Annotated in this window: 49 protein-coding genes and 6 pseudogenes (2 of these 55 cut by a window edge); 50 read left to right on the top strand and 5 right to left on the bottom strand. The window is 47.4% G+C overall.

What is annotated here, in order from left to right; all coding sequences use genetic code 11:
• From O9H85_RS27685 to O9H85_RS27645, 9 genes are all read left to right on the top strand, one after another.
• On the top strand, window positions 1-138 hold the final stretch of the coding sequence (locus tag O9H85_RS27685) for an extracellular solute-binding protein (protein ID WP_269884688.1). 1,230 nt of this gene lie to the left of the window's left edge; 138 of the gene's 1,368 nt are visible here — the last part of the coding sequence; its start codon lies beyond the left edge, outside the window; the stop codon is at window positions 136-138.
• A gap of 27 nt (window positions 139-165) precedes the next feature.
• On the top strand, window positions 166-1,062 hold the full coding sequence (locus tag O9H85_RS27680) for an aldo/keto reductase (RefSeq protein ID WP_269884645.1): 897 nt from the start codon (window positions 166-168) through the stop codon (window positions 1,060-1,062).
• Between the two features lie 21 nt (window positions 1,063-1,083).
• Entirely contained in the window at window positions 1,084-2,421 is a 1,338-nt protein-coding gene (locus O9H85_RS27675) for an ABC transporter substrate-binding protein (protein ID WP_269884644.1), read from the top strand.
• 86 nt (window positions 2,422-2,507) lie between these two features.
• Window positions 2,508-3,377 (top strand): carbohydrate ABC transporter permease, encoded by an 870-nt coding sequence (locus O9H85_RS27670; protein WP_269884643.1) that lies wholly within the window; start codon window positions 2,508-2,510, stop codon window positions 3,375-3,377.
• A 22-nt stretch (window positions 3,378-3,399) separates the two neighbouring features.
• Window positions 3,400-4,248 (top strand): carbohydrate ABC transporter permease, encoded by an 849-nt coding sequence (locus O9H85_RS27665; RefSeq protein ID WP_269884642.1) that lies wholly within the window; start codon window positions 3,400-3,402, stop codon window positions 4,246-4,248.
• A 7-nt stretch (window positions 4,249-4,255) separates the two neighbouring features.
• Window positions 4,256-5,269 carry a Gfo/Idh/MocA family protein gene (locus O9H85_RS27660; RefSeq protein ID WP_333474275.1) on the top strand — a complete coding sequence of 338 codons (1,014 nt, stop codon included), beginning with the start codon at window positions 4,256-4,258 and terminating at the stop codon, window positions 5,267-5,269.
• Between the two features lie 42 nt (window positions 5,270-5,311).
• Window positions 5,312-7,450, top strand: coding sequence for an alpha-amylase family protein (locus tag O9H85_RS27655; protein WP_269884640.1), 2,139 nt, complete (start codon window positions 5,312-5,314; stop codon window positions 7,448-7,450).
• Window positions 7,451-7,533: 83 nt separating this feature from the next.
• Window positions 7,534-8,523, top strand: coding sequence for an amidohydrolase family protein (locus O9H85_RS27650; protein WP_269884639.1), 990 nt, complete (start codon window positions 7,534-7,536; stop codon window positions 8,521-8,523).
• 276 nt (window positions 8,524-8,799) lie between these two features.
• Window positions 8,800-8,991 carry a hypothetical protein gene (locus O9H85_RS27645; RefSeq protein WP_269884638.1) on the top strand — a complete coding sequence of 64 codons (192 nt, stop codon included), beginning with the start codon at window positions 8,800-8,802 and terminating at the stop codon, window positions 8,989-8,991.
• A gap of 476 nt (window positions 8,992-9,467) precedes the next feature.
• On the opposite strand, the gene O9H85_RS27640 is transcribed toward O9H85_RS27645, so the two are convergent.
• Window positions 9,468-10,595: a phosphodiester glycosidase family protein gene (locus O9H85_RS27640; RefSeq protein ID WP_269884637.1), complete on the bottom strand. Its 1,128-nt coding sequence runs from the start codon at window positions 10,593-10,595 to the stop codon at window positions 9,468-9,470.
• 448 nt (window positions 10,596-11,043) lie between these two features.
• On the opposite strand from O9H85_RS27640, the pseudogene O9H85_RS27635 reads away from it, so the two are divergent.
• Together O9H85_RS27635 and O9H85_RS27630 are read left to right on the top strand one after the other, a co-directional pair.
• Window positions 11,044-12,075, top strand: a pseudogene (locus O9H85_RS27635) (IS630 family transposase).
• Between the two features lie 1,061 nt (window positions 12,076-13,136).
• The gene (locus O9H85_RS27630) at window positions 13,137-13,955 is read left to right on the top strand and encodes a TylF/MycF family methyltransferase (RefSeq protein ID WP_269884687.1); all 819 of its coding nucleotides are present in this window, start codon (window positions 13,137-13,139) and stop codon (window positions 13,953-13,955) included.
• Between the two features lie 221 nt (window positions 13,956-14,176).
• Here the strand turns inward: O9H85_RS27630 and O9H85_RS27625 are convergent, their stop codons facing one another.
• The 3 genes from O9H85_RS27625 to O9H85_RS27615 form a co-directional block, all read right to left on the bottom strand.
• On the bottom strand, window positions 14,177-14,329 hold the full coding sequence (locus O9H85_RS27625) for an NUDIX hydrolase (protein WP_269884636.1): 153 nt from the start codon (window positions 14,327-14,329) through the stop codon (window positions 14,177-14,179).
• A 667-nt stretch (window positions 14,330-14,996) separates the two neighbouring features.
• On the bottom strand, window positions 14,997-15,248 hold the full coding sequence (locus O9H85_RS27620) for a hypothetical protein (protein ID WP_269884635.1): 252 nt from the start codon (window positions 15,246-15,248) through the stop codon (window positions 14,997-14,999).
• Between the two features lie 38 nt (window positions 15,249-15,286).
• The gene (locus O9H85_RS27615; RefSeq protein WP_269884634.1) at window positions 15,287-15,838 is read right to left on the bottom strand and encodes a hypothetical protein; all 552 of its coding nucleotides are present in this window, start codon (window positions 15,836-15,838) and stop codon (window positions 15,287-15,289) included.
• A 595-nt stretch (window positions 15,839-16,433) separates the two neighbouring features.
• On the opposite strand from O9H85_RS27615, the gene O9H85_RS27610 reads away from it, so the two are divergent.
• The 5 genes and pseudogenes from O9H85_RS27610 (at window position 16,434) to O9H85_RS27595 (ending at window position 18,795) form a co-directional block, all read left to right on the top strand.
• Entirely contained in the window at window positions 16,434-17,285 is an 852-nt protein-coding gene (locus O9H85_RS27610) for a hypothetical protein (RefSeq protein ID WP_269884633.1), read from the top strand.
• Window positions 17,286-17,612: 327 nt separating this feature from the next.
• Window positions 17,613-17,735: pseudogene (gene tnpB / locus O9H85_RS37940) on the top strand (IS66 family insertion sequence element accessory protein TnpB); the annotation flags it as partial.
• A 95-nt stretch (window positions 17,736-17,830) separates the two neighbouring features.
• Window positions 17,831-17,936 (top strand): annotated as a pseudogene (locus O9H85_RS37935) (hypothetical protein); the annotation flags it as partial.
• Between the two features lie 309 nt (window positions 17,937-18,245).
• Entirely contained in the window at window positions 18,246-18,518 is a 273-nt protein-coding gene (locus O9H85_RS27600; protein WP_269884631.1) for a hypothetical protein, read from the top strand.
• Window positions 18,502-18,795, top strand: coding sequence for a hypothetical protein (locus O9H85_RS27595; RefSeq protein WP_269884630.1), 294 nt, complete (start codon window positions 18,502-18,504; stop codon window positions 18,793-18,795). The genes O9H85_RS27600 and O9H85_RS27595 overlap by 17 nt, the downstream gene beginning before the upstream one ends.
• Before the next feature lie 642 nt (window positions 18,796-19,437).
• On the opposite strand, the gene O9H85_RS27590 is transcribed toward O9H85_RS27595, so the two are convergent.
• A complete protein-coding gene (locus O9H85_RS27590; RefSeq protein ID WP_333474276.1) occupies window positions 19,438-19,692 on the bottom strand; it encodes a transposase in 255 nt (84 codons plus the stop codon).
• Window positions 19,693-20,645: 953 nt separating this feature from the next.
• On the opposite strand from O9H85_RS27590, the pseudogene O9H85_RS27585 reads away from it, so the two are divergent.
• The 34 genes and pseudogenes from O9H85_RS27585 to O9H85_RS27425 all read left to right on the top strand — a co-directional run.
• Window positions 20,646-21,365 (top strand): annotated as a pseudogene (locus O9H85_RS27585) (DUF1186 domain-containing protein); the annotation flags it as partial.
• A 78-nt stretch (window positions 21,366-21,443) separates the two neighbouring features.
• Window positions 21,444-21,548, top strand: a pseudogene (locus tag O9H85_RS37930) (SEC-C metal-binding domain-containing protein); the annotation flags it as partial.
• Between the two features lie 188 nt (window positions 21,549-21,736).
• Window positions 21,737-22,531: an SEC-C metal-binding domain-containing protein gene (locus O9H85_RS27580; protein WP_269884628.1), complete on the top strand. Its 795-nt coding sequence runs from the start codon at window positions 21,737-21,739 to the stop codon at window positions 22,529-22,531.
• Between the two features lie 97 nt (window positions 22,532-22,628).
• Complete coding sequence (locus tag O9H85_RS27575) at window positions 22,629-23,615, top strand: TOTE conflict system archaeo-eukaryotic primase domain-containing protein (RefSeq protein ID WP_269884627.1); 987 nt, start codon at window positions 22,629-22,631, stop codon at window positions 23,613-23,615.
• A 26-nt stretch (window positions 23,616-23,641) separates the two neighbouring features.
• The gene (locus tag O9H85_RS27570) at window positions 23,642-24,520 is read left to right on the top strand and encodes a DEAD/DEAH box helicase family protein (protein ID WP_269884626.1); all 879 of its coding nucleotides are present in this window, start codon (window positions 23,642-23,644) and stop codon (window positions 24,518-24,520) included.
• 328 nt (window positions 24,521-24,848) lie between these two features.
• Window positions 24,849-25,649: pseudogene (locus O9H85_RS27565) on the top strand (hypothetical protein); the annotation flags it as partial.
• 130 nt (window positions 25,650-25,779) lie between these two features.
• Window positions 25,780-26,670 carry a hypothetical protein gene (locus O9H85_RS27560; RefSeq protein WP_269884625.1) on the top strand — a complete coding sequence of 297 codons (891 nt, stop codon included), beginning with the start codon at window positions 25,780-25,782 and terminating at the stop codon, window positions 26,668-26,670.
• A gap of 25 nt (window positions 26,671-26,695) precedes the next feature.
• A complete protein-coding gene (locus O9H85_RS27555) occupies window positions 26,696-28,066 on the top strand; it encodes an FAD-binding oxidoreductase (protein WP_269884624.1) in 1,371 nt (456 codons plus the stop codon).
• A 1-nt stretch (window position 28,067) separates the two neighbouring features.
• Window positions 28,068-29,453 (top strand): (Fe-S)-binding protein, encoded by a 1,386-nt coding sequence (locus tag O9H85_RS27550; protein WP_269884623.1) that lies wholly within the window; start codon window positions 28,068-28,070, stop codon window positions 29,451-29,453.
• Window positions 29,454-29,466: 13 nt separating this feature from the next.
• A complete protein-coding gene (locus O9H85_RS27545) occupies window positions 29,467-30,906 on the top strand; it encodes an FAD-linked oxidase C-terminal domain-containing protein (protein ID WP_269884622.1) in 1,440 nt (479 codons plus the stop codon).
• Between the two features lie 721 nt (window positions 30,907-31,627).
• Window positions 31,628-31,891 carry a hypothetical protein gene (locus O9H85_RS27540; RefSeq protein ID WP_269884621.1) on the top strand — a complete coding sequence of 88 codons (264 nt, stop codon included), beginning with the start codon at window positions 31,628-31,630 and terminating at the stop codon, window positions 31,889-31,891.
• Window positions 31,892-31,897: 6 nt separating this feature from the next.
• Complete coding sequence (locus tag O9H85_RS27535) at window positions 31,898-32,752, top strand: AraC family transcriptional regulator (protein ID WP_269884620.1); 855 nt, start codon at window positions 31,898-31,900, stop codon at window positions 32,750-32,752.
• Window positions 32,753-32,883: 131 nt separating this feature from the next.
• The gene (locus O9H85_RS27530; RefSeq protein ID WP_269884619.1) at window positions 32,884-34,272 is read left to right on the top strand and encodes a family 4 glycosyl hydrolase; all 1,389 of its coding nucleotides are present in this window, start codon (window positions 32,884-32,886) and stop codon (window positions 34,270-34,272) included.
• Window positions 34,273-34,343: 71 nt separating this feature from the next.
• Window positions 34,344-35,699, top strand: a complete 1,356-nt coding sequence (locus O9H85_RS27525; protein ID WP_269884618.1) for an ABC transporter substrate-binding protein — start codon at window positions 34,344-34,346, stop codon at window positions 35,697-35,699.
• Window positions 35,700-35,750: 51 nt separating this feature from the next.
• Entirely contained in the window at window positions 35,751-36,677 is a 927-nt protein-coding gene (locus O9H85_RS27520) for a carbohydrate ABC transporter permease (RefSeq protein WP_409348214.1), read from the top strand.
• Entirely contained in the window at window positions 36,678-37,517 is an 840-nt protein-coding gene (locus tag O9H85_RS27515; protein ID WP_269884616.1) for a carbohydrate ABC transporter permease, read from the top strand.
• 3 nt (window positions 37,518-37,520) lie between these two features.
• Window positions 37,521-38,696: a GNAT family N-acetyltransferase gene (locus O9H85_RS27510; RefSeq protein WP_269884615.1), complete on the top strand. Its 1,176-nt coding sequence runs from the start codon at window positions 37,521-37,523 to the stop codon at window positions 38,694-38,696.
• 112 nt (window positions 38,697-38,808) lie between these two features.
• Window positions 38,809-39,849 carry a LacI family DNA-binding transcriptional regulator gene (locus O9H85_RS27505; protein WP_269884614.1) on the top strand — a complete coding sequence of 347 codons (1,041 nt, stop codon included), beginning with the start codon at window positions 38,809-38,811 and terminating at the stop codon, window positions 39,847-39,849.
• 161 nt (window positions 39,850-40,010) lie between these two features.
• Window positions 40,011-40,214, top strand: a complete 204-nt coding sequence (locus O9H85_RS27500) for a sugar phosphate isomerase family (RefSeq protein WP_269884613.1) — start codon at window positions 40,011-40,013, stop codon at window positions 40,212-40,214.
• A 99-nt stretch (window positions 40,215-40,313) separates the two neighbouring features.
• Window positions 40,314-40,574, top strand: a complete 261-nt coding sequence (locus O9H85_RS27495; RefSeq protein ID WP_269884612.1) for a hypothetical protein — start codon at window positions 40,314-40,316, stop codon at window positions 40,572-40,574.
• A gap of 72 nt (window positions 40,575-40,646) precedes the next feature.
• Window positions 40,647-41,666 (top strand): Gfo/Idh/MocA family protein, encoded by a 1,020-nt coding sequence (locus O9H85_RS27490; RefSeq protein WP_269884611.1) that lies wholly within the window; start codon window positions 40,647-40,649, stop codon window positions 41,664-41,666.
• A 44-nt stretch (window positions 41,667-41,710) separates the two neighbouring features.
• Window positions 41,711-42,520: a sugar phosphate isomerase/epimerase family protein gene (locus O9H85_RS27485; protein ID WP_269884610.1), complete on the top strand. Its 810-nt coding sequence runs from the start codon at window positions 41,711-41,713 to the stop codon at window positions 42,518-42,520.
• A 95-nt stretch (window positions 42,521-42,615) separates the two neighbouring features.
• A complete protein-coding gene (locus tag O9H85_RS27480; RefSeq protein ID WP_269884685.1) occupies window positions 42,616-43,524 on the top strand; it encodes an ABC transporter permease in 909 nt (302 codons plus the stop codon).
• A gap of 1 nt (window position 43,525) precedes the next feature.
• Complete coding sequence (locus O9H85_RS27475; RefSeq protein ID WP_269884609.1) at window positions 43,526-44,419, top strand: carbohydrate ABC transporter permease; 894 nt, start codon at window positions 43,526-43,528, stop codon at window positions 44,417-44,419.
• Between the two features lie 37 nt (window positions 44,420-44,456).
• Complete coding sequence (locus O9H85_RS27470) at window positions 44,457-46,025, top strand: extracellular solute-binding protein (protein ID WP_269884608.1); 1,569 nt, start codon at window positions 44,457-44,459, stop codon at window positions 46,023-46,025.
• A gap of 57 nt (window positions 46,026-46,082) precedes the next feature.
• Window positions 46,083-47,174 (top strand): Gfo/Idh/MocA family protein, encoded by a 1,092-nt coding sequence (locus tag O9H85_RS27465; protein ID WP_269884607.1) that lies wholly within the window; start codon window positions 46,083-46,085, stop codon window positions 47,172-47,174.
• 165 nt (window positions 47,175-47,339) lie between these two features.
• Complete coding sequence (locus tag O9H85_RS27460) at window positions 47,340-48,881, top strand: type 2 periplasmic-binding domain-containing protein (RefSeq protein ID WP_269884606.1); 1,542 nt, start codon at window positions 47,340-47,342, stop codon at window positions 48,879-48,881.
• 173 nt (window positions 48,882-49,054) lie between these two features.
• The gene (locus O9H85_RS27455) at window positions 49,055-50,068 is read left to right on the top strand and encodes a response regulator transcription factor (protein WP_269884605.1); all 1,014 of its coding nucleotides are present in this window, start codon (window positions 49,055-49,057) and stop codon (window positions 50,066-50,068) included.
• Window positions 50,065-51,882, top strand: coding sequence for a sensor histidine kinase (locus O9H85_RS27450; protein WP_269884604.1), 1,818 nt, complete (start codon window positions 50,065-50,067; stop codon window positions 51,880-51,882). Before O9H85_RS27455 ends, O9H85_RS27450 begins: the two co-directional genes overlap by 4 nt.
• Before the next feature lie 96 nt (window positions 51,883-51,978).
• Window positions 51,979-52,935 carry an ABC transporter permease gene (locus O9H85_RS27445; RefSeq protein ID WP_269884603.1) on the top strand — a complete coding sequence of 319 codons (957 nt, stop codon included), beginning with the start codon at window positions 51,979-51,981 and terminating at the stop codon, window positions 52,933-52,935.
• A 1-nt stretch (window position 52,936) separates the two neighbouring features.
• Window positions 52,937-53,806 (top strand): carbohydrate ABC transporter permease, encoded by an 870-nt coding sequence (locus tag O9H85_RS27440; protein ID WP_269884602.1) that lies wholly within the window; start codon window positions 52,937-52,939, stop codon window positions 53,804-53,806.
• A 260-nt stretch (window positions 53,807-54,066) separates the two neighbouring features.
• Window positions 54,067-55,269: a Gfo/Idh/MocA family protein gene (locus O9H85_RS27435; protein ID WP_269884601.1), complete on the top strand. Its 1,203-nt coding sequence runs from the start codon at window positions 54,067-54,069 to the stop codon at window positions 55,267-55,269.
• Window positions 55,266-56,291: a sugar phosphate isomerase/epimerase family protein gene (locus tag O9H85_RS27430; protein WP_269884600.1), complete on the top strand. Its 1,026-nt coding sequence runs from the start codon at window positions 55,266-55,268 to the stop codon at window positions 56,289-56,291. The genes O9H85_RS27435 and O9H85_RS27430 overlap by 4 nt, the downstream gene beginning before the upstream one ends.
• Window positions 56,292-57,025: 734 nt before the next feature.
• Window positions 57,026-57,671, top strand: the 5' portion of a protein-coding gene (locus O9H85_RS27425; protein WP_269884599.1) for an MFS transporter. It continues 578 nt past the right edge of the window; 646 of the gene's 1,224 nt are visible here — the first part of the coding sequence; its start codon is at window positions 57,026-57,028; its stop codon lies beyond the right edge, outside the window.

Raw genomic sequence — 57,671 nt, 5'->3', positions numbered from 1 at the left:
ATGAAAACTAAGGTTGTCATTGGTAAAGAATCGATCCAGGCTTGGGATGTGTTCGTGGACCAACTGAAAATGGATGCCCAATATCAGAAAATCGCGGCTGAAATGAACGAGGCTTACCGGCAAAAAATGAACAAATAGTGTCTCTTAAACGAGGAGTTGGTGCGGATGAAATACGTGGATTTCGGAAAAACCGGGCTCAAGGTTAGCCGGATTGCGGTGGGCGGGTACCCGTTTGCAGGGGTGAATAAAGCGCAGGGATGGGATCCGTATAGTGACGAAGGCAGAAAAACGGCCATTCATACAATTCACACCGCGCTGGATTTAGGTATTAATTATATCGACACGGCTGCCGGTTACGGCAATGGTCATAGCGAATCCATTATCGGCGAGGTACTGAAAACCAGGCGCGACGAATGTTTTGTAGCCTCCAAGGTTTCCTATAAGGGGATTGACAAAAGGGGAGTCATGGAAAGCGTCGAAGCCAGTCTTAAACGGATGCAAACGGAACATATCGATGTTATCCAGTTTCACGGAGGCATCTACGACAATGAGTCTTACGACCATATCGTCAACGGGGGGCTGCTGGAAGGACTGCAGGAGCTGCGCCAGCAGGGCAAAGTACGGCTGCTCGGTCTGACCACCGAGGATGCGCATTCCGCCTTGAATTTGTGCAATACCAACCTGTTTGACGTTGTGCAAGTCAATTACAACATCATTTATCAGGCGGCTGCGTTACATCTGCTCGATCTGACCTCGGAGAAGGGCATGGGCGTGGCGATCATGCGCCCGATGACTTCAGGTATCTTTCAGCGGCTAATGGAGTATCTGTCTCCGAATATGGCCCAGCACGAAGATCTCTATTCCTTATGCTTGAAGTTCCTATTGTCTGATTCCAGAGTGCATATCATTAATGCCGGAATGAGGTGGCCCGAAGAGGTTGAAAGAAACGTTCAGCTGGTCGATTCCTATGATCCGCCTCTGGATATCGTCAACCTGCCGCGCATGACGGTGAAAATTTATGAAACGGACGATCTCAGGAACGGATTTGTCCCATCCAACTAATCCATGGGGAGGGCTTTACTTATGAAATACAAAAAACTCGGGGCCATCTTAACCATCTTTTGCATGATGGTCCTCATAGTTCTGGGATGCTCCAACGCGGCAGCCCCGACATCTACCCCTGCTTCCGGCGAGTCCGGGGCTAAGCAGGCGGGGAAAGTGACCCTGCGGATCTCCTGGCAAACATCGCCAGCCGGCGACAAAGTCAATCAGGAGTTAATTGAGTCGTTCAAGAAGACTCACCCCAACGTGGAGTTTGTGGTGGAGACGGCTGAAGCGGGCAAATATCCGTCGAAAATTTCGATGGACGTAGCGGCTAACAATGTTCCCGACACGTTCTTTTATTGGAGGCCGGAGCCGAGCTACGGCGTCGACAAATTCATACAGGCCGGCGCTTTGGCGGATTTGTCCGAAATCAAGAATGAAGCGTTCTTTAAGGACAAATTCGCCGATTACGCAGTAACTACCTCCACCGTTAACGGCAAGCTGTATGCCATCCCGACGGGCTATGCCTTCATTATGTTTCTTGCCAACAAGGAAATCGTGGACAAGCTTGGTTTAAAGCTCCCGGAAACCTGGGAAGAGCTGGTTAACCTGACCAATGTCGCCAAAGCTAAAGGCTATATTCCATGGGGCGTCTCTACCAAGCCTTTTGCATCCGGCTGGGAAAGACCGCTCGGCTATGTATTCGACAGATTTTTGACCAACAAGGGTGAGAAAGGCGTGCTTAACGCGTTTGCCGGCAAGGTGCCGTTTAACTCACCGGAAGGGATTGCCGCAGCAGAGCATTTGCGTGATCTGGTAGCGGGCAAATCGGCGCCCGATTCGACAACCCTGGACGATACACAGGCCACCTCGAAATATTTCAATACGGAGAAAGCCGTCTTGTTCATCAACGGTACGTATTCATTGCCGACCATCAAACCGGAGCTATTGCCGAAATTGGTGCCTTTGAAATTTCCCACGATCCCGGGAGCAGCGGACAATAACCCCATTCAGGACAAGGATTTAACCGAAGTCGCCTATGTCAGCAGCAAAGCTTGGGCGGATCCGGTGAAGAAGCCGGTTATGCTGGACTGGATTAAGTTTTTGTGCAGCCAGGAGTTTTCGGACGCGAAGGTATATAAACAGCAGACCTTGACCCCAAACCAGGATCTCAAGCTGGATTCCACCAAGGTAGCAAAAATTCTGATCGACGCCAAAACCATCGCAGATCCGGCGAATCAGGTAAAATGGCCGCTATCCTTCGCTAATCCGGAGCGGAAGGAGCCGTTTTACAGCGTGTATTCCGAATTCTGGGCCGGCAAATACACAGGCAAGGAGTTCGCCGAAAAACTTCAGGAAATTTTTTACCAAAAGTAAAGGAAGATGTATCGGCGCGGTGATTCATTGGCGCTTTACATCGCCGCGCCTTCTTAATTTATTCTGATTCAAAAAGAGAGGGCAAAATGGGAGTAGTGAAATTTAGAGCTTTCTATTTAATGTATCTTATCCCTGCGTTGCTGTTGTATTGCATCTTCTTCATCCTGCCGTTTGTCCAGACTGTGATTTATAGCTTATATAACTGGGATGGCATCAATACGCCGGTATTTTTGGGATTGAAAAATTACTGGGAGATGTTCCACGACAAGGTGTTTTATGCAAGCACCGGCCGAGTTTTAAAGTGGGCTCTTATCCAAGGGATTGTGCAAACGATCATCGCTTTGCTTTTAGCCAACCTGCTGAAGGGCAAACTGAAAGGCTCCAAGTTTTTCAGATCGGTTTATTTCATTCCCGTCGTCATGTCATCCGCTGCCATCTGCCTTATGTTTACGGTTATGTATGATAACGATATCGGGCTTCTTAACGCGCTGCTTCGTGCCATCGGACTAGGAGGCTGGGCTCGGGTATGGTTAGGCGATGCTCAGGTCGCTTTCTATGCGGCCATTGCTGTGCCGATATGGCAGGGTATCGGACTGTATATGGTTATTTTGCTCTCAGGGCTGCAATCGGTATCCGAAGAAATTTATGAGTCCGCCAAAATGGACGGAGCCAATGCCTGGCAGCAGCTGACCAGAATCACGATCCCGATGATATGGAACATTATCCAAATATGCATTATCCTTACGGTTTCAGGAACGTTCAAAAATTTCGACTACGTTTACATTCTTACCGCCGGAGGGCCCGGGAGCTCGACCCATGTGCTTGCCACCTATATGTACGATAAAGCATTTGTGGGCCTCCGATACGGATACGGCACTGCGGTTGCGGTCATCATTTTCCTCCTTGGCTTAGCCTTTACCGTCATATTCCGTGCGCTGACCAAATCGAGGGATTAAGGGGAAAAGGAGGCAGATGACCTTGATAAGCCAGCGAGGCGCAATACTCAAAAGGCGTACCCTCAATACGGGCAAATATTTAATATTGCTGCTCTACTCTGTAGTGACGATTTTCCCTTTGCTCTGGACGTTCTCCAATTCCTTTAGGACGAACGATGAAATTTTTTCGAAATTCGCGATCGTTCCGGAAAGTTTTTCTTATGTCACAAACTACGAGATGATTTTCTCAACAAGCATTCCTCTCGCTTTTTACAACTCCTTAACCATTACCTTGCTAAGCCTTTTCATCATGCTGGTATGTGCAATTCCGGCGGCATATTTGCTTTCCCAATACAGATTCAAGTATGCGCAGCTAATCTATTTGTTTTTTGTCATCGGAATCATCGTTCCAAGGTTATCTATTTTGATTGCCGAATTTAAAAACTATCAGATGTTTGGCTTTTTTGGCAAGCAATATCCGATCACGCTTTGCTATGCGACGTTCGAGCTTTCTATCGCCATCTTCCTGCTGGTAGGCTTCATGCAGAGCATTCCGCCGTCCTTGATCGAATCAGCTAAAATCGATGGAGCCAACTCGTTTGATATTTTGATGAAGGTGGTTATGCCGATCAGCCGAAACGGGATCGTGACGGTGATCATTTTGGCGTTCGTTTCGATCTGGAATGAATATGCGTATGCGATGGTTATGATCCCCAACATCAAGTTCCGTACGCTGACGATTTTGCTGGCCTCGGCCAAAAACGAATTTTTCGTCGAGTACGGCATGATGTCCGCGGGTGTGGTGGTTGCTGTGGTCCCGATGATTATTGTGTACAGCTTTCTTCAGGACAAAATCATCAGCGGCATGGTGGCGGGCGCTGTCAAAGGTTGATTCTGTAATGTCAGGAGTGGAGAAAATTCCAATGTTGAAGCTTGGTATCATAGGATGCTCAAAGTTTGTGTATGATTTTATTTACGATTGCACCAAAAGATATCCACTGTCGTTGGTCGGTATTTGCGACAGCAAACCGAATGCGGAAGCTTTCCGCGCAAGGTACCAATGCCCGGACGTATTCGAGGATTATAAGGAAATGCTGGAGCAGACAAGACCGGATCTCGTTATCTCCTTTCCCAATTATGAGGATCAGCACGAGGTGGCTCGTGATTGCTTGCTTGCCGGGGCGCATGTTCTATCCGAGCGGCCGGTTTGTCTCAGCTCGAACCAAGCGCGCGACCTGGTTGAGATTGAGCGTCAAACTCATCGTTATGTCATGGCCCGACTTAACAGAAGGTTTACTCCTTCTTATGTGATGGCGAAAAATGTGGTCGCGGGTCCTGAATTTGGAAGGCCCACCATGTACTTGGCCAAATATCATGCATCGGCATACGAATCGGAGGAAATCTTTATTTGGAATCATGCTGTGCATCATCTGGACGTGGCAAGGTATTTGCTAGGGGATATTATACTTCTCCACGCTGAACGGATCTATGTGGACCCCAGAAGATTTGGCTACAACATTTCGTTCCGGTCGGAGGGCGGATGTATTGGGGTCATCCAGACGAGCTCGCTTCAGTGTGGAGAGTATCCTATGGAACGCGTAGAAGTTACAGGACACTTACGCAATGTCATCGTCGACAATATCAGGTCGGTACAATACAATCGACCTGCGCCAAAGAGGGAAACGTTGGATGAAATGAGCTTCATTGAAGGCGGGGATACATTGGTGTGGACTCCCAATTTCGCCCAGCTGAACAATTTCACGTTCTACGGCTTCGAGAATATGTTCGAGCATCTGGTTCAATGCATCTCTAGCGGACAGAAGCCGACCTTGCATATGGGGGACACGATCAAAACCTTGGAACTAGTGGAACGTTTATGCGAACTGGCGGGCATGGAGAGAGACAAATTGTGAGAAATGAAGAGCTATTAATAATCAGGTAAAGGATGAAAAACAATGATCGAACAAAAACAAACGAACCTTCCTTGGTATCGCCGTGCGGTGCGCTGGGGGCAAACCAACCTGACCGAGATGGATCCTACCAACTGGGACAAAGAGTTTTGGAAACAATATTGGAAAGAAACGAAGATTCAGGGCGTCATTATTAATGCGGGCGGCATTGTAGCTTATTATCCGAGCAAGCTGGAGATGCAATATCGCGCCGAGGGCCTCGGCGACCGCGATTTGTTCGGTGAATTCGCAGAAGAAGCCCGAAAAGCCGGACTGATCGTATTAGCCAGAATGGATATCAATCGGGCGACCAAGGAGTTTTTCGACCAGCATCCGGACTGGTTCGTGGTAAACGCCCAAGGCGAACCGCTCATGTCGAACGGCCGGTACTTCTCCTGTGTGAACAGTCCGTACTACAAGGAATTCATTCCTGAAGTGCTTAAAGAGATTATAGAGAAATACCGTCCGGAAGGATTTACCGACAATAGCTGGACGGGAGCTTCGCGCAAGGTGATTTGCCATTGCAGCTACTGTAAGGCTAAATTTAAAGCTGATGCAGGCTTGGACCTGCCGATTTCCTCCGATTATAACGATCCGGTTTACCGCCAATGGATCAAATGGAGCTATTCGTGCCGCATCGAAAACTGGGATTTGTTCAATGAAACCACCACACGTTTCGGCGGGTCGGATTGCTATTGGTTAGGCATGTTTAACGCCGACCCGTTCAGACCGCATACGAACTTCTGCGATTTGAAAGAAATCGGCCGGCGGTCCAAAATCATGATGTGCGACCACCAGTCAAGGGAGACGAGAACCGGCTTCGAGCAGAACAGTCTGAACGGATTTCTGCTGCATGGTTTGGCGGGATGGGACACCGTTATTCCCGAGAGTATGTCCAATTATATTCGGGGTGTGCGCACATTTCGGCAAGGCAGCAACCCCGCGAAGGAAACCCAGCTGTGGATGCTTGACGGCATTGCCGGCGGGATTTCCCCATGGTATCACCATGTCGGGGCTGTTCAGGAGGACCGGCGCCAATTCAAAAATGCCCCTCCGGTCATGCAGTGGCACGAGCAGAACGAAATTTATTTATACGACCGGCTGCCTGTGGCGAACATCGGCTTGGTATGGTCCCAGGAGAACACCGAATTTTACGGACGCGATGACGTGGAGGAGAAAGTTTCGCTGCCGTGGCATGGCTTTGTTCGGGCGATGACGCGGGCCAGAATCCCGTTCATTCCCGTACATGCCGACCATATCGACCGGGAAGCGGCAAACTTAAGCCTGCTGATTTTGCCGGATTTGGCGGCCATGACGGATGCCCAATGCGAGGCCGTGCAGCGATTTGTCGAGTCGGGCGGCAATCTGCTGTTCACCAGCAAGACGGCTACGTTAAATGAATGGGGCGAGCACCGCGAGAAATTCCCGCTGGAGGGGCTGACGGGCATCCGACACTTGCACGAGGTTGCCGGCACGGAGGGCAAGTCGAACCCGAATTGGGAGGTTTTCGAAACCCACAACTATTTCCGGCTGCCGCAGGATCGCCACCCGGTCATAGCCGGCTTTGAAGATACCGCGACGCTGCCCTTTGGTGGATCGGTCCGTCGGGTCGAATGTGACGGAAAGCTTAGTCCAATTGCCACCTACATCCCGGCGTACCCGATCTATCCGCCGGAATTCAGCTGGGTCAGGGTTCCAAACACGGATATTCCGGTTATGTTAGCCGGTGAGCACGCTTCTGGCGGACGTATTTTTTATTTTGCCGGAGATGTGGACAGGGCGTATGGACGAACGCATCTTCCGGATTTGGGAGATTTGCTGGCTAGCGCGGTGAGATGGGCCATGAACGACAATCTTCCAGTCAAAATTGAAGGTCCCGGGTATTTGGATTGCAAGCTGTTCAAGCAGGGAGGGAAATTCATCCTGCATATAGTGAATTTGACCGGCACCAACCAAAGCCCGGGGTTTGTTGAGGAATTTATACCGGTTGGTCCATTGAAGATATCATTTTACACAAGGGAGACTATGCCGAATCGCGCATTATTAAGAGTTTCCGGCATCGAGGCTAAGCTTGTGGTAGAAAATGCATGGGCTACGATTCAGGTGGATTCGGTCATAAACCACGAGTTGGTCGTTCTCGAGTAACGGATATGGGTGGGGGCATCGAATACGTTGCCCCCGCATCACGCTTTTCAGCTGAACTTTAGAGTATAGGAGGCAAGTAGAGTATGGAGCGGGTTATCGATGCTTACTCCCACGTCGGGTCGCCACGGTACGGCACCTTGAATGATGCCCTGGATAACATGAAACGTTACGGGATCAGCAAATCCGTTCTGGTCCTAGCCAAGACAGTACCCGATTTTAAAAACCTGTTTAACGGGATCCGCATGTTCCCGGACATACTGAGGGGCATCGGCATTCCGTTCGGCGGGAGTCCGTCGGAGCGCGAAGCATTAGTCGATTTGCAGCTTCGAGCCGGTGTATCGGGCTTGAGAATGGAACCGGAGGAGGTCAAGAGCAATCCGCGTATTTTGGAGCGGCTTGGGGATGCGGGCAGATGGATCTTTGCCATTAATCCGTTTGGCAACTCGGACGTGACAGAGATCTATTTGAACTGGCTTGCACGCTTTCCAAACGGCCGGATCGCGGCGCCACATCTGTTGGTGACCGAAACGCAGATGGAGGAGCTGAGTAAGAATCCGTTTGTGAAAGAGCTTCTGTCACATCCGCGGTTCTATGTTATATTTTCTAGACACGGCGGCTTGGGGAGCAGACTTCCGTACCCTCACCATGATTTTATTCCGTGGATCCACTACGTATTGAAGCATGCCGGAATCGAGAGGGTGATGTGGGGCAGCGAATTCCCAGTCATATACTCCCGCAACGAATCGATGATGCAATGTAGAGAGTGGCTTTCACAATTGCGGTTAGATTTAGAACAGGAGCAGATTCAGGCTATTATGCATGATAATGCGGAGCGAGTCTTTTTCTCGGAGACCGGTCCTTCGCATTCGGATGTGCATCTTCCCGAATGGATCGATGAACAGTTCGATCACAAGCAGTTTGTGCTCGTCTACAACCAAGCCCCGGTTAAAGTTCCGGTTTATTTGTATGACCGTTTGTTGACAGGTTATTTAAAGTCGGAAGAGCTGCAGCGAGGCGACATCTTTTCGCAATATATAATTAATAAACTAGAGCAATGCTTAATGGCTGAATAAGGATGGAACTAATAGAATAAGTACACACCAAGTTCAGTTTTCGTCCATATTGATTGTTAGATTGGTATGGTGAAAAACCTCAACACCAAGTGCCCAAAATAATCAAAACAGAACAAAATGCGAACAGGAGAAACCCAGTTGTATCAAGGGTAGTATAGGAATGTTCGTAGGATTTTTGTAAAATTGATGGGAACTAATCATTTAGGATCACAGCAGCTCAAAGATTTTAATTGGCCGCATATGAGTGGATATGGTTATGGTTTAGGGGTCCGCGTCATGTTGGATCCTGCAGATGGAGGCATCAATGGTTCGATAGGCGAATTTGGCTGGGCCAGTCTAGCCGGGTCATGGGTGTTAATCGATCCGAAGGAACAATTGTCCGTCGTGTATATGCAGCAGATACTGCCGAGTCTTGAGCCTTACATTCATACCCGTTTGCAGGCAATTATTTATGGAGCGTTGGAATAAAGGAAAGGTTAAGCATAATTAGACTCGCAGCCGATTGCTGTGGGTCTCTTCTTGTTGTGGCTAAAACGTGTAGGCTTCAAAAGCCCTCTGAATAAGGTTTGCGGATGTTACCGGCAAATATGTACATGAAGTTCATCATTAGACCGAAAAAAATGCCGCTGTAGTCAAACAGTCTAAGATTAATTGCCTCCTTTTAATAGGTTACGATGCAAGAACAAAATCGGTTTGCTCTAAATAAAATTATCATCGAAATTTCTTATGAAAAGAAGGAAGATGTCGTAGGAGCGAAGCTGTTCGTTTAGACATAAATACATAAACCTTGAATTGGTGTAGAAGTCAAAGAGGATCCTGCGCGGCGGATCCTTCTGGTTTAGATGGGACATTTGCATAAAGCACCTACATTTGATCATAGGTTTACATGCTGGGGAAGTGAGACGAGGATGATAATGCCGGGAGAATCACCTTCGTCTTCTAGATCATTTCGAATTTTTTGCAAACGGCTTGACTGAAGAATTGAAATGATTCATATCTATTCCGGCCCAAACATTAGGCACTTCTACCTGATCGGGATGATCGAATACAAGAAAGGCCGTAGGCAGGTATCTCATGCCGTAAGAACTGGAAGAGCGATTAACCAATTGATTATCCTTGACGAGCACGGAGGAGGAGCCCCCATCCAAATTAGCTGCAGTGACAGCGCCTTTCTCCAGCAGCAGCTGCTGAGCATCATATAGCGTTGCCCCTATGGAGTAACCAGGTTGCCTACCGTCGATCACAAGGAACATGATGGTTCCGTCCTTGGACTGTGCCATGCAAGTGCGTGGAGCGATACCCCAGCCATCTGCCTCGTTTTTGACGAGGCCTTTGCCATTCACTATGAATCTGGGCTGGAACGTTACCGCGTCTTTTACGCCAATCCGAAGCAATTCGGAAGGCTTATATCGTCCGGCCACCATAACCCCGTTTCGGTCGATTCCCACTACGTTAACCGGATCCCCCATCCCTACATCGCTGTAGAGCAATTTCCCGCCGGACATCACGATCCCTGCCGGCTTGAACCCGTTGCCATCATAATTGGGATCGTCGAAGGCGCCTCCGTTGACGCCTGCTAAGGCCCCGGTTCGTTTCACCATGCTGAGAATCTGCTCGCCTTGTCCTACGATGTTTGTAGTCACGACACGGATCATCTTCGGATTGTGAACGTACATCAGGTATCCTTTGAATTTTTTTCCGGTCACTTGCTCGACTTGTACCGTGTTGTTGGATAGGGGGGATATTTGAATGTTATGATTATCCTTCTCTAGGCCCATGGCATCGAATTTCTTAAGGTAATCATCTACGCGACGGTTTAATTGGTCTTGTCCGATCAAATATTTGGCATAATCGCGATGCTGCGTTGTTATTAACGTATCCGCCAACGTATACCTAAGGTTTGTTCCTGACTCGGTGAAATAGAACCACAGGACGCCGCCAAGTGAAGTCAAGAGCATCATGATCGCGATATATCCGAAAATACGATGCTTTCGCCGCTTTGGCTTCCGGCCAGGCGTCGGTGTCGGGGCTGCTTTGTTTGGAACGTAAGTATAACCGCGATATGTACTCAAGACAAACCCTTCTTTCATCGCAATATATTTATACAATATAGTGCATGAACATTAAAATGAGATGAAATGACATAAGCCTCAGTGGTTGTGGAGCAAAAACATTTCCCAGGGTATTATTGGCTGAACTGAAAAATGGGACGTGGCAAATTAAAAATGGAACCGGCATGTTCAAATAGAAGCATTACGAAGCAGAACTTATCATTTTTACTGGGTTCATCAGTTTGGTCCTGAATTGACAAGCGGATTCGACCCTAATGAAGTGCGCTCAGCCCCGGATGCCCTTATTATTGTGACAGCCTTGGTTAATGAGTTTAAATTAGTATCAAGAGATTCTGATAAGAATTTTGACCAGAGTGAACTATATAAGTTGAACTAAAGGCAATTGGAAGGAAATCCTAATCGCCTGCGTCGAATATAGAAATATAACTTATTCGGACGGGTGATCTCTATGAAAACGATCGAGGAGCAATTACAGGATGTCGAGCAAAGGTTAAAGCACGAGCAAAGTAGACGCATGTTCGAACGATATCAAACCGTGAAACTGAACCTGCTCGGTAAATCCAACGAAGATATTGCCACAAGCATCGGGCGAAAGGAAAGCACAGTGGGCACCTATTTGCTTTATCGCAAGAGCGGACTGGATGGGCTAGAAATGAAATTTTCACCCGGACCGCCAGAGCAACTCAGCAAGGAGCAGCAAGAAAAGCTGAAAAAAAGTATGGACTTTGTTCCGCGTGACGTTGGATTCACCACCAAGTTCAACTGGACGCTGCAAATCATAGGCGAATACATCCTCCGGGAATTTGGCAAAACCTACTCCATCCGAGGTGTCTCCAAACTCATGCATCGGATGGAGATGAGCTATACCAAGCCTACCTACACGATTGCTGCAGCTGACGAAGAGAAACAACGCTTGTTTGTCGAAACCACCTTGCCAAGGTTAAAAAAATTACGAGAACGGCGAAATTGATCATTTATTGTTTGAAGATGAAAGCATGATCCGTGATTATCAAGCGCTGCAGAGAACGTGGTTCGTAAAAGGAAAACAGCGAATCATTAAAACGACAGGCAAGCATCGAGGCGTCAAACTGCTGGCTACGCTGGACTATGCCGAAGGTAAAATCCTATGGAAAGAAGACGCAGTACAATGCCGAAGCCTTCCTTGCGTTCTTGAAACAAGTCTTAGCGGCTTATCCAACCGGCAAAATCGTCATGTTGTTAGACAATGCGAATTCGTCATGCCAAGTTGCTCCGAAGTTTTTTAGATGAAAATGAAGATCGCCTTGAACTCGTGTTTCTCCCACCCTATAGCCCTGAACTTAACCTGGTTGAGGGGCTATGGAAGTGGTTGAAGGAAGACGTCATCAACAATGTGTTTTACCATACGACGGATGAGATCCGTAAGAATGTTGGCATGTTTATGGACAACATTATGAGAGATCCAATGAAGATTATTGATCGGCTCTGCATTCGCATGTAAGTCTCATTGGTTCAACTTATATAGCAAAAGAAGGAGGTGCCGAAGTACCTCCTTCTCTTGCTATGGGGATTTCGAATCATACATAATGCAATTAAGTGTGATTCGGAAATACCCAAGAACCCTTATCGTTATTGGGTTTATCGAAATTCAGGGTTTTAAATGATTTATACTACCAATCCAATCACACAAAATAATTAGTATAAAGTAAATGTGTTTGTTTGGTAGTATTATCCATCTAGTGACCTAATTTTACACGTACTTCGGCTGTACCCGTAAAGGACAGGCTTACTGAGCATGCCTGACTTTCAGTGTTACTAAAGTAAAGAGCAGATTATCTTATTGCTCTTGCGTTAAGATCAACAAGCGTGTCTTTTTAGGTATGCTAACTTTTCTTCTAGGCCATCTGAATTTGTTTTGGTTGAAACGGAAGCTGTACAATAACCAACGTTTATTACCTTGTCTTCCTTTGTTGTGAATCCGCTTGAGAAGATAGTGCCGGGTTCAGAATGTTCGTGCGTTTTGTTGCATTTAATACAAAAATACATAAGATTTCCTCCCTATTGTAATCGCTTCCTACCTGATCATAATTCATATGTAACAATAAAGATACAGAATTTTCCGAAAATTATTGAATTAAAAATATAAACACCGAGACATCTGTACAAAACCTGGTGTTTTGTACAGATGTTCTTTATTGAGCTATCGTATCCTTAGCTTAATTACACATCCCAGAACTAAACTTGGTTTACTTATTTAGAATTACATGGTTTGAATAGTCTGGGATATCACGAATCCCTGACTTTAAGAATTCAGGATACAAATTAATATCATCTAGTTCTTTTATCTGTACCCATTTATATATCAACTTGTCCCCCTGCTGGTGACGGTATATCCCGTTTGAAACTTGCAAGATTGAAAATGGTGAGTTGTGGAGGAATACTCGTCCAATCTATCGGAGGAATGAATCATATATTGAATAAGATGATTCATTAGTCGAAAGGTGGGAGTTACCGGTGCGAGACAATCAGGCGTCAGGGAATTCCGGACAAGAAGGTGAACATATGCTTTACAATCTGGCTAAAGATATGTATTTGGAACTGCTAAAAAAAGCGATTTTGTTTGAGATCTGGCATGAAGATGCCGAACGATATCAGCCTTTGACGCCGGATATACATCTACATCTTCCTGCTGAATTATTGAATCAACTGCGTGCCCAGGATTTGGAGGTTGTTAAACGGTTTCATCCCAACCGTGACGTGCGCCGTATAGGTTTTGACTGGCCTCCTGTCGCGCATAGCATGATCGGCAGAGTTCGCATGGAAAATTTGCAGCAATGCATGCAGACTGTATTGAATGACAATATAGAGGGCGATTTTATAGAAACCGGGGTCTGGAGAGGCGGAGCTTGCATTTTTATGCGGGGTTTTCTCAAAGTTAACGGGATCAAGGATAGAAGTGTGTGGGTGGCCGACTCTTTCGAAGGATTGCCCAGACCGGAATGTTTTCAAGATAGCGGCGATATTCACCATACTTTTGATTTTCTGAAAGTTTCTTTGGAAGAGGTAACAGAAAATTTTCGAAAATATGATCTCTTGGATGGTCAAGTCCGATTTCTAAAGGGGTGGTTTAAAGACACTTTACCTTCCGCTCCGATTAAAAAGATTGCGGTGTTGAGATTTGACGGAGATATGTACGGTTCGACCATGGATTGCTTGTATAATCTGTACCCGAGAGTCTCCGAAGGCGGATTTATTATTATTGATGACTATTGTCTGCCGAATTGCGCAGCTGCCGTCAACAACTACAGAAATATGCACGGAATTAATGACCCGATGTATTTGATTGAAGGATGCGGCTGTTATTGGCGGAAAATGAAATAGACGCGGCAAGGGTTCGCAAATCGAGCAGGCCCACATACATGGGAGGCATCCTTTTCCTTTAATTGGACGTTATCTTTCAGCGGCAACAATTATGTCAGAACAGGATCTCAATCGAAGAAATAAATCAAAGCACCCAATCGGTGCTTTTTCTTTTGCTTAAAAACCAACTTAACACAAAGTGGGAAATGCCTTGAAAATCGAAACTATTGCAATTGAGGTACTTAAAAATCTCCTCCCATCTGAACTCTTCCCCCAGGGAGTGCCCAATGATTGTCATCTATAGCTTTATGTAAAAGCACATGTCCATTTTCTAAACATATTCCTGCTACTCGGAAATTAAACATCATATTATCCGTTTTAAATACTACATCCAACTGAATCCGCCCCTTCGGAAAATTTGCATAAAATTACAATTCGGTACCAAACGCTGTAATTCCTTGTTGAATTAATCTGCCCGTTACTTCAATGACAAAGCAGACCGCCACGGCAGTCTGGGATGGGGAAATAGCTCAGCTGGGAGAGCGCATCCCTATGAGTCAAGCAGCAACCTCTTCCCAAACGACAAGAAGACCGCCGGCCATCCGGCCAATGGCCGAATGAGGCGATCTTCAATGCCGTCCGAAGACGATGGCTACCCATGGCGCTAATTTGTTGCATTGATCCGCATCCCGCGCCTCTGCCGAAAATTAGATAACGACAGACCGGGTAAGGGACGCGTTCAACATATGAGTACTAATGTTGACGCACCTCCTTTCCTTATAAGCAAACTTTAACACAGCTTTGGTCAAAGTTCCAGTCTTTATGTAACATAGATCAGATTATGTTCAATCATCCAAACTAGCGATTCTTTGACTGCCTCCAAGGAAAAATAGCGCGGCTCATAACCGTTACCTCGGCCGAATCGGATACCGGTTCTATTAAAGGGATTGATAAAGATGCGATTATTGCGTAATCCTCCAGTTAGGTGAGCACAGGCTGCCGGTTCGTCAGAAGCCTGTTGTCATGACGCTATCGTACCCGTTAGTGAATTAAACATTACTCTCAACTTTCAGGCATTGGAATTGTGATTGCCCAATGTCCTGGCACACCATAAATCCCATCAGCCTTCTTAATATTAATCATTACGATCTCGAATGTTGCTTGATGGGTGGATTTGGGCATCGGCGAGAACGTGAATTGTTGATGCTCGGTTTTTACTTCCCTCGTTCCATCACTTCCAAATTGACGTAATTGACTACCTTCCTCCAGACGCAATTCTGTAAAAAATTCAATTGCCTGGGGCGAAAAGTTCACGTCGACGATAACCTTTTCTTCGCTAAATGTCACTGAATTTACGGTAAGAGTGTAAAACCATCATGAGTCACCGATTGGTTAATTTCCGCTTTTCCAACCATTAAAGTTCCTGGTCCATACTGTATTAATAAATCAGAGGGCGCTGCAATTCGGGTGCCGCCAATTCTAAATTCCAATTGAACTTGATAATACCCCGATACTAACCCCTTCTCAGAAGGTATCAATGTTATATTTTTTTTCTTTTCATCTTCCCGTTTCAAAGATACATGACTCCACTCATACAAAGGAATGGATAAGGCAGGTACCTGTTTTCCTAACTGATAAAAAGCTAAACTTGTTTCATCTAAGGTAGTATCTTGATCTGCCTTAAAGTCTAAATCAACAGAAAGTGGCGAATATAAATCGATAACATTTTGATTCAAGGCAATTTTGGGGGTTATATATTGAGGGGCGGGACGGCTTGATATAGCCTCCGTAGTCTTAGATGCTTGAGATGCTGTCTTTTCTGGGTGATGCGGTGACGTAAACCTTTCACCCCATGCAATTACGATTAATAATGCGGTAATTATCAATAAAGCAATTATTTTCATATAGCTTCACTTCCCGAAATTATTACCTGCAAACAAACCGCATTTTTTCATAAGTGGTACCTCCACTTAATAACTGCTACTATAGACGAAATTGGAACTTATATTGTTGCGTAAATCTGCCCGTTAGCTCAACGCCCAGCAGGACATATGTATCAAATATCTGATTTGGTACATATGTCTCTGGTTTATCGCTCAACTAACGGACAGGATAACGAAACAATTTCTCCCTATTTTCGTCTAGACGGGTTGGGAGGAATGGGAGGAGCGGATTATCCGGTCACAGTCCTGCAAATAAACAAGCCGGCTGCCGGTACCCCGGGCCTCTATTCGGCTTTGACGCGGGAAATAGCCGTATAACAAACCAACTGGATACAATTCAAGCAGTCGTTTCTGGCCAAACACGAAAGGATGGAGCGGGTCACGGTCCTGCGACGCGGATCAGGCCCTCCGCAAACCGTGCCGGGCATGACGGCCTCTTTATACCGAACTTCAGATATTATGGAAAATTCTCATATAAATTGAACAAAGGGACTATATCAGTCCTTTTTAATATGAATATAGATAGAGTAATCCAGTATGGAAGGAGTGAAGCTCCATGCGTTTGTTTGGAATAGATTTTAGTGGTGGGAATAATGCTGGGGCCTTCCTGCCTTCCGGTAAAACAAGAGCGACCTGGCTGTGGGATACTACATTGATTAATACGAATGCAGGCCGGAATGCCGTGCTTCAATTCGCCCGAAGGCAGCAGATTACCCGGATTTACTTACAGGTGAATACAAGCGTTGCCAAGTACGCGTATCGCGCTTTCATCAGGTCGGCCACGTCCTCCGGCATTCAAATCCACGCACTGGACGGGGCACCGGACTGGGTTTTGCCCAATCAGCAAATAAGGATCAGCAGTCTGGTCAATTGGGTTAAAACATACAACAGCTCCGTAACCGCCAATGAATGGTTCACCGGCATTCAGGTCGATATCGAGCCGTACCTGCTGCCGGAATGGTATCAGGACCAGGATACTACCGTAACCAACTGGCTGGATGCCTTAACCCTGTTTGCCAATGAGGCACAGGATCCTTCATTAATCATTAGTTGCACCCTCCCGTACTGGGTGGACGAAATCATAGTCCCCGTTATAGGGGGCACCTTGATTGAATCCGTCTTTCAGTTGATGAACGAAGTGACTCTCATGTCATATCGCGATCAAGCGCAGGCTGTAGTCGACATCACGGATACCAAGCTCACTTTGGCGGACGGTCTCGGCAAAAAGATCTTCGTCGCCGTGGAAACCAATCCGACTTCGGAGGGTCTGTATTTAACTTTCTACGATGACGGCCGGTCTGTTATGGAGGAACAAATGCGCGAAATCGATCATTTGTTGAATCTCCATCCATCCTATGCCGGCATCTCTGTTAATGATTATAATGGCTGGCGAAATTTAAAGCCATAACGTTAGAGAACCTCGATCTTTGCGCGCCAAATGCGCTAAAATTGGGCTTTAAGTTGCCAGTACGCTGATATGCGGGCCTTTCTTGCGTTTAAAGCGAAGATCTGGTTTTTAGGAAGGGGTTTCATTTACCCTCATTTTTACATAGGTTATATAATCTTTTTCGGTAAGACGGTAAGACAAAACGTGGAATCCTTAGAGCCGTAAGGGTTTAGCTGTCTTAACCTGTCTTACTTTTGCCTAGATAACTTCACTGATAAAGTGAGTTAGGCACCAAAGTAGATGATTTTGTGAACATGTAAAAGGAGCTGGCAGCCGCGCAGCGTTGACGGCCTGGCCGCCATCGTCCAGGAACAGTTTGCACTGAACCCGTTCTCCTCGGCACTGTTTGTGTTTTGTAACCGCAAGCGGGACAAACTCAAAATCCTGCAGTGGGTTACCATTTTGTCGTAGTAATGTCGGCTAATAACTACTATAGTAAGAGGTATCGGCCTTTACGATACATACTGTACGGGGGTTAGCTGATCAATGGGCAACAATTACTACTTATGTACCGCTCCCAGAACAGGCATCTGGCGTTTGCGGCGGGGATTCATTTCTGTCTTGGCTATTTAGCACCGCTGGCGCGAATGGAGGGGCAGATAGCCGTTCAGCACTTGGTCGGAGGCGTGAGGCGATTGCACGTATCCGCCGCCGAGGCGGCGGAATGGTACTCGTTGTCTAGCTTCCGCGGACTGGAGCGGCTTCCGGTGCGCCCTTAAATTGTGGGTAAAGCCACTTTAACTTGACTCAGGCATCATCGGTGGTAAATTGCCAATCAACACCTTTTTGGCTCTGGTTGCGAGTTCGCTCCCACTCAGCCAATTCGCTCGACAGTTCCGCAATTGACGCGCTCGTACGAGTACCTCGGCTTCGTTGAACAACATTCTTCATTTTTGTTATAATGAACTTGAGGTGAGTGACATGAACCCTTTAAGCGATCAAGCCAAAGAAGAGCTTTTACATGCTCTGGAAGGCAAGCAATCAGGCCTTTTTGTTATTGAGGGCAAGCTGGTTTCTGTGGAAGTGGAGAACTTTGACCCGGACGCGGAAGATGATTCAGATCTGGATTTAGCCCAAGAAATTGAAGATTATCCTGAGCTGAAAGCTTCTCTGCAGAGATACCTCGATCATCCCGACATGAAGGGGTACACGGCCAGTGAATTGAAGGAGAAACGCAGTGCCAGAAGAAGATAATCAGCCATTCGGAGTTGTTTTTAAGGAAGAATTTGATGTGTGTCTGGATCGAATAGAGGAGTTCTTTGTGGAGCAAGGGCCGGAACCGTTGCAATGGTGGTATGCCAAAGAGACCGAGATCATCGACCACATTGAGCGATTACTCTCATTGAATCTTTTTGCTGGACCGGCTGTCGAATGGGGCCAATTTAAAGGGCTATATTTTGTCTTCAAGAACGAAGAGGAAACGTGTGACAAAGTAGATTCAAAAAAACGTACGGAGATAATCAGCCTATGAAACCGGGAAGAGAACGGGAATCTCTGCAGGATGTCAGATGGCTATCGAAAGAGGCTGAACTCATTCGTCAAGTTCAATAAAGTCACGAAGATCGTGAGAGCGGACGCATTTACGGACAAGAAGGCGATCATAAATATTTACAAAGCAAGGTAAGGGAATTTGAGATAGGACAAAACGAATAACATTGTTAATAACTTTTTCTGAGGATCAGAGCCGCTGCTCTAGTCTTCTTTTATTTTGCGGAAATGGGCCGACGTTCGCCGCGGCAACGCGAACGTGCGAAAAGGCTAGAGAATGTGAAAACTAGGCAGTAAAAAGCAGCGGGAGCATTTCGAGGTTATCAATCATTCTGAGGCGATTAGCTACGTTCAGGATGTCCTCGATCGAAATATAGAATTGTCTGTCTGGATATGATTCGAAAGAGAATGATGGTCATAAGAAGGTTTAGGTTTTCATTAAGAAAAAATACGCTTGCCGAAGAAAATTGATGTTGCTGAATTATATTGTTTTGACAAGCATTTATTATAGTTTACGGTCCCCGAAAAATTGGTGATAAGTTGGTGTTAAAACGTAACACCAGCCGTCTTGAACCACCACATCAGAGCAAAATGAGAACGTCAAACCCCCAGTAAAATCAAGGCCTCAGCTGACGTTAGCCCAAATCGGCCTGGAGTCGATGCCCGTTAGCATCGGCAGCAGAAAGTCTTTCAGCTTCAATGCCTGGGTAATGAGGTCAAAAAGAATGGCATAAAACAATTCGTTGCTTACCTTGGCTCGGAAGTTGCTCAGGCAGCTGTGAGCCGGCACCTTTTCGATGTTACGGACACCGATAAAGTTGCGCCATGCCTGATTTTTCGGTTCTTTTAATTGCCTCACCAGTTCTCGAAACGAGGAGATCTACGGGTGTGTAAAGTACAGATAATGCATCCGAAAGCAGATTCTTGGATCAATTGGAGGATGCTGCCATTTTTATAAGGCGGAGCGATCTTCTCGAGCACAATGGAGTCATCCACATGATCGATGTAATCAATTAGTTCCGCATCAAATCCAAGTGTGTTATAAGTAATGGTAAGGTAACAGTTCAAGCTGCAAATCCATGAAAATGCACCTCGCAAAATGGTTTTTTGGGCGGTCGGGATACCTCCATTTTGCCATATTTCGCATAGGTGCATTTTTGTTTTTTATCCGATTTTACACGCTTTTTAAACAGGCTCTTATAGACGCATACTTGGATAACAACTTTGAGCACCCGTATTACTTGGATCTGCATACTGGACAAGTCATTGTGGATATGGATGAAGGGTATACAGGGGAGCCAGGAATCGACTGGGATAATGAGGAAACGCAGAACGTTTCATAGACATTCCAAAGATTGATTCTGATGAAGCGTTCTATGTGATGACGATATTTGCCCGGCGTACCGAATTCGATCCAGAGGATAAGTTGTTTGATGCTCTTAATGGTTACAAACCTTTTCGAAGGTTCAAGGATACCTTTAAGAATTGGAGCACAAAAATAATCATCCTTTTTCACAATCAAAGGGGTAGTTTGTCTTGAACAGACAAGAGTTACAAAAAAAGGTTCGCCATACGGTGCATCAATTGATTCGGGAAAAAGGGTATGCGAGCCAGCTTTATTCTTGAAGATGGGGAAGTTTTCTCCAAAGCTTGTAGAAGAATGGCGATTCGGAAGGGTTCCCTACCTGGAGCGATCCTTCACGATGATTTAACAGATATTTATAATGAATTAGAAGGGAGAGATCGTAAACTAGCTTAAAGTCATTTATTTATATAAGATATATTAGGGTACTCATATTTATAAGAGGCTAACTATTCTGGGGGTTAAAGGTAATGGAACAATTATTACAAACTATTCGATATAATGATGGAAATTTTCCGCGTGATGAGTTGCAACGGATTATTGAACACAAGGAAGAGGCCATTCCTTATTTGCTTCAAATGATGGGTGATCTAAAAGAAGATTATACACTGGTGATAGATCGCCCGACTCGAATTGATTTTATTTATGCTTATTATCTTTTGGCACAGTTTCAGATGAAAGAGCTATTTCCGATCATGGTTGATCTATTATCGATGCCTAGTGATGTTTGTGAAAATATATTTGGAGATGCTATAACTGAAGATATTGGTAGAATACTCGCGTCTGTATACAATGGAAATATTGATTTGCTATTGCGGTTAATCGAGAATCCGGAAGCAAATATGTACGCTCGTGGACAAGCATTGATCGCTCTAGTTGTTCTGGTTTTTAACGGTCAACTCTCGAGAGAGTTCGTCATAAACTATTTCAAGCAACTAATGAACGGCAAGCTTACAGAGACTAACTATTATTTGAATGCAGAGATCGTATGTTGTTGTGACGATCTTTATCCTGAAGAGGTTTATACCGATATTCAGCGCTTGTATGAAGAGCAGGTTATTGAAGCCATAGTCATAGGTATGGATAGCATTGAGAAAACATTAAAGAAAACAAAAGAAGAGGTCTTACGAAGTAATCAACGTTCTTATAAGTTTCAGCTTATAACGGACACAATTAAGGAACTACAAGGATGGGCTTGCTTTCGTCAAGATAATCGGTTCAATAAATCAGCAAATTCCTATTCAAAGAAAGAACGTAGTACGGTTTACGAAGAACCGAAAAGAAATCCTGCTGTAAAGATTGAAAAGATCGGACGCAACGATCCTTGTGCATGCGGCAGTGGAGAGAAGTATAAAAAATGCTGTGGAAGGTAAAGAACAAGTATGAATAAACGTTGGTCAAGCAACCCCAAGCCAGTAAAATTGAGTGTATCCGATAAAATAAGGCTTGAAACTGTCGTAAGTCCATTCATAACGGTTGGCATTTATCGAGCGAAATGAACAATGGTTTCAATAAACGTAAAGTGCATTTTTTAAGTATGTATATAACGGGAGGATTGTGTATGAGCAAACTTACATTGAAATCTGAGATACAAAATGAATGGGAGGACTTCATGCAAGAAGGATATACCTATTCAATGCAAGGAAACTCGGTAGAAGCAGCTCGCGTATGGAGAGAGCTATGGAACAAAATGTATGCCGTTTTGAAAGCAGACGACAGCATAAGTATGGAAGATCTAGATGGTGCATTTCATGGCATGCAGAGCATTTATAATTGGTCGACTGATTTTGAAATGGAACTGGGTAATGCCTCTAAGGAAGTTAGTAGCTTTGCCCAAACCCGAATCGAGTTCTGTAACACGTATATAGCCAAATGCCAAGATAAAAGTGAACCAAATCTTGAGGGAATGAAATGGGCTTTATGCGAATCGTATTTTGATTTGGAAGAAATTGAAGAAGGAGAACGACTCTTCCAAAAGTATCTTGAAGAATCCCCTACCTCAGGTTGGGGTTGGATTGGTTGGTCGGATCAATATGGAATTTTCGCTAAGAAGAACAAAGATAATGAAAAGGCGATGAGAATATTAAAGAAGGCGCTTGAAATTGAAGGACTCCAGGATCGGTTTCATGTATTGGAACGACTTGATGATTTATTTATGGAAATGGGAATGCATCAAGAGGCGGCAGAAGTGAGACAGAAAGTTCTTGATGAAATGAAAACAAAGAACGCTTCTCGCCCCAAAGCAACCTTGCCACCCTTGATAAAAGCAGTGCCTGTTACAAGTGCTAAGATTGGTAGAAATGAACCTTGTCCTTGTGGCAGCGGTTTCAAGCATAAGAAGTGCTGCGGGAAGTAAGAACGGGGAACCGAAATGCGAGAAAAATTCAATAAGATGACTTTTGATCGAAAGTACGTGCCTATCGAATCCTTTGAAAATGAAGAGATATATCGGCATGGAATTTTTGAATGGAACATTTCGAGGATCAACTTATCAAACGTTTGAATCCGTTACAGATGAAATTATCTCCAGGCACCTTGATGCTAAAGTAAACCGCACCATTGGTATCTACCCCATGCTTCAAGACGAAACCTGTTGGTTTCTTGCAATGGATTTCGATAAGCAGAATTGGCAACAAGACGCCGCCGCGGTGATGGAAACTTGTAAGGAATGGCTTATCTCTGCATCCCTTGAACGATCTCGTTCGGGGAATGGAGGACATATCTGGTTGTTTTTTAGCCAACCTGTAGAAGCGAGCATCGCTAGGAAACTGGGAAGTGCTATATTAACAAAGACTATGGAGCGGCGTTATCAGATTTCTTTAGAGTCGTATGATAGGTTGTTTCCAAATCAAGATACGCTCCCTAAAGGTGGCTTTGGGAATTTGATTGCTCTTCCTTTACAGGGAATTCCCCGACGGGAGGGGAACAGTTTATTTGTAGATGAAGCATTTCGACCCTATGATGATCAATGGCGCTATCTTTCAGGAGTAGAAAAGCTTTCTCTAGATCGGGTACAGAGCATAATTTACGAACTAACGAAGGGGGGATCCCCGTTTGGTATCCACTCTTGGAATGATCAAGAAGTTGATGAGAGTCCTTGGATACAAACTGAATCAAACGATCACTCATCCGTTATTTCAGACTCCTTGCCATCCCAAGTCAATGTCGTTATTTCTAATATGATTTATATCGAAAAAAAGGCTTTACCGCCGACTTTCATCCATCGGATTCAAAGTTTGGCTGTCTTTCAAAATCCGGATTTTTATAAAACACAAGCAATGAGGCTGCCGACTTATGGTAAACCAAGAGTTATTGGATGTTATGAGGATTTTGTTCAATATATAGCCATTCCTAGGGGCTGTTTTGAGATGATGGATTTAATGAAAACTCATCAAATTGAAGCCGTTATTTCGGAAGACGTAATCCAGGGAATACAATAGATGTTGCTTTTAACGGAACGCTTTCTATGTTACAAGACGGTGCAGCTAGATCCATGTTGTCGCACAACACGGGGATTTTATCCGCAACAACAGCTTTTGGAAAGACAGTAGTAGCCGCCTCAATCATTGCTTCCAGAAAGGTAAACACTTTGGTATCAGTCCATAGAAGAGAGCTCATGGATCAATGGAGGGAGCGACTCGGCACTTTTCTTAATCTCGATAAGAAAAATATCGGCATTGTTGGTGGCGGCAAGGATAAGCGAACGGGTATCGTGGATATTGCAATCATACAAAGCTTAAATCAAAAGGGCAGCGTTAAAGATTTCGTCGAGGAGTACGGCCAAATTATCGTGGATGAGTGCCATCACGTATCGGCGTTCGGCTTCGAACAAGTATTGAAAAAAGTGAAGGCCAAATATGTATTGGGATTAACGGCAACTCCAACGCGGCAGGATGGACATCAACCGATCGTATTAATGCAATGTGGTCCCATTCGAATCAAAATTGATGCTAAGTCGCAAGCACAAGCTCGAGGGTTTGAACATAAAGTAGTACCTCGGTATACGGATTTTCGTCTACCAGTAAGCGTGAACTCTCGTAGCATTCAAGAGATATATCAGTTTTTGGTGCAAGACGATACTGAAGAGCGGGTATTTATAGCAACTGGGAAATTAATCGGGGAGGGCTTTGACGATGCTCGGCTAGATACATTGTTCTTAGTTCATCCGATCTCCTGGAAAGGGACTCTCCAGCAATATGCGGGGCGGCTCCACCGTGCTCACCAGAGTAAGCAGGTCGTACAGATTTATGATTATGTGGACTTGCAGGTGCCTTTGCTTATGGCCATGTACAAAAAACGTGTCAAGGGTTATCAGGCGATGGGATATCACGGTATGAACCTTTGATGAGAAAGTAACATTTAAGATAGATAATTGCCGGTAATATCTCAATTATAGGATAATGCAAAAGAGCCAAGTCGATTAGGACAAGGCTCTTTTTATATTGCACGGTTTAACTCAAAGTGAGTTAACTCCAAACATGTTTTCAAATTCTATAACATAAGCATAATCATGACATCGAGATAAGGGGGAGGGAAGACTTTGTCGCTTTGGATCGGATGGCTTGGCGGAGGTGTCGCGGATGCCGGAGAGATCTTCTTTTCACGTGTACGAAAAGAAGCGGAGAAAAGAACGATCCATCTATATGGGCGGGAGTCAGGATCGAACCAGCTTGAAAATGCGCGGCTCCGAGGAAGTGGCGTTTGCGAATGAGCTTTTTAACCGTGTCGAAGACTCGCTTGAGCTGAAACGTTATTCGCTGAAAATTAGCGTGATGGATGAGGAACGTCGCACTTCCTTGAACTTGAAAGCCTGCATTCGGGAGGTCAAGGACCGGATCGTCTTTATTAATACGGGCTTCCTCGACCGGACCGGCGACGAAATGCACACCTCCATGGAAGCAGGTTCGATGATTCGCAAAAACAGCATGAAGTCCTCCCGATGGCTGCGCTTATGAGCGGTCGAATGTCAGCGTAGGGCTGGCCTGCGGCTTACAGGGACGTGCCCCAGATCGGTAAAGGCATGTGGGCTACGCCGGATCTGATGAAGGAAATGCTGAAGCAAAAAATCGCCCAGCTCCAAGCCGGCTGCAATACCGCATGGGTGCCCTCCCCTACTGCAGGTACACTGCACGCGCTTCACTATCATCAAGTGGATGTCACGAAGGTGCAAAACCAATTGAAAGAAATCAGAGTCAATTACCAAGATGAGATCTTGGACTTCCCAGTTGAAAAAGCTCCGCAATGGAGCCCCGAGGAAATTCAACAGGAGCTGGACAACAATGCGCAGGGAATTCTTGGGTACGTGGTTCGCTGAATACCGTCCGATGTCCGGCAATTACGAGCAATCGGTGGCCTTCCAAGCCGCTTGCTAGCTGGTTTTCCAAGGCTATGAGCAGCCGAACGGCTATACGGAGCCGATTCTGCACCGCAGACGGTTGGAATTTAAGGCCAAGGTATTCGCGCAAAATATGTAATGGAAGTTTTGAAGAAAGGGGGGCTTTGGCCCCTTTTATACCAACAACATACTAAAAACAATAATAAAAATAAACAAGGATCATATAATTTAGTTATTGTTTTGGAATTCCTTATAGGAGTTGTTGCAGATTGAAAGACGATATTCGTCAGTATGTGAAAATTGGCATCGTCCATCATGCGGCGTTTCCTTTAGCCGGTTCCAAGCCCGGGGGCATCCTGGAATCGATCATGGACATTGCACGTGATCCTTTTTTTGACGCAATAGAGCTGGCCTCGATCCCGGATTCAGCCGTGCGGACAGAGGTCAAGCAGCTCTTGCTCAGCAGCGGAATGCTGGTATGCTATCATGCCATGCCGAAAGGACAAGCGAAACAGATTAACTTAGGGAGCCTGATCGAGTACGAGAGGCTTGAGGCCATACAATGGATAAAAGAAGCAGTCGATGAGGCTTACGAGATGCATGCTGAAATGTTTACAATTTCGGATGAGTTCATTTCGGGGGCCTTTTTTCGTAAGCAGACACTTCAAGCTTTGGAGAAGTCGCTCAAAGAAATCTGTCGCTATACTGCTATCAAGGGAGCGATGAAGGTAGCTTATGGGCCGCCGCTCTCTTTTTCCGAAACTGAACCCTCTAAAGAGACGATCGGAAAAATTTCCGGCCTAGGGGTATTCATCGATGTAGATCAGCTGCCTGGCCATTACGAAATGAATGATCGAAACATGAAGCATGTGAAAAAGCAGCTGATCTATTCCCGAATGGGAAACTGCTGCAAGGACGGGCGATACCATGCGCTCATGTCCGCTAAGAGCCAGGCCGTGAACACGGAGCAGCTGGTACACTTTTTAAGGAATCTCTGCAAGGTGGACTACATAGGGGAAGGCAAACAGAAGGTGCTGACCTTTAATGTAAAGCCGATGGAGAACGAATCTCCGCACGCGGTCATTGCCAATGGCAAACGCACCCTGCTTGAAGCTTGGAGGCTGCTGCAGCGCCATCCGGCGATTTGGCCCGAATGTTAATTTCGAAACGCTTGGAGGTTAATACATGGATGGCATCAAAGGGAAGCTTAGCCATGGACAAATCCGATCATCCTTGGCAAGGATCACCGGTGAAAATCATTTGCTGCCGGGTGACAGTCAGCATTGCGAATACCGTATCAACGCTTCTCTGAGAGCGCTGCCAACAAGCGAAAGGCAGGTTGTAGACATCCTTCGCTTTGCGGATGAGCACCGGTTATCGGTTGCGCCTCAAGGAGGAGGCACCAAGGACGCGTATGGACAATCCGTTAAAGCGGTGGATTTGATCCTCTCGATGAAAGGCATGTCCGGTGTGTTGGAGCATTCAGCAGGTGATTTGATGGTTACTGTTTTAGCCGGAACGACGTTTCGGGAGCTTCAAGAGACGTTGAAGCCAGCAGGACAGTTTTTGCCGCTGGATGCCGCATGGGACGATCAATCAACGATCGGCGGCATTGTGAATGCCGGTACGTCCGGTCCGCTCAGGGCCGGCTATGGTTCCGTTCGAGATTTTCTCATCGCTTCCCGCATTGTGTATCCGAACGGGGAAGTCATTCGTACTGGGGCCAAGGTCGTGAAGAATGTTGCCGGCTACGATATGAATAAGCTGTTTATCGGCTCCATGGGGACATTAGGTTTGCATACCGAATTTACGTTTAAAATCAGACCGATTCCTGCGGGGCGAAGTCTGCTGGTCATCGGGAACGCCCGCGTCGACACGCTGCGCATGCTGCAGAATGCACTTCTCGACTCTCAGCTGGAGCCATGTGTTTTTGAGTGGCTCAATCCAACAGCCGCCCAATCGCTTGAAGTCGATACGCAGGGCCCAGTCGTCCTGATAGGCTTTGCCGATGTATGGTCCTCTGTGGATGAGCAGGCTCGCCAAGTCGGGCAGCTTTGCCGAGATTTAGGGGCCGTAATCCTTGCTGAGCTTCGAGGAGCCGAAGAATCGGAGGCGGTACTGTCTAAGATACGGAGCATCCTGCCTAATGCGAACCTTGTGGAAGACAGTCAGACGATTGTATCGATGAAGCTTGTGGGTAAGCTTACCGACGTACAGGCAATATATGAGGCTGCGGAAACGCGGGCCGTACAGCATGGCGTTTCCTTGAGGTTCAGCGGCGGAGCATACACCGGCATCGCGAGGGCAACGGTGGAAGGGGCGGGAGGAGAGGCGACGAACGTTCATGGGCGGCTTACCGCTTGGATACGCGATATGCAAAGTGAAATGAGACAACAGGGCATTCGGACCGTAGTAGATTTCGCCCCCGGCACGATCCGCAGACAAATCGCGATTTGGGATGAGGCGACTGCAGACCAAAAGATTATGCGAGGGATCAAACGAACGATAGATCCGAACGAAACACTAAATCCTGGACGTATTATTGGAGGATTATGAGATGTCCAAAGACTCGAAAGCAATCACCTCGGAAAATATCTTGTTTCCGAAATCGAATTATCTTTGGGAGGACTCACCGGACCCCGCCAAATTTTCCGAATGCGTACATTGCGGCATGTGCCTGGAGTCTTGTCCGACCTATCAACAGACCGGGCTCGAAGCCCACTCTCCTCGTGGGCGAGTGTACTTAATCAAGTCCGTCGCGGAAGGGAAGCTTCAGTTGAATGACTTTTTCGCGGCTCCGGTCAATGCTTGCTTGGATTGCCGCGCTTGTGAAACGGCATGCCCGTCCGGCGTTCAGGTAGGCGCACTGGTTGAGGAGGCTCGAGGACAGCTGTACAAAGCGTCTCCCCCTTCCGGCTTCCCCGGATTATTGAACAAGCTCTTCTTACGCGGACTGTTCCCGTATGCATCCAGAATGAGAATGCTGTCGCAGCTTACCCGGCTTTATCAGCGGTCCGGTCTCAGAAAATTGGCGCGCCGGTCCGGTCTGCTGCGAATACTGCCTGCGCATTTGCAGGAGATGGAACGGGCGCTTCCTGATCTCAAGTCCAAGCCGGTGCTGGGCAGGATAGATAAGCTGCTTGCTCCAATCGGTAACAAGAGAGCAAAAGTGGCTGTGCTTACCGGCTGTGTGATGGATGCCGTTTTTGCTGACATCAATGAAGCGACCATTAACGTGCTTCGGCATAACGGCTGTGAGGTATGGATTCCTCAAGACCAATCCTGCTGCGGCGCTTTGCACGTCCATGCCGGTGACCGGGACATGGCTAAGCAGCTGGCCAAACGCAATATTGACGCCTTCTTGTCCGAGGAGATCGATGCGGTGATCATTAACGCAGCCGGATGCGGGTCTACCTTGAAGGAATATGGCGAATTATTAAAGTCGGATCCGGACTACGCGGAAAAGGCGCGTCTTTTCGCTGAAAAGACCGTCGACGTATCCAGCTTCCTCGACAAGCTTGGATTGATTCCGCCGCAGGGCGAGCTCGATCTGACCATCACTTATCATGATGCTTGTCATTTAGCCCATGCTCAGGGGATTCGCATAGAGCCTCGGAGACTGCTTGCTTCCGTTCCGGGAGTCAGGCTCATTGCACTGCCGGACTCGGACCGCTGCTGCGGCAGCGCCGGAGTTTATAATCTGACGCATCCGGAGATGGCTGGCGAGCTGCTTGACCGTAAAATAGGCGACCTCCCAGGCGGCTGCGATGCTGTGGTGATGGGCAACCCTGGCTGCATGATGCAATTTATGGTCGGTGTTGTGCGTCATGATCGATCGGAGCAAATCCTTCATACGATTCAGGTCTTGGATTGGGCTTACCGTGGCCGTGGAGAGAAGAAATCGAATAAAACGGAGAACGAAGGATGCTCTGAAGCGTCTTAGGAGGGCTAGCCATATGGATTCACAAGTAAAAGCGGCTATTATTCAGCGATTCGAGAACATTGTCGGGTCCCGAGCGGTACTGCACCGTTATGAGGATCTGCTTGCCTATGAATGTGATGGCTATACCGTTCATAAAGGGGTGCCTTCCCTTGTGGTGTTTCCCAAATCCACACAGGAGGTGTCCGAGGTCGTTCGGATTTTGCACCAGTACCGGATTCCCTACATCCCAAGAGGAGCGGGAACGGGGTTAAGCGGCGGCGCTACGGCTTTGAACGGGGAGGTCATCATCAGCTTGGCCCGCATGAATAAGCTTATTGAGGTGGACTATCTGAATCGGAGAGCTGTGGTGCAGCCGGGATACATCAATCTCAAGCTGTCGAATTCCATCTCCTCCAAGGGCTATTATTACGCCCCCGATCCGTCCAGTCAGGCGGCCTGTACCATAGGAGGCAATGTAGGCGAGAATGCAGGAGGTGCACACTGTCTAAAGTATGGCGTCACCACGAATCATGTGATTGGACTGGAGCTAGTGCTGCCCGATGGGGAAATTGTGCAGATCGGGGGAGTCCCGGATGCTCCGGGCTATGATCTGCTTGGATTTTTGACCGGATCCGAAGGGACCATGGGGATCGTGACCGAAATCACCGTACGTATCCTTAAAAAGCCAGAGGGCATCCTTACCGTGCTGGCTTTATATGATGACGTGAACGATGCAAGTCAAGCGGTTTCCGATATCATCGCCGAGGGCATTGTGCCGGCGGCGCTTGAGATGATGGATCGGACGGCTATTGAAGGCGTGGAATCGGGGAACTACCCGGTGGGGTATCCCCATGATTTGGGGGCTGTACTCATTGTTGAGGTGGACGGCGTCATCGCGGGCTTGCAGGAGCAAATTGATCGAGTCATTGCCGTATGCCGTAAGCATCGGGTGCGTGAGGTTCGCCAAGCGAAGAGTCCTGAGGAGCGGGCGCGCTGGTGGGCTAACCGCAAAACGGCCTTCGGCGCGATGGGCACTATTTCTCCTGACTATCTGGTGCAGGATGGCGTCATTCCCCGCAGCAGACTGCCGGAGGTATTGAACCGGATCGGCGAGGTTAGCCGAAAATATAACCTTCGGATTGCCAATGTCTTTCACGCCGGCGACGGCAATTTACACCCTTTAATTCTTTATAATTCTCAGAACGAAGGAGAGACACAACGTGCGGTCCAAGCAGGCTCTGAGGTTCTGAAGGTGTGCGCCGATGTAGGCGGGTCCATTACCGGTGAGCATGGCGTAGGCGTGGAAAAAATGGAGGATATGCGGTTCATTTTCACCGAGGAGGAAATGCAGGCGCAGATCCGGATACGGGATGTGTTCAATCCCGACCAGCTGTGCAATCCTGGGAAAATATTCCCCAGACCGGCCCGATGCGTCGAATTGAAGCAGCCTAAAGTCGCTTATGCCAGCTCCTGATGGGAAAAACCGGGGTCACTCAACCGATCTTATTCGGCCGTTGCCGAATAAGATCGATTCTTTATTGATGCGTGCCTAAAAGCACGCGTCCTCTGGCTAGTGAAAGTTCGGTCACGTGATGGGCCAAGCAAGCCCACGTGTAGCTAGGATAACTACGTATGGTGAAATCTGTGCGTAGAATCGTAACGAAAGTACCTGTCTGAGAAACAGTGGATAGATTGAACTCGCGGATTAATCTTATGTATAAACATTCACGATATCTTTATATTATTAAGTTGAAAATACTAATATAATGGTCGTCAGAATAAGACGACCATGAAGAAAAAAATTGCTATTAAACCATGATATTCAAAGGTCTGTTATGCGTTCGTTCTATCGGGCATTGATAAAAATTGCATCGTCCGAAAAATACAGCATGGCCCAGGCTTAGCAATCCGGTATAGCCTCAGATCAGGTTAAGGGAAAAGGAATCAAACCAAATAATTTATTAATAAATTCAACTGCAGAGAGGACAGACGAATGAGTGCATTCGACCTGCCCTTTCTTTATCATATGCAGGACATCGATTCCTGTGATTGTGTGTTCTGTAGTTTCAAAGGACTTGAAACCCAGCATTGGTTTAATGACATTCTTTTATGAATCGATTGCAATTTCTCGAATTTCCGCTAAAGTGGCGGACATTGGGGCAATCCGGAAGGATTTCATTTAAAGGGAATTGCTTTTGTTCTATATGTGTCTGGCCGAATATGTGAACCTTCATGTAACCACCGAATTAAAGGCCAGCGGGCAAATGGCGAATGCCGTTATCATTCAAAGAATCAGCAAGATCGTCGGCAATTTGCTGGGCGGCGTCAGTGCATCGATGATCGGACTACAATCCACCTTTTTGATCAACTCCATCATTTGCTTGGCAGCGGTAGCGTTGTTCTGGATTATGGCTCAGCGTCTCAAAGAAAACGATTCATATGTTGGGAATAGGGGATGATCACTGATGGAACAATATCAAATCGATTTCCAGCATTCGTTCGATTCCTTTTTCATTGAACGCATCAAAAGAACGGAATCGTTCAATATGACTGCAAACGACTGCCACGACGTCTACGAGATTTATTACATGCTTTCCGGAGAAAGATACTATTTTATCCAAAACAGAAATTATTTGGTGAGAAAAGGCGATTTGGTCATTATCAACTTTAATGAGCTGCACAAAACGACGGATGCGTCCAATGTGGTTCATGAACGGATTCTGATCAATTTCCGGCCGAAATTTCTTAAAGACATGCCGATTAAAAAAGACGGCGTAGATTTGTTGTCTTGTTTCCGGCCGTCCCGGATTTTGCGGTTGACGCTCGAAGAACAGCATTTTGTCGAAACACTGCTGAAAAAAATGATCAAAGAGGAGAATTGCCGCCCGATCGGTTACGAGCTCCATGTGAAAGTGCTGTTAATCGAATTATTATTGTTTATCGCCAGATATAACAGCGACCATTGGGAGTGCAATTTTACGTTCCAAAATGCGCTGCACGAAAAAATTTCAGAGATCGTTTCCTTTATGTGCAAAAACTATCACGAGAAAATATCGCTCAGAACGATAGAAAATCAATTTTTTATTAGTCCGTATTACTTCAGCCGATCGTTTAAGAAAATTACCGGGGTCACCTTCGTGGAATATTTAAACCGGATTCGCGTGCTGGAAGGCCAGAGACTGCTGAAAGACACGAGCAAACCGATCACTTGCATCGCGGAAGAAATCGGTTACGACAGCGTCACTCATTTCGAAAGAAAATTTAAAGAAATTACCGGGTTGGCCCCGATGAATTTTAGAAAATCGGTCAAACTTCAGTAAATTTCTTGCGGAGAGCAAAATAGGTTGAAAAACCGAAAAGCAAGCAATAAACGTATAGCTCATTATTTATTTTTTGCTGTATAAGTGAAGATATATCGGGAGGAATTCCTATAAGGAGGGAGAGTCTGGACATGGAATATAGCGGCAACCAGGTAAAGGATATCAACATAGCCTACATCGGCGGAGGATCCAAGGGGTGGGCCTGGGCTCTTATGGGAGATTTGGCCATGGAGAGCGATTTATCCGGCACGGTCAAGCTTTATGACCTCAACTACGAGGCCGCGCATGTAAACAGCATGATCGGCAATAGCCTAAACAGGCGCGACGACGTGAAGGGAAAATGGCAATATCAATCCGTCGAAACGTTGGAAAAAGCTTTGACGGGGGCGGACTTCGTCATCATCTCCATCTTGCCCGGCACGTTTAAGGAGATGACGTCTGATGTCAATCTCCCGCAGGAGTACGGCATCTACCAGTCCGTGGGAGACACGACGGGACCCGGCGGTATTGTAAGAGCCCTCCGCACGATTCCGATGTACGTGGAAATGGCGGAAGCGATAAAAGCGTATTGTCCCGACGCCTGGGTCATCAATTATACGAATCCCATGACTCTTTGCACCAGGACGCTAACGGAAATATTCCCGGAAATCAAGGTGATGGGCTGCTGTCACGAAATATTCGGCGCGCAGAAGCTTCTAGCCTCGATGCTGAAGGATTTGAAGGGAATCGAGGACGTGGGGTACAGAGATATTACGGTCAACGTGCTCGGCATTAACCATTTTACCTGGATTGACGAGGCTTCCTATCAAGGGACGGATTTGATGCCCATTTATCGCGAATTTGTGGACCGGTATTACGAATCCGGCTACGAAGAGAAGCCCGGCCAATGGATGAACAGCTTTTTCTCGTCGGCGTGCCGCGTCCAATTCGATCTGTTTCGCAGATACGGCCTCCTTGCGGCGTCGGGCGACAGGCATTTGGCGGAATTCATGCCGCGGGCATGGTATTTGAAGGATCCCGAAACGGTGAAATCCTGGAAGTTCTCTTTGACTCCGATCGATTTTCGGATGAAGAGACAGGAGGAGCTTGCGCATAAAAGCAAACGGCTTGCCGCAGGCCAAGAAAGCGTGCAGCTGAAGCCTTCCGGCGAAGAAGGGATCTGTATGATGAAAGCGCTTTTGGGATTGGGCGATTTCGTCACCAACGTGAATGTGCCGAATCAAGGCCAAATCAAAGGATTGCCGCTTGGCTCGGTTGTGGAAACAAATGCTCTTCTCGTAAGGGACGGCGTAAAGCCGGTACTGGCGGGACAGCTTCCCCTGGATATCGAAAATCTGGTGGCGCGGCATGTGCTGAATCAGGAGACGGTGCTGAAGGCGGCGCTGCGCAAGGATAAGTCTCTCGCGTTCCGGGCTTTCTTGAACGACCCGTTGGTATCCATCGATATCGGCGCCGCCGAGCAATTATTCGAACGCATGCTGCAAAATACGAAAGCGTACTTGCCCGGGTGGGATGTGTAATCCGAGCCGGGTCCGGCACCGGTTGTCCAAAAGGGTCTGCATCATACTATGATTTGGAGGTCGTTCGGCCAATGATGAAAAACAAGTGGATGTCCGCGTTTACCCTAATCTTCCTGTCGACAGCGCTGATAGCCGGCTGCAGCACAGGGGGAAACGGGAATGCCGCCAAACCGGAAGCGAAGAAGCCCGAAACTGCGGACACGCCGAAGAATGAAGGCACACCGCAGCAAATCACATTGAGGGTCGGGTGGTGGGGCTCCCAGGACCGGGCCAATCGCACTCTGAACGCGGTTAAAATATTTGAGCAGCAAAATCCGAATATCAAAATTTCTACGGAATTTTTAGGATGGGACGGCTACTGGGAAAAAATGTCTACGGAAGCCGCCGCCAAAAATTTGCCGGACGTCATGCAGATGGACGACGCCTATTTGCCGGACTATGTGCAGCGCGGACTTCTTGAGGATATGACGCCTTACGTAGCGTCCGGCGCGCTGAATTTGAAAGATGTGGATGACAGCTATGTGGCCGCCGGAAGGCTCAACAATAAGTTGTATGCGCTTAACCTGGGAGCGAACGCCGTGGCGATCGCTTACGACCCGGCCCTGTTCGAGAAAGCCGGCGTTCAGGAGCTGAAACCTGGGTATACGTGGGATGACTATGCCAATACGGCACGTCAGCTGCAGCAAAAATTAGGCAAAGGGGTATACGGGACGCCGCTGTCCAACGGCATCGACAGCTTCAAGCAGTTTTTGATGGAGCGGGGCGCTTTCTTGTACAACAAGGACGGCACCGGCTTGGGCTATGACGATGATAAGCTTGTCGTGGAGTGGTTTACGTACTGGAACAACCTGCGTCAGGACAAAGTCGCTCCTCCGCCGGAAATGACCGCCAGCTTGACGGCGCTGGAGGACCAATTGATTGTGCATCAGAAGACGCCGTTCCTGTCGCTCCACAGCAATCAAATCGTGGCGGTGACCAAATCGGCGAACCGGCCGATCAAGCTGATCGAATACCCGAGCTATCCGGGCGGACAAAAGCCCCAATATTTGAAGCCGTCGCAATATTTCTCGGTCACGAGCAGCTCTAAGCAAAAAGACGCGGCGATCAAATTCATCGACTTTTTCACAAACGACCTGAAAGCCAATGAAGCGCTGGGCGGGGAACGCGGCGTGCCGATTGCCGGCAAAGTACGGGAAAACCTGAAGCAGCAGCTGGACCCCGCAGCAAAAATCGCATTCGATTACGTCGATTATGTAGGCAAAAACTTTCCCCCTCTTACGTACAAAGATCCTGCGGCGGCCAGCGAAATCAATGAGACTTTGTACAAAAACATATCGGATAAGGTGAATTACGGGCAGCTTACGCCGGAGCAAGCGGCCAAGGAGTTCCGCCAGCAAGCCGAAAAAATCTTTAAGACGAAAAAATAAGTCGGTTCCTCCGGAGGGGTGGCACTAATGGTAAACGGTCCGAAGACAGCGATCAACCCGTCCGTCGTTGACGGCAAAGCCAAATTGTTGACGGGATGGAAACGGGATTTAGTCGGATATGCTTATATTTCGCCCTGGCTTCTTGGCTTTCTATTATTTGTAATCGGCCCCATGGCGGCTTCCCTCTACTTGTCTTTTACAGACTACAACATGCTGTCCGAGCCGCATTGGATCGGCTTGCGCAACTACATCACGATGTTTACCGACGATCCGAGATATTGGACGGCGCTCAAGGTGACCTTCAAGTTCGTCCTTATTTCGGTTCCGCTTAAGCTTGCGTTTGCCTTGTTTATCGCCGTATTATTTAACGGCAAACATAGGGGGCTCAGCGTATACCGGACCGCTTATTATATTCCTTCGATCATTGGCGGCAGCGTCGCCGTGGCCGTGATGTGGAGACAGCTGTTCGGCGTGGACGGGGCGATAAACAGCGTTTTGGTTCACTTCGGAGTCGAACCGAAAAATTGGATTGCAAGCCCCGATTATTCGCTATGGACACTCATCCTTCTCGTAGTCTGGCAGTTCGGCTCCCCAATGCTTATTTTTCTGGCCGGGTTAAAACAAATTCCAACGGATCTTTACGAATCGGCAGCGGTGGACGGAGCCGGCCGGACCAGGCGGTTTTGCAGCATTACGCTCCCGATGCTCACCCCGGTTATTTTTTTTAATTTGGTTATGCAGACGATCGACGGCTTTATGACCTTTACCCAAAGCTTTCTTGTTACGCAGGGCGGCCCGCTGGACAAAACGTTGTTTTACGCCTTGTACCTGTACCAGAAGGCGTTCGGCGGCACTTTCAGCATGGGATATGCGTCGGCTATGGCCTGGATTTTATTGCTGATCGTCGCCGCCTTTACCGCATTCATTTTCAAGTCGTCTTCCGCTTGGGTTTATTATGAGTCGACGGAGGATAAGTAGATGGCCAAAAGCGTCCAAAGCATCGTTTATCATTCGTTCGTCTCGATTTTGGGATTGTTCATGCTTTACCCGGTGCTGTGGACACTGGCCAGCTCCCTCAAGCCTGAGAGCGAAATATTCGTGAATTCCGCCAGCCTGATTCCATCCCATATGGAATGGAAAAATTACCTCGAAGGCTGGGCGGGCTTCGGCACCGTAGGCTTCAACGTGTTTTTTCGCAATTCGGCGATCGTAACCTTCGTGACCGTGGCGGGCACCTTATTTTCTTCAACGCTCGTTTCATACGGGTTTGCCCGCCTGAAATTCAAATATAAATCGGCTTTATTCGCCTGCTTGCTCGCCACGATTATGCTTCCAGGCCAAGTCACGTTGATTCCGCAGTATATTTTGTTTCACAAAATGGGATGGGTAAACACCTTTTTGCCGCTCGTCGTACCGGCGTTTATCGGCGGGGTGCCGTTCTTTATTTTCCTGATGATTCAATTCATCCGGGGAATCCCCAAAGAGCTGGATCAGGCTGCGGTCATTGACGGCTGCGGCACATTCGGCACGTTCCGGCATATCGTGCTTCCCTTGACGATGCCGGCGCTGGCGACAGTATCGATATTTTCCTTCTATTGGACATGGACGGATTTTATGGGGCCTCTGATTTATTTGAATAAGCCGGATTTGTATACGGCTTCTTTGGGCCTCAGGATGTTTGCGGATCCGTCGTCGGTAACGGCATGGGGGCCGATGTTCGCCATGTCCATGCTATCTCTGCTTCCGGTTTTTATCATTTTCTTATTCTGCCAAAAGTATCTTGTCCAAGGTATTGCGACGACGGGACTGAAAGGATAACAAATGACGAAACGAGAACATGCGGATCAAGTGCCCGAAATACGCCGGGTGCGCGAAGAGGATATGCCGCTGGCCGTCCGGCTGGCGGACTCGGTGTTCAGAGACTATGATCCGGACAAGAAAAGCTTCGCAAAGTCTCATCCCCTGTTATTCGCTCCCGGACTATGCCAGTCGTTTGCAGCCTTCATTGACGGAAGGCCGGTTTCTTTTGTGGGACTGGTGCCTTCTATCGTCCGCATTGGAAGCGCGCGGATCCATTGCTGCTCCATCGGCGGGGTTTGCACCCATCCGGATTACCGGGGCAGAGGCTATGCCGGCCTTATCCTTCAGCGCGTTATGGACCATATCGACCGGGCCGGCGCTTCACTGCTCCTCGTGTCCGGAAACCGTACCTTGTATCAAAGAGCGAATTGCTTCGAATTCGGTTCATTCCGCAACTATACGTTGGACTGCGAGCAGTCGGCGCAATTAATGGCGCAAAACCTCGCAACCGGCATCACGATACGGGAGGCGGATGCCGCGGATTGGTTCGGCCTGCGCAATGCCGCAGCGACCAGATTGAACGCGTTCGAGCAGAGCTTGTGGGATCTCGCGCTGCTGATCGAAGCCGAGCCTGCGGGTTCGCCTATGAAGCAGCATCATAAAGTGCTTGCGGCCGAAAGGGACGGAGCCATCCGGGGTTTCGCCGTAATCGGCGTTCCTTACGCGAATGCGGCCGTCGTACCGCGCGCATTCGAATGGGCAGGCGAAGCTCCGCTCGTTGCCTGTCTGTTTGCTGAAGCGCTGCAGCGGTACAACATGAGCGAGCTTACGGTACCCGTAGCATGGCATGAAGCTCAATTAAGCGATTTGTTGGCGCGTGCCGGCATTCGCTCAGCGGAGGGCAACAACGTCGGGACGATTCACATCGTTCGTCCGGAGCGTCTGATTGAGCAGCTGCAGCCTTACTTTCAACAAATCAGTACGGAAGCGGCCGGCAATTTGAGAATAGAAGCGTCTGAGGATGGAACGACCCGTGTGCACGTTAAAGGTGGAGCGGCAAATTTGGATGCTCAAGCTCTTGTTGCGCTGATGTTCGATAAGGAGCCGGAGATAGATTTGGATGAGGATGTGCTCTGCTCTCTTTGCTCGCTTTTTCCAATACCGTTTCCTTATACGGGCGGGCTGAATTATGTGTAGCTTGCACTTCAAAGTGCGGCTTTGGAACGGAGGGAGCACCGAAACTGACGATTTATTCTCGTTGCCGTTTTGATTTTTATTGAGGAAAATATGTCTACAAGGCGGGGGATGTATGCGAAAATCCGTGACGATACTCGATATTGCCAAAGTTGTCAACGTTTCTCCCGCAACGGTTTCCCGCGTGTTAAGCAACAGCAATTATCCGGTGAGCGCCGAATTGAGAAGAAAAATTAAATCGGCGGCCAAGGAATTGAACTACACTCCCAACTTGCTCGGCAGACAATTAAAAACGAATAATTCCATGACAATCGGCATTATCATCCCCTCAATCAGCAACCCCTTCTATTCTTCAATCGTGCTGGGCGTTGAAGAAATCGCTCGCGCTAACAGCTATCAGGTTCTGCTCTGCAATTCGCACCAGAACGTAAACTTGGAAAAACAATTTTTGCAAACGATGCTGGAAAAACAGGTAAAGGGTGTCATCATTTCGTCCATCTCGGCGGAAAAAAATTTCCTGCGGCAATTTTCCGATAAAGGGATTTGCGTAATCTCCATTGACCAGCATCGGGAGGGTGAGGACATTTATCAAATCAATTACGATTACAGAAAGGGCGGGTTCATGGCCGCAAATCACTTTGTAGAATGCGGGCACACTAAAATTGCTTTTGTAACGGCTCCGTTGGACCGCCCTAGCCGGATTCATATGTTTCGAGGATTTCGCGATGCATTACGGGAGTCGCGCATCCTTTTTAAGGATTGTTACCTGCAAATTTCGGAGACGCAAGAAAGCACGAATTACAACAGTAATTTTGAGTTTGACAACGGGAAGAGGCTAGCCCGGCAGCTGATGGAGCTTTCCGAGCGGCCGACGGCGGTTCTTGCCTGCAATGATTTGACGGCTTTGGGCTTCATTTATGAGCTTAATCTGCTTGGCATCCGGGTACCGGACGATGTCTCGGTCATCGGCTTTGACAATATCGATTTTTCCAACATTTCCATGCCCCCGTTAACGACCGTAGATCATCCCAAATATGAAATGGGGAAGTTTTCATGCAGCATGTTGTTTCAAGTGTTAAACGGGGAGAACGTTAACGTCACGGAAATCGTGCTGCAGCCGAAGCTTGTGATTCGAAGTTCGGTCCGGGTATTGTAGAGCAAAAATGGTTTATTTTGTGGAGAACGGGCAAAAATTGCTTAGCCCGGCAATTATTTTTTCTATATGATGAAACCAACCAAGGCGAAATGATCGGCTGTAAGCAGAAAACGTTTTCTATCACTCCGCCGTTTCATAAGTACCGTGGGAGAGAGGGAGGTATGTCCGTTCATCAGATTATGAAGAGCGATTGTATTATCTCCTGCGTTCCGTACAAAGTAAAAGCGGACGCCATTCGAGCGACTTTGGAAGAAGCGGTCACTCCTGCGATTCCGGCCACCATCCTTAAAACCCACCCGAACTGGTCCCTGTATTTGGATCAGGCGTCCGCTTCGGAAATTCAGGGTCGATCTCGTGCAATTTGAATGGGACGGGGAACGCATTCGTGTTCTGAAAACGTATATGCAGGGAAGAGAAGCGTACGGTAACGAGCACTGATTCGGGCTGAATTGGAGGACGCGAGGATGATTTGGGATCGGTTGGGGATCATTACGGATGAAGTATCGGCGAATGTGTCCGAAGCATTGGACTGGATTGCCGGGTGCGGACTGAGGCATGTGGAAATAAGAACGGTGAACGGCCGCAACGTAATGGATTTGACGAACGAGGAGATAGGCGATCTAAGGGAGCGGATTGAGCGGAGAGGGCTCTATGTATCGGCAATTGCTTCAGATTGCCGGACGGCTGAACAACCCATTACATACCCGAAGGCGGGACGGCTATAGAAGGCTCTGCGATGACGCTGAACGGGCTGCGCGGCTTGTTGCAATCCGGTTCAGACACAGGGGGATGAGAGGATGCCAACAATCCGGTTTGCCGTATTGGGGACGGGAATGGTCGCTCGCGTGCACGCCGACGCCATTCGCTCGTTGCCGGAGGCGGAATTGACGTACGTCTACAGCCGAACGGAGGAGGCCGGACAAAGGTTTGCCGAGGCTTACGGATGCCGCCGCAGCACCGATCTTGAAGCCGTTCTGGGATCCGCGGAGGTCGATGCGGTAGCCATATGCACGCCCAGCGGAACGCACGCCGATTATGCGATACAAGCGGCACGCCGCCGCAAGCATGTATTGGTGGAGAAGCCTCTCGACATCACGCTCGAAAACGCCGACGCAGCCATTCAAGCATGCGCCGGCAACGGCGTAAAGCTTGGCGTCATTTTTCAATTGCGGTTCATGAGCGAAGCATTAAGAGCCAAGAAGCTGTTGGACGATGGGATGATAGGCAAGCTGATCGAAGCCGACGCTTACATGAAATTCTATCGGCCTGAAGCGTATTACCGCAACAGCACGTGGAAGGGCACGCATCGACTGGATGGCGGCGGCAGCCTTATGAATCAAGGGATTCACGGAATCGACCTGCTGCTGTGGCTGGCCGGTCCCGTTCAGTCGGTATCGGCCCGCGTAAGGACCCTAAAGCACGAAATCGAAGCGGAAGATACGGCGGCAGCCGTCGTGCAGTTTCGGAACGGCGCGATAGGTGTCATCCAAGGAACGACCTCGGTTTATCCCGATCACCCGCAGCTGCTCGCGTTTCACGGCACGAACGGGACGCTGGAGCTTGCCGGTACGGAGGTTCCGTACATCCGCAATTTGAATGTGCAGGATCGCCCGGAGCTGAACATCCTGAGTTCGCAGCCGCCCGATGACCATCTGGGAGAAGCGCATCGACTGCAATTCCGGGATTTTATCCAAGCTATCAGGGAGAACCGCTCCCCGCTTATAGACGGCAAAGAAGGCAGAAGAGCATTGGAGCTCGTGACAGCGATCTACGAATCCTCGAAATACAATCGAACGGTGCGGCTCGACGAGCCGTAAACCGGCCCCGTTTGCAAACTATACGACCGAAAGGAAGATGAGCAGTGAAAATCGCCTTTACAACACTAGCTTGCCCGGAATGGACCTGGGAAAAAATCGTGGACGAAGCGGCCGGATTGGGCTACGACGGAATTGAAATTCGCGGCTTGGAGGGGGAAATGTCTTTGCCCAAATGCCGTCCGTTTCAGCCGAAAAACATCGAGGCAACGATCCGGCAGCTTAAAAACAAAGGATTAGAAATTTGCTGCTTGGATACTTCTTGCATGTTTCACGATCCGGACAAATTCGACGCAGCCGTCGAAGAAGGAAAGGCTGCGATCGATCTGGCGCAGCAGCTCGGTACGCCGTATGTTCGCGTGTTCGGAGACAAGATTCCCGATCCGGCCGGCAAGCAGGACACGATCGACCGGGTTGCCCGAGGATTGCAGAGTTTATGCCGTCATGCCTCCGGAAAAGGCGTGACCGTATTGCTGGAAACGCATGGGGACTTCTCCGACTCCCGCGACGTGCTTTCCGTTGTTTATCAAGTAAATGACGACGCTTTCGGAGTACTATGGGATATCAACAATCCGTACAAATACAAAGACGGCGAAACGATGAAAGAAACTTACGAACGACTCGGAAACTACATAAAACATACGCATATTAAAGATACGCTGGGTCACGGTCAAGCGGAGAACATAAGGTTAGTCGGTCAAGGCGATGTCCCGATCGGAGAGTGTATCGCAAAACTGCGAGAAAATGGGTACACGGGATGGTTGTCGTTCGAATGGGAAAAAAGATGGCATCCGTCCATTGAAGAGCCTGAGATTGCTTTGCCCCAGTTTATCGAATATATCAAGCAATTCGTCTAAACGAGCACACCGCGCCCATCATACGGCAGCCGTCTAATCGATCTTTCCAAAAAAAAAACATGGAGTAAACGGGGAGGTTGCTCGGCGTGAACCTAATGGCCGGATTTAGCTGGAAAAGCGTAAAAAAGAACAAGTTTTTATATCTTTTGGCGCTGCCCGGGCTTATTTACTTTATCCTGTTCAAATATGTGCCGATGTGGGGGATACTGATCTCATTTCAGAACTATTCGCCTTACACCGGATTTTGGCACAGCAACTGGGTGGGCTTCGAGCATTTCCGGCGGCTGTTGTCGAGTCCCGACTTCCTTCTGCTGTTTCGAAACACGATGGCCATCAATTTGCTCAATCTGCTCTTTTTCTTTCCTCTGCCCATCCTGCTGGCGCTGTTGTTAAACGAACTCCGATCGTTCCTGTATAAAAAAGTCGTGCAGTCCATCATTTATTTACCGCACTTCTTATCCTGGGTCATCATTGTCGGCATCAGCTTTTTGATGCTCTCGAAATCGGACGGAATCGTCAATATGGTGCTGCAGAGCGCCGGGCTGGCAAAAATCGACTTTTTGACGAATGCGAATTTGTTCTGGATTGTGCTCACGGCTCAATCCATGTGGAAGGAAGCCGGTTGGGGAACGATCATTTTCCTGGCCGCTATCGCCGGCGTCGACCCTCAGCTGTACGAAGCTGCCAAAATCGACGGGGCGGGCCGTTTCCGCCAGACGTGGCACGTCACACTACCGGCGATCCGTAACGTCATCATCATTTTGCTCATTCTGCGCATCGGTCAAATTATGGAGGTCGGGTTCGAGCAAGTGTTTTTGATGATGAACGGGGCCGTATCCGATGTAGCGGACGTTTTCGACACTTACGTGTTCAGGCTTGGGGTAAGGCAGGGGCAGTTCAGCTTCAGCACAGCGGTCGGATTGTTTAAATCATTGGTCGGCCTGATCCTGGTCATCGGTGCGAACCGCTTGGCCAAACGTTACGGCGAAGAGGGAGTATATTGAGATGAGGACGGGCGTAAAGGGCTTACGGGGCGATCGGGTTTTTAACGCGGTCAACGTGACGGTATTGGCCATCATATCTTTGATAACCTTGTTTCCGCTGTATTACGTGTTCGTCGTTTCGTTCGTTTCACCTTCCGAATACATACGCGAAAACGGGTATATTTTGTTTCCGAAAAGCTGGACGCTGGATTCGTACCGATACCTGCTTTCCACCCAAGCGTTTATGAAATCGATGGGTGTGAGCGCGTTTCTGGCTACCGTCGGAACTTGCTGCAGTTTACTAGTGACATCCGGTCTGGCATACGCCTTGTCGCGAAAGCGGTTTGACGGCAGACGCGCGATCATGATGCTGATTTTGCTGACAATTTTGTTTAATCCGGGCATCATTCCGCCTTATTTGCTGGTGCGCCAGCTTCATTTGATCAACAGTATATGGGCGCTCATCTTACCGGTGCTTACGAACGGCTGGTATGTGCTGCTGATGAAAGGCTTTTTCGACAGCATCCCGCCGAGTCTCGAGGAATCGGCAAGAATAGACGGGTGCAACGACATCTCCGTCTGGATCCGGATTATTTTGCCGTTATCGCTTCCTTCCTTGGCCGCTTTCGGGCTGTTTTACGCGGTGTCGTATTGGAACACGTTTTTCTCGGCCATTTTGTATATTAACGACTTCAACAAATGGCCGCTTCAGGTGCTGCTGCAAAATATGCTGATCGATTCTTCGACGGCGTCGGGAGGAGAGGTTGCCGCCGAGATTATGGCTGAACAGCGTCTTCCGCCCCAGACGTTAAAGATGGCGGCTGTAGTCATCTCGACCGTGCCCATTTTGCTGGTGTATCCGTTTCTGCAAAAGCACTTCGCCAAAGGGGCCTTGGTCGGTTCCGTGAAGGAATGAAGCACGAAACAAGAACACTTTTAGGGAGAGAATGCTATTGAAAAACAAGAGGCTTGTATCGGTATTAACAGTTGTAGTCTTGTTGTTTTCAGCATTGTTAGCCGCCTGCAGCGACAGCACCACATCATCGCAAAGCCCTAAATCGGATGCCTCCAAGTCGTCCGGCGGAACGGATCAACCGAAAACGGACAATACAGAGCCGCCGCTCAACATCAGCATTATGACTTTGTTCTATACCACAGAACCGCCGGGGAAAGACAACGTCATCGTGAAGGAGGTTGAAAAACGTACCAACACGAAGCTGAACATTACTTGGGTTTCCCCGAACAACTACCGGGATAAGGTGGATGTCACGTTAGCGTCCGGCGATATCCCCGATCTTATGCTGACGGACGATCCGTTCTATCCGCAGGTTAGGATTTTGGCTTCGCAAGGAGCGTTGTGGGATCTGACTCCGTATATCAAGGATTACCCGAATTTGGCGAGATTTCCTGCGGAGAGCTGGAACAATACGAAGATGCAGGACGGAAAAAACTACGGCATCCCCCGTGTCAGGCCGGTGGAGGGCGGAGGCTTTTTAAACATCCGAAAGGATTGGCTCGATAAATTGAATTTGAAGGTTCCGCAAACGATGGATGAGCTGTATGCCGCTTTGAAAGCGTTCGTCGCTAATGATATGAACGGCAACGGGAAGAAGGATACGCTCGGCTATGCCGGCTACGTTGCCCCGGATTCGATGGGGGCTTTCGGGACATGGACCGAAAACGTGTTTAACCAGACTAACGGAGCCTGGAAGCTACAGGACAACAAGCTCGTTAACGTAAACTTGCTTCCCGGCACAAGGGAGTCGCTGGTATGGCTAAGCAATGCCTACAAAGATAAAATCATTCCCGAGGATTTTGCGGTATTGAAGTATGACGACATGCTTAATCTGACTAAGTCGGGAAGAACGGGCAGCTTTACGGAAACCGTCAATACGGCCTGGCCTTCCACGATGGAGCTAAGAAAAACGAATCCGAACGCCGATTTCCTGCCGCTCGTTTCGCTCAACGGCTTCGTCAACCGCGATTCAGGCTACTTCGGAATGTTCATCATTCCTAAAACCGTGCCCGAGAAAAAAATGAAACAGCTGCTGAAATTCATGGATTACGGCGCTTCCGACGAGGGGCACGATTTGGCATGGTACGGCTTTAAGGATGTGCACTATACGGAGAAGGACGGCATCAAATTTTTGACGGATCAGGCGCGGAAAGATATTGTGGCCCAGCAGGCTTTCGGCCAAATTTTCGGTAAATACGATAAATATCAACGCGCCTATGAGAGCGGGATGCCGAAGGACGTATATGACAGGAACGTAAAAATCATAGATGAAAGGACCAAAATCAGCCAGGCGAGCCCGGCCGTCGGATTGTATTCGCAAACGATGCTGGAAAAGGGCATGGAGCTGAACAAAAAAATTCAGGATTTAAAAGTGAAAGTCATTATGGGGAAACAGCCGATTAGCGCGTGGGACGACTATGTGAACAAATTGAAGACGGATCCCGATATGATCAAAATCACGAACGAGATTAACGATTCATACCAAAAACGCGTTTCCGGTAAGTGATGGTTGGGGTGCCCTATTGACATGATTACATATGGAGAAGAGGAGAGGATGAACGCCATGAAACAAGTAAAGGCAGCCATTATCGGACAGGGCCGAAGCGGCCGGGATATCCACGCATTTTCGCTTAGCAAGATGTTGGACCGGTATCGCATCGTAGCGGTGAGCGATCCGCTTGAAGAACGACGCATCAGGGCGGAACAGGAATTGGGCTGTCAAGCTTACGCCGATTACCGGGACTTGTTCGAAAGGGACGATGTAGATTTGATCGTGAATGCGGCTCCCAGCCATATGCACGTCCCTATTACGCTGGAAATTTTGAATGGCGGTTTCCATGCACTGTGCGAAAAACCTCTGACCCGTAGAACGGAACATGTGGATCTGTTGATCGAGGCTGCCGAAATATCCGGAAAAACGTTGGCCGTATTCCAGCAATCCCGGTTTTCGCCCGCTTTTCAGCAGCTGAGGAAGGTCATCGATTCCGGTATACTCGGACGCATCGTACAGGTCAGCATCGCCTACAACGGATTTTCAAGAAGATGGGATTGGCAGACGCTTCAGGCCAACAACGGTGGAAATTTGCTGAATACGGGGCCGCACCCGGTCGACCAGGCTTTACAGCTGTTCGGCACCGACGTCATGCCGCAAGTGCTGTGCCGCATGGATCGAGCGAATACGTTTGGAGATGCCGAGGATTACGTGAAATTGATTCTTCACGGTGACGGCCGCCCTACCGTCGATGTGGAAATTTCGTCATGCTGCGCATATCCGAGCTTCACGTACAACGTGCAGGGGACAAGAGGAGGCCTGAAGGGCTCGACGTCCCACCTGGATTGGAAATATTTTATTCCTGAAGAAGCGCCTGAGCAGCAATTGATCCAAACGCCTTTGCATAAGCAGGACGGTACGCCGGCTTATTGCGGCGAGCAGTTAACATGGCACGAGAAGAGCTGGGATATTTCCGATGAAAAAGGAAGCAATCTGTTCCACACGATGGCTGAACAGTATTATTCGATGCTTTATGACACCCTGACTGCAGGCGAGCCTTTGAAGGTAACGGTACAGGAAGTCAGGCAGCAGATTGCGGTCATGGAGGAATGCTTCCGTCAAAACCCTTCTTTTGCAAGTAACGCAAATGTCGCGGTTTTGTAAAAACAGCTGTTCAAAAAAGGCCGACGACTCCTCGTAAAACAAGGCTGGAGATATATTTGAAACAAAATATGATTGGATATGAAATCAGAAGATCTGATCATGTAAAAGCGCATTCATTCTGATACCTTAATAAAGAGAAAACAATTATTCTTTGGGGGGAACGGTATGAAGAAATGGATGAAATCTACCGCAGCAATTGCGCTAACGGCTAGTCTGGTTACCGGATGCTCATCATCAGATTCTACAGCATCAACGCAGGCAAGCGGTAATTCTACGTCTGAGCATAAGGCATCTGCAGGGGCTGCAGATAAATTCAAAGAAAAGCTGAGCCTTAACTTGATGAGCATCACCTACGAAGGCGGAGGCTGGCCCGACAAGCATCCCATGATTGACTTTTTGAATAAGAAATTTAATGTTGATCTGAAATTCCAATGGGTTCCATCGGATAGCTACACGGAGAAGTTGGGTGTTCTTGCTGCCTCTAATTCATTTCCTGATGCCTTTTATATCGATATGAACAATTTTCTAAAATGGCGCGATAAAGGCGTTTTTTTGGACGTAAAACCATTGTTGGCCAATTTCTCTAATCTCACAAAAGATATCGCACCGAATACGTTCGCGATCGGCAATCCGAGTGGTAAAGTGTACGGTGTTCCTATCTACACGCCGGAAACACGCGATACATTGGTAATCCGCAAGGATTGGCTGGATAAACTTGGTTTGAAATATCCTACGACCACTGATGAATTGTATAACGTTGCCAAAGCGTTTGCCAAAAACGATCCGGACGGGAACGGCAAAGACGATACGATCGGATTCTCGACCTCTATTAGCGGGGGTACAAACTTTAACAACTTGGATTACTTGAAATTTGCATTTGGGTTGGCCAATGGCTGGAAAGAAGTTAACGGCGCCTTGGTTCCATGGCAAACACAAAACAAAGAATTGAAGGATTTTTTGGGCTATTTGAGAAAAGCATATGCCGAAGGTGTTTTAGATAAGGATTTTGCCGTAAATAAGAACAATGACCCGAGTGTAAAGGCAGAAGCTAACAAATTGGGGATCCATCAACTGGTTGCAACAGCTATTTATGCCGATGGCTCCTCCGGGAAGACGGCACCGAATGCTCAATGGATGACGGGTGCGCCACCTAAAGGCCCATCGGGTCTTCAAGGTGTTGGAACCGCATCATCCTCAAACAAAGTTGTAATTAATGCCAAGATCGATAAAAACAAGCAGGAACGCATCCTAGCCATTTTGGATTATTTAACCACACCCGAAGGGGATATCTTGAACAAGAACGGTGTAGAGGGAATTGATTATAAAAAGACGGCTGATAATAAATATGAGAAGCTGGATCAATTCGATAAAGATCGTCCTTTTATTATCGGCTTTTGGTTTTTCCGTAAAACCAATCCGTTAACGACCTTTCGTCTATGGGACGACCCCGATTATGCGAAAAGGATAAATGCGATTTTTGAAGAAAATGCCAAATATGCAAATCCTAATAAGGGGGTGGGCATCTATTCAGAGACATCTGCCAAAATCGGTACTTCACTAGATCAAAAATTGATGAGTGAAATGGTGAAGTACATCGTCGGCGAGATACCTGCTGAGGGAATTGACAAAGCAATCGATGATTGGAAAAAGAATGGCGGAGACAAGATTATTGAAGAAATGAACGCTACCTATAAATTGATGAAGTAAGGAAGCAAGGAAGCAGGATTGGATGAATGCAGTGAAGGATCACCAAGCGAGAACGTTGCCGGGTGGTCCTTTTCCATATTCAAAAACGAATGATGATGAAATGTACTTTTATATGTTAAATTATTTATATACAGGTCTGATTCACGCCCATGGATTGAGTTAGGGGGAAACGTATGTTTCAGGTATTAGTAGCAGAGGATGAACTCTGGATTCGCGATGCAATCGTGGAGATGGTCGAGAAGCTGCATCCGGAGTTTAGTGTTGCGGGTGAGGCAAGCAACGGAGAAGAGGCATGGAATTTTATCAATGAGCATTGGCCCAGTATTGTGATCACGGACATAATGATGCCTAAACAAACCGGGCTATGGCTGATTGAACAAATTTATCAATTGAATTTACCTGTTGTCGTTATCATTGTAAGCGGTTACGATAATTTTCAATATGCGAAGCAAGCGATGCGTTATGGCATATCTGAATATTTGCTGAAGCCGGTGGATGAAGAAGAACTGCATAGTGCACTGAACCGGTCGACGAAACGGCTTGAATACATGTCGGAAGTACATGATGGTTATCTGATCATTCAGCAATTTATCGAACAACTGCCTGAGATGAGCCAGAAGGTGATGCTTCATGAGCTTAACTCTATACTAGCTTATATTCTGAAGCAAAGGGCGGCATCGCCCAGCAAGGCCAAGAGTCTACTGACGATCTTCAATACCAAGCTTAGCGAACTGTTTCAAGCTATGTTTCCGCAATACACCCCGACCCCTTTCACGGGAGAAGATGAACAGACCATCCGCAAACATTTTGTGGGCTTAATGGATACGTGGCTGATAACATCTCCTAAATATGAATCCCAACAGTTTAAAAATTCGATTAAAAAGGTATGTGACTACATCGATGCGCATTATTATGAAAATTTTACGCTCGTCCGTCTTGCTGACATGTCGCATATGAGCGTATCTTACTTTAGCATGCTGTTTAAAAAAACAACCGGGCAAACATTTTTGAATTATCTGAATCTAGTCCGTCTTCAGAAGGCTAAGGAGTTGCTGAAGGAACCCGATTTGAAAATTTACGAGATTGCAGATATGGTAGGCTATACCTCGCTGCCTTATTTCAATCGGATATTTAAACAAATCGTAACGATTACACCTGTGGAATATAGAAAGCGTCTCGGATTATGAATAAACCAATCGGCTATATCTCTCGCTGGAAGATTTCGATCAAAATGAAGATGGTATTAGCTTTCCTAACTGTGAGTGTATTCTCTGTGGTGATGTTAGGGGGGTTCTCAAATTATATATACAGTGATGCAGTGGAGAAAGAGTTCTACAGCATTTCCAAGGAAGCAACCGTTCGCCTGAACTATCATCTTGATTATTATTTTCGGCAGCTGCAGCAGTCGACGCATTCACTGATCTCAAGCGAGCGAATCCAAAAATGGCTGACAAACTCAAATTATACCAATGAGGATATAAAAAATGTCGAGAAAGAGCTGAGGAACTACCTGGCCCTCAATTATTCTGAAACACAGGGCATATTTCTTATCTCTAGATCCAATCCGGTCGTTTCCATGGCCCAATCATTTGCGAAACTGGATCGTTTAACGAACGAGCCGTGGTATAAGATGCCACTTTCCGGTAATTTAGAGATCCTCCCAACGCATATTGCAAAATATGAAATCGCTAATGGAAGACCCGTTGTTTCCGTATTCCTTCCTATATTCGATAAGAACACTCTCGATCTGATCGGAAGACTAGTGGTTGATGTCTCGTTGCAAGAAATCGATCGTTCCTTCCAAAGCTCCAAATTGGGAAGCTCGGGAACTTTTTTTATCGTGTCCGAACAAAACTCCATCGTTTACCACCCCAATGAGGAGTGGGATGGACTGCTGATGGCACAGACGGCTCTTGCTTCCCTGAAAATTCCAGACGAAACATCGGCAGCCATGCAACGTTACCAGGGCCGGGACTATTTAATTGCCAGCTCCCGTTCAGATGTTACCGGTTGGCGAATTGTTTCCATTGTTCCCTTCGACGAGGTGGCTGTTGGTCTTAGTGTAGCCCGAATCTCAATGCTGGTTATGCTTCTCCTCATTACTATGCTTGTCCTCATTGTCGTGCCCTTGGTGACGAATCGCTTCATTAAACCGATTCTGACCTTGCAAAGCCTGATGGGACAGGTGGGCAAAGGGGATCTTACTGTGCAAACAGAATCGATTTCTGGAAAAGATGAGATCCAGCAGCTTTTTCACAGCTTCAATCATATGGTCAGGAGACTAGATCAACTAATTGCTACCAATACTGGACTGCAGCTCAAGGAAATGAAGGCACAGCTAATGCAGAAGGAGGCGTTTATCAAAGCGCTACAGAACCAGATCAATCCTCATCTGCTCTATAATACACTGGGCATCATTAAGAGTATGGCGTATCTTGAGAAGGTTCCCGTGATCGAACGGATGGCGCGTAATTTAGCCGATGTGTATCGATATACGACAAAGTTTACAGAGATGGAAGTCAAACTTGAGGAAGAATTCGGGCATTTGCTTAAATATTTAGAAATCATTCATACTAGATTTCCGAAGCATTTTCATAGTAAGTGTTATTTCAATGAAAAGTTTTTACAACATCGGGTCGTTAAATTTATTTTGCAGCCGATCGTTGAGAACGCGGTGAAATATGCCATCGAGCCTAGAGGGGGGGAGGGCGCGGTTATCGTTAGCGCCTATGATGAAGGCTCCGATCTCATTATTGAAGTAGCGGATAACGGGCCGGGTATCGAAGAGGAAGTCTTGCTGCGAATCAATGAACAATTGGATCAAATATCATCTAATGTCGATGACAATTATGGACAAGGGGATTCGCTTGGGATCTCCAATGTTCATGCGCGGATTGTATTAAAATATGGCAATAAATATGGTGTCACGCTGACCTCATTTGCAGGAAGAGGCACAGTTGTATCACTTCGGCTTCATACTATTACGGATGTGCCGAAGTGAGTAAGATTGATGAAGGAATCATAAGATATGATCATCACTTTTAAACTTCCTTTCGATATACTTGCTCCATAAGGCAGGAAGAAAGGAAGAAACGAAATGGAATCAGTGGGTCAACCATCGAAAGAGCGAACCGTATCTTCATCGACCAAAAGAAACAAGCTTTTGACTTGGAAGAGAGGAATTCCTCTTTATTTCATGATTTTACCTGGTTTTTTATTTTTTGCGATCTTTAAGTATATTCCGATGGCGGGGGTCATCCTTGCTTTTAAGGATTATGATCCTTTTCTAGGCTTTTGGTACAGCAAATGGGTAGGCTTCGAGCACTTTGAGAGACTATTCAGTTCCCCCGATTTTTTCGTTCTGATGTGGAATACGCTAGCGCTGAGTGCGGTGAATTTATTTTTCTTTTTCCCGGCGCCGATCATTTTGGCTGTTTTGTTAAATGAAATACGCTTGGCATGGTTTCGAAAAGGTATTCAGACGATTGTTTATATTCCCCACTTTCTCTCTTGGGTTATTGTAATCAGCGTCACCTTTATTTTGTTTTCAACGCAAGAAGGCGGCGTCAATAAACTGCTGGTCGAGTGGGGTTTTTCCAGATTTGAGCTGTTAACCAATCCGGGTTACTTTCGTTCTATGTATTTGTTACAGAATATTTGGAAGGAGACAGGGTGGAACGCTGTGATCTTCTTCGCCGCTCTTGCCTCCATCGATCCAACTTTATATGAAGCGTCCGTTGTGGACGGAGCCTCCCGCTGGAGGCAATTGTGGCACATTACGCTACCGGCTTTGAAGCCAATCATTATTATCCTGTTTATTCTCCGAGTAGGCTATGTGATGAATACCGGATTTGAGCATATTCTGCTCATGCAAAATCCTTTGAATCTCAATGTAGCTGATGTATTTGATACGTATGTGTACCGTGAGGGGATCCTCCAGGGACAGTTCAGCTTTACGACAGCCGTAGGACTGTTTAAGTCCGTTATAGGTCTGGTCTTAATCGTGTTGACAAACCGAGTGGCCAAAAAAATGGGCGAGGAGGGTGTGTACTGACATGAACACTTATAATTCTAGGGGGAAATCCCCACTATATCTTACTATCGTATATGGCTTGCTTATTCTTTTTCTATGCGTGGAAATTTTCCCGATTCTTTATATCATTATGATGTCTTTTGCGAGCAAGAAAGAAATCGTGACCCGGGGATTTTTCCTTTTTCCCAAAGAGTGGAGTTTAAATGCCTATGCTTATTTGATCGATAACCCCAACTTTATGCGGGCTTTTCGCAGCTCAGTAACGATCACAACAGTGGGCACGGTCTTCAGCATGACGATGACGACATTCATGGCGTATGGCTTATCCAAGCCGTGGCTGAGGGGTCGAAGCATGCTGAATTTCATGGTTCTATTTACCATGTTGTTCAGCGGCGGCATTATTCCCTTGTATTTGCTCGTGATGAACCTTAATTTATTAAACAGTTATTGGTCATTGTTTCTCACAGGAGCCATTATTCCATTTAACCTGATTGTGATACGCAGCTTCTTCCAAGGCTTCCCTATCGAGATTGAAGAATCCGCCCGAATCGACGGATGCTCAGAATTCGGCTTGCTATGGCGAATTGTGTTGCCGCTTTCCTTGCCTGTAATTGCGACCTTTTCGCTCTTCTATGCGGTGGAATATTGGAATACTTACTTTCAAGCGATCTTGTATTTGAATGACGGTTCCAAATTGCCACTTCAGGTGTTTCTGCGTCAGATGCTGAATGTATCGGATGGAAGTCAGGAGGTGACGGAAAACGGAATTGAATTCAGTCCTGCCGTACGTATGGCGGCTGTTATCTTTACGGCGGTTCCGCTGCTTATTGTGTACCCTTTTTTACAGAAGTACTTTAATCAAGGGGCACTGCTGGGCTCTGTAAAGGGTTGATAGTTTAGAGCAGCAAGGTTTGCGTTACAAAGTTCGAGAAGACGGGGGGAATGCTCGTAAGGTAAGATGAACCAGGCATGTCAGCGAAGAAGAGTGGGCCAGGATAACTGGAAGCCTTGGATATTGTCCGTATTGTTATGTTTTTGTTGACCAACGAGCCCTTGCATATCGACAATATCACGGTGACTCCGTGGGGCAGACAGCCGATGTCGCCGAAATCCTAAGTAGCAACGAAGCATTAACGAATGGGGCGTCTAACAATGAAAACCATCAACGTGGGTATTATCGGCAGCGGTTTTTCTGCAGCATTGCATGTGGAGGCCTGCCGCAAAGTGATCGGCTTGAACGTATGCATCAGAGCGATTGCGGGTGGAAACCGGGATCGGGCGGAATCCTTCGCCGGAAAGAATGGCATTCCAATCGTGTATAACGATTACAAGGAGATGCTTGCCGACAAGGAGATCGACGTCGTAGACCTGTGTATACCGAATATGATGCATGCCGAGGTTGCTGTCGAAGCGGCTCGTGCCCAAAAACATATTATTTGCGAAAAGCCGATGACAGGTTATTTTGGCTCGCCGGAGTCGATAACGGCAGGTAATTCTTTCGCCAAGACCGCTTTGGAGCAGGCGCTCCGCTCGGCGGACGAGATCCTGCACGCGGTGAGAGACAACAATGTCAAATTCATGTACGCCGAAAACTGGATTTACGCTCCATCCGTCGCTAAAGCGAAGCGGCTGCTGCATGCCGGTAATGGCTCGATACTCGATATCCGCGCGGAGGAGAGCCATAGCGGCTCGCATGCAAAGGCTTCGAAGCGGTGGGAAACAGCCGGCGGCGGCTCCTTAATGATTCTCGGTTCTCATCCGATTGCAGCGGCTATTCATCTGAAAAACTTTGAGGGCCGCTTGAAATGGGGCAAGCCCATTCGCGTTCAGTCGGTGGTTGCCGATATGGCGCCGATGACGAAAAGCTCCGCGTACGAGTCGGTACAGAAGCATTGGATGGTGACGGATTGGGTCGATGTGGAAACGTGGGCCAGCGTGATCCTCACGTTTACCGACGGGACCAAGGCGGTCATTTTTGCCTCATTTGCCGTACTTGGCGGCATTCGCAACGTTATGGACATCTATACCTCTAATTCAGTGATCAAGTGCAATATGACGCCGAATGATGGAGTTATGGTGTATGCGCCGAGTCCGGATGTCTTCGCTGAGGAGTATATTGCTGAAAAACTCGAAACGAAGGCAGGCTGGAATTTTGCCTCCTCCGATGAAGACTGGGTTCGGGGATACAATCAAGAAATGCAGGACTTCATGGAATGTATCGCTGAGGACCGGCTGCCCCTATCCGACGGGCAGCTGGCGAGAGACGTGCTGGAAGTGATTTACTCCGCGTACTTGTCGTATGAAACGGGGCAAAGGATTGAAATCAAAAATAATGAAGAGGAGCACAAAAGATGAATAACGCAGAGCTTAATGAAGTATCACTCGCCAAGGTATACGAGCAAATTCCAACTAAACACTATTTGGAGAATCGCCGCAGAGGGGAATATTATTCCGGTGACTACAAGCTGGGTGTAAATCTGTACAGCTTCAGCCATAATTTGTTCTCTTGGCTGCAGGGAAACAGCGCGGCGCCCCCGGTGGATACCTTGTCCCTCATTCGATTTGCCAAAGAGATAGGCTGTGACTGTGTGGATATCACCAGCTATTTCATTCCGGGCTATGAAACCTTTGCAATGCCTTCCAAGCCTGACCAAGAAATTTACGGCTATGCCGAGAGCATTAAAAAGCTATGCGAGGAGCTGGGAATAGAAATAAGCGGTACGGGAGTCAAGAACGATTTTGCTGACCCTAATTCCGAAAGACGAGCTTTTGACGTTCAACGCGTCAAATATTGGATTGACGTCGCTGCGGTGATGGGTGCGCCTGTCATGCGCGTTTTCAACGGCGAGATCCCGAAAGATATTTTAACCACCGATTGGGAAACGATCGCCAAGGAACGAATCGTTCCCGCCCTGATCGAATGTGCGGACTACGGCGCTAGCAAGGGTATCCAGATCGGCATGCAAAATCATGCGGATATCACCTCGACGGCGGATCAGGTCATCCGCATTCTGGAATGGGCCAATCACCCCAACCTTGGCGTCGTTAACGATACCGGCTGCTATAAAATTTTCGGCGCCGCAACGGGCGACGGCTATAATTGGTACGATGACATTGAAGCGGTGCTGCCGTACACGTATAACTTTCAAATCAAGAGATTGCCCGGCGGATTGAATACGGAGACCTTGACGGATTTGCAAGAGTTGTTTACCCGTATTCGATACAGCGATTACAGAGGCTATATTCCTTTAGAGACGATCTGGTCGAGCTCGGACCCGAATCATCCCTCCAAGCTTTCAGCCCCGCCTTACGAGCAGGTTCGTGAATTTTTCGAAGAAATTAAAGCTGCTATGACAAAAACGAAAGTACGAAAGTAATCACTTAATGCATAAAGGGATGTTCCTAAACCAATGAATGAAATGGTTGAGGGACATCCCTTTTTTGTTATTCATAAAATCCCATTAAAATCAAGGCTTCAGCAGACTATAACAGTTTCTACCAAACTCGCAATTTTTCCCGCAGCATATGGAACGCTCAAGTACAACAGTTCCCAAAGAATGCACAACATGCCCTTTCAATGATGGAGAATGTTGCGTAACATTTTTTAAAAACAGCCTTTTGATTTTCTGTAACTTCGGGTTTCAACAAATAGCATTATGAAATTGATTCAAATAAGAACCTTATAGAAGGAAAATTAAACCATTATATCGAATATGATCTCTTTGTACAATGTGGGATTATCGTAAAATCCTGACATGCTATTGAGCCCGTAGGAGCTCTTAAGAAAACTTGGATAGATAGTGCTTATGCTGCTAAATCTTTGGAGGAAATATGAGCAATCAAATATCCACTGGAGTTGAAGGAATGGAAGAGGCAAAGAATGTACGAGAAGGTTTTGGATTGAAACCTTCGGACTTTCGTAATCCGGTCGGGCCTTCTCCCTTGTTCGATTGTCAAATCTTTGCCCAGCTTGCCTTCTTACACTAGCTTGCCGTGAATACGGAAAGCCTGACCGAACAATCGATCTCACTTAAAAATGAACGGATGCTGGTGCACTAAATTAATGTTATTGTAATAATAGCTCGATATTATATGATAACGAGAGGTATCCATGCAAATCATTCGTGACGTTCGCAAGTTTGTTTCGATCCCCGGGGCGAGAACGCTGCTAACCATGTTATTTCTCTACGGTATAGGAACCGGCATTTTAGCACCTATGAACGCGGTATATCTCGACGAGAGCGTTGGGCTTTCTAAAGTTCAGATCGTTACCGTCTTTGCGGTATCCCTGTTCTGCAACATAGCCATTACGATTACAGTCGGTTGGATCAGCGACCGTCTGAAAAACAAGAAGAAGCTCCCGGTATTAGCGGCTTTTCTTTGCATTATCGGGTTGTCCATCTACATGAATGCTTCTGGTTTTCGGAGTGCGCTCATTGGAATGACGATAACAGTCGCACCGTCCGGATTGATCATGGGACAGCTGTTTGGCATGGCTAGAAATCATTTTTCCCGTAGCGCCGGTGACATTGTGGAGATGGCCCAACTATGGCTTCGGGCCTCCTATAGTGTTGGATTTTTTGCGGGGCTGCTGCTTGGAGCGAACATCTTCCTCATTGCAACGTTTAAAGGCGTACTGTGGGGGAATATGGCAGGCTATGTGTGTTTGGTGGTTCTGTTGCTGTTATATAAGGAAACGACGGGAGGACCGGGAGCGAAGCAAGCGGTGAAAGGAGAACCGTTCTCCCTTGTTATGC

This window comes from Paenibacillus gyeongsangnamensis (assembly GCF_027533625.1).
GTDB classification, from domain to species: Bacteria; Bacillota; Bacilli; order Paenibacillales; family NBRC-103111; genus Paenibacillus_G; species Paenibacillus_G gyeongsangnamensis.
Note: the sequence above shows the minus strand (reverse complement) of the source record. Positions and strands in the feature narration are given on the sequence as shown.

Bases quoted from the DNA above. Each gene is read 5' to 3' on its own strand.
- O9H85_RS27460 (WP_269884606.1), top strand. From the start codon at position 47,340: ATGAAGAAATGGATGAAATCTACCGCAGCAATTGCGCTAACGGCTAGT.
- O9H85_RS27455 (WP_269884605.1), top strand. From the start codon at position 49,055: ATGTTTCAGGTATTAGTAGCAGAGGATGAACTCTGGATTCGCGATGCA.
- O9H85_RS27660 (WP_333474275.1), top strand. From the start codon at position 4,256: ATGTCAGGAGTGGAGAAAATTCCAATGTTGAAGCTTGGTATCATAGGA.
- O9H85_RS27550 (WP_269884623.1), top strand. From the start codon at position 28,068: ATGTCCAAAGACTCGAAAGCAATCACCTCGGAAAATATCTTGTTTCCG.
- O9H85_RS27580 (WP_269884628.1), top strand. From the start codon at position 21,737: ATGAGCAAACTTACATTGAAATCTGAGATACAAAATGAATGGGAGGAC.
- O9H85_RS27545 (WP_269884622.1), top strand. From the start codon at position 29,467: ATGGATTCACAAGTAAAAGCGGCTATTATTCAGCGATTCGAGAACATT.
- O9H85_RS27480 (WP_269884685.1), top strand. From the start codon at position 42,616: ATGGCCGGATTTAGCTGGAAAAGCGTAAAAAAGAACAAGTTTTTATAT.
- O9H85_RS27630 (WP_269884687.1), top strand. From the start codon at position 13,137: ATGCTTTACAATCTGGCTAAAGATATGTATTTGGAACTGCTAAAAAAA.
- O9H85_RS27510 (WP_269884615.1), top strand. From the start codon at position 37,521: ATGACGAAACGAGAACATGCGGATCAAGTGCCCGAAATACGCCGGGTG.
- O9H85_RS27450 (WP_269884604.1), top strand. From the start codon at position 50,065: ATGAATAAACCAATCGGCTATATCTCTCGCTGGAAGATTTCGATCAAA.
- O9H85_RS27670 (WP_269884643.1), top strand. From the start codon at position 2,508: ATGGGAGTAGTGAAATTTAGAGCTTTCTATTTAATGTATCTTATCCCT.
- O9H85_RS27440 (WP_269884602.1), top strand. From the start codon at position 52,937: ATGAACACTTATAATTCTAGGGGGAAATCCCCACTATATCTTACTATC.
- O9H85_RS27645 (WP_269884638.1), top strand. From the start codon at position 8,800: ATGTTGGATCCTGCAGATGGAGGCATCAATGGTTCGATAGGCGAATTT.
- O9H85_RS27500 (WP_269884613.1), top strand. From the start codon at position 40,011: ATGTCCGTTCATCAGATTATGAAGAGCGATTGTATTATCTCCTGCGTT.
- O9H85_RS27680 (WP_269884645.1), top strand. From the start codon at position 166: ATGAAATACGTGGATTTCGGAAAAACCGGGCTCAAGGTTAGCCGGATT.
- O9H85_RS27535 (WP_269884620.1), top strand. From the start codon at position 31,898: ATGGAACAATATCAAATCGATTTCCAGCATTCGTTCGATTCCTTTTTC.
- O9H85_RS27435 (WP_269884601.1), top strand. From the start codon at position 54,067: ATGAAAACCATCAACGTGGGTATTATCGGCAGCGGTTTTTCTGCAGCA.
- O9H85_RS27475 (WP_269884609.1), top strand. From the start codon at position 43,526: ATGAGGACGGGCGTAAAGGGCTTACGGGGCGATCGGGTTTTTAACGCG.
- O9H85_RS27555 (WP_269884624.1), top strand. From the start codon at position 26,696: ATGGATGGCATCAAAGGGAAGCTTAGCCATGGACAAATCCGATCATCC.
- O9H85_RS27655 (WP_269884640.1), top strand. From the start codon at position 5,312: ATGATCGAACAAAAACAAACGAACCTTCCTTGGTATCGCCGTGCGGTG.
- O9H85_RS27525 (WP_269884618.1), top strand. From the start codon at position 34,344: ATGATGAAAAACAAGTGGATGTCCGCGTTTACCCTAATCTTCCTGTCG.
- O9H85_RS27430 (WP_269884600.1), top strand. From the start codon at position 55,266: ATGAATAACGCAGAGCTTAATGAAGTATCACTCGCCAAGGTATACGAG.
- O9H85_RS27570 (WP_269884626.1), top strand. From the start codon at position 23,642: ATGTTACAAGACGGTGCAGCTAGATCCATGTTGTCGCACAACACGGGG.
- O9H85_RS27515 (WP_269884616.1), top strand. From the start codon at position 36,678: ATGGCCAAAAGCGTCCAAAGCATCGTTTATCATTCGTTCGTCTCGATT.
- O9H85_RS27530 (WP_269884619.1), top strand. From the start codon at position 32,884: ATGGAATATAGCGGCAACCAGGTAAAGGATATCAACATAGCCTACATC.
- O9H85_RS27610 (WP_269884633.1), top strand. From the start codon at position 16,434: ATGCGTTTGTTTGGAATAGATTTTAGTGGTGGGAATAATGCTGGGGCC.
- O9H85_RS27675 (WP_269884644.1), top strand. From the start codon at position 1,084: ATGAAATACAAAAAACTCGGGGCCATCTTAACCATCTTTTGCATGATG.
- O9H85_RS27445 (WP_269884603.1), top strand. From the start codon at position 51,979: ATGGAATCAGTGGGTCAACCATCGAAAGAGCGAACCGTATCTTCATCG.
- O9H85_RS27650 (WP_269884639.1), top strand. From the start codon at position 7,534: ATGGAGCGGGTTATCGATGCTTACTCCCACGTCGGGTCGCCACGGTAC.
- O9H85_RS27505 (WP_269884614.1), top strand. From the start codon at position 38,809: ATGCGAAAATCCGTGACGATACTCGATATTGCCAAAGTTGTCAACGTT.
- O9H85_RS27600 (WP_269884631.1), top strand. From the start codon at position 18,246: ATGAACCCTTTAAGCGATCAAGCCAAAGAAGAGCTTTTACATGCTCTG.
- O9H85_RS27575 (WP_269884627.1), top strand. From the start codon at position 22,629: ATGGAATTTTTGAATGGAACATTTCGAGGATCAACTTATCAAACGTTT.
- O9H85_RS27615 (WP_269884634.1), bottom strand. From the start codon at position 15,838: ATGAAAATAATTGCTTTATTGATAATTACCGCATTATTAATCGTAATT.
- O9H85_RS27490 (WP_269884611.1), top strand. From the start codon at position 40,647: ATGCCAACAATCCGGTTTGCCGTATTGGGGACGGGAATGGTCGCTCGC.
- O9H85_RS27495 (WP_269884612.1), top strand. From the start codon at position 40,314: ATGATTTGGGATCGGTTGGGGATCATTACGGATGAAGTATCGGCGAAT.
- O9H85_RS27465 (WP_269884607.1), top strand. From the start codon at position 46,083: ATGAAACAAGTAAAGGCAGCCATTATCGGACAGGGCCGAAGCGGCCGG.